The sequence below is a fragment of the Chryseobacterium sp. genome, assembly GCF_029240215.1.
In the GTDB taxonomy this organism is placed as follows: domain Bacteria; phylum Bacteroidota; class Bacteroidia; order Flavobacteriales; family Weeksellaceae; genus Chryseobacterium.
Map to the genome: position 1 here is coordinate 1 of NZ_JARBTK010000010.1, position 57,671 is coordinate 57,671.

Genomic DNA, 57,671 nt, shown 5'->3' on the forward strand with positions numbered 1-57,671 from the left:
TTGACTGCTTGGTTCTTCTTAGCCCATATCGCAGCGACATCCTTTTTTGTTATTCGGCAAAAGCACAGGCACAAAAAATATACAGTCAAGAGCTGGAAAGAACTCCTAATTATTAAAAATAAAGTAGAAGTTTACATATAAAAAAATAAAAAATCTCACACAGTAAGCATGAGATTTCCAAAATAATATCTATACATACCACATATAGCAAAAATCGTGCTAAAAGTTATTTTTATCAAAAAATATTTACTAAATTCGTGGAATACCATATGTTTAAATCACAGTCGATATGCTAAAACAACATTTACAACTTAAATTAGGACAAAAGCTTGCTCCTCAGCAAATCCAACTGATGAAGCTTATACAACTTCACACCTTAGAGTTTGAAGAGGAATTGGAAAGAGAATTAGAAGAAAATCCTGCTTTGGAAGTAGCAAAAGAAGAACCAAAAGAAGAAGAGTATTCTTCATTGGAAGATTCTTATGAAACGGAAGGTACAGAAAGCATTGAAACTGATTTTGATGTGAATGACTATATCTATGATGACGAGCCTAATTATAAAACAGCATCAAGTAATTATTCTGCAGATGATGAAGATTTTGATAACGAAAGTCTTTTAACTGAAGGTCAGTCTTTATATGATTATCTGATGGAACAGATTAACCTGATTAACATCAGCCAGGAAGATTTAAAGATTGCCGAATATATTATTGGTAATTTGGATACTGATGGCTATTTAAGACGTGAAGTCAAATCTATTGTGGATGATTTGGCGTTTTCACAAGGTATTTATACTTCAATAGATAAAGTTGAAGATATTTTGGAAAATTATATACAGAAACTTGATCCTTCCGGTGTTGGAGCAAGAGGTTTGCAGGAATGTTTATTGTTACAGATTGAAAAGAAAGTAAGTTCGAATAAAGCTGTTTCTTTAGCTGCGAATATTTTGAGATTCCAATTTGATGCTTTAACCAATAAACATTACAATAAGATTATTCAGAAATATGATATCGAAGAGGAAGATTTAAAAGATGCCTTGGAGGAAATCGCTAAGCTTTCTCCGAAGGTAGGAGGTAATTTTGATACTCAAACCATAACGATCAATCAGGAAATTATTCCGGATTTTGTCATTCAGGTGAAAGATGGAGTGGTGATTCCGATGCTGAACAGTAAAAATGCGCCGACTTTAAGGGTTTCTGAGGAATATAAAGATATTTTAACTACTTATTCTCACGATAAAAATTCTTCTGAGCACAAACAGGCCGCATTATTTATTAAACAAAAATTAGATGCCGCAAAATGGTATATTGATGCTATTAACCAACGTCAGAATACCTTATTACAAACCATTAATGCAATTGTAAAATTCCAGCATAATTATTTTATTACAGGTGATGAAAAATCTTTGAGACCGATGATTCTTAAAGACATTGCTGATATTACGGGTTTTGATATTTCTACCATTTCAAGAGTTGTAAAAAGCAAATATGCAGATACACCGAACGGAATTCTTTATCTTAAAGATTTATTTTCTGACAGTTTAACGAATGATGATGGAGAAGAAGTGTCTACCAAAGAAATTAAAATGCATCTGCAGGAAGTCATCAGTAAAGAAAATAAAAGAAAACCGCTTACGGATGATGCTTTAGTCGTAATCCTAAAGGAGCAGGGCTATAACATCGCAAGACGAACAATTGCCAAGTATAGAGAACAACTAAACATTCCTGTTGCAAGATTAAGGAAAGAATTATAAAACAAAAAGCATTTCAGAATTTTGAAATGCTTTTTTTATATATTAAACTTTACAGCTTTATTTTTCCTGAGAATCTATTTCTTTGAGTTGATGAAGATTTTTATCGAGTCTTTTGATAAGAATTCCGTAGACAAGTCTGTAATATGCCCAAATGAGAATAACACAAAGAACAGTACTTATTATAAAGCTAATTGTAAAAGCTACTACGGAAGAATTTGCGAGCTCAGTATTTTGATTTTGAATAGCATAAATTCCAAAAATTGTAAGAGCAGATGTAACGATAATTACGATTAAAATATTAGTCAAAATAAATGCATTGACTGTTTTTTTAAACCGTATAATTCGGGAGATAAATTCTTTTAGATCTTCTTCAACCTTTATTTTACGATAGTTTTGATAAAATTTTATAACAAAATAACCTGTGATGAATAAAGTGAATATCTTTATAACTAGATAAATAGTATCAAGGATGTTTTCTAATTGTTCATTTTTTTCAACCCCTAATTTTTGCAGCGAAGTCAGAAAAGTATTAGATGCTTTGTTCTGAAAAATATAAAATAATCCGAAAGCTGTAAAAACTATAAATTCGATAACGCTTATCCAAAAAATATATTTCACATAATTACGTGATTTTTTATTTAACATCTGAAGAATCTCATTGTTATCATATTTTGGCTGAACTGGCTGTTCCTGCCAGGTTTTCTTAAAGCTATCTAAATCAAATTCAGGCATGTTTTTCCATTTTTTCTTTAAGGACTTTCTTTAGTCTGTTCATCTTCACCCGTGCATTTACTTCGGTAATCCCGAGGTTTTCCGCAATATCTTTATACGGAAGATCATCCAGATACATCATTACAATCGCTCTTTCAACATTCGGAAGAGTTTTGATTACGGTATACAACAACGAAATTTGCTGTTGCTTATCGTCATCATCTTCAATGAAATCTCTGTGATTGATATCCAGTTCGTTGGTTGGTAAGCTTTTACTTTTCTTTCTGAAAAGTGTGATTGCAGTATTCAGAGCTACACGATACATCCAGGTCGATATTTTTGAATTTCCTTTAAATGAATCATAGCTTCTCCACAATTGCAAAACAATCTCCTGGAAAAGATCTTCTTCATCTTCGAGAGAATTGGTATATAGCCGCGAAACTTTTATAATCAGGCCTTGATTATCTTTTATAAGCTGGGCAAATTCTTTCTCTTTAGAAATCAAAATAATATATAATTGGCACGAAGATAATAATTCTTGGTCAATTGTCAATTTTACTTCGCAACTCAATTGTGCATTTTCTTTTTAAAATTTAATTCAATAGTTTTAAAAATTGGTAGCGAAGTTGAATTGACTATTCACCATTAACAAAATGTCAATTTTCCTCACATTTTATATATCTTTGCAGCCACGAGAAAGTCGGCTTGTTGATTCTTATTTCGGTAAGGGTAGGAAAGTCCGGACACCATAGAGCAGCAAAGCGGATAACATCCGTCATCCGTGAGGATAGGACAAGTGCAACAGAAAGCAGGTACAGTTCGGCTGTAGTGAAACCAGGTAAACTCTTTGCGGTGCAATGATAAGTATATCGGTTCTTTTCAGAAATGAAAATAGGGGCGGCTCGTCCTGAAAGCCGAGGGGTAATCAGCTCAAGTTTTGCAGCAATGTAAGACGTAGATAAATAACAGGCATCCCTAATTGCTCGGGATACAAAATCCGGCTTATAGATTTTCTCGTGATTTTTATTAGAATGCCACGAATGCACGAATCTTTTTAGAGATTTTTATTTTATATTCGTGCATTCGTGGCAATTTAATTTATATATTTTTAACTCTAATTGAGTATTCTACTCGCTTTCCAACTGTTTTTTAGCATTATCCAAACCAGCTTTATCTTCTTTTGACAGTTCAGGGAATTTCAAATCCATTTTCTCTAAAGTATCAATAATAATCTGTATTGCAGATAATCTCGCAAACCATTTATTATCAGCTGGTATGACGTACCAAGGCGCTTCATCTTTTGATGTTTCGTTGATGGCAGTTTCGTAGCAGTTCATGTATTCATCAAACAAAGCTCTTTCAGGTAAATCTGCTGCAGAGAATTTCCAGTTTTTTTCCTGTTCGTTGATCCGGTCGAGAAGTCTTTTCTTTTGTTCGTCCTTTGAAACATGAAGAAATATTTTAACAATGGTGGTTCCGTTTTGAGCAAGATGTTTTTCAAAATTTCTGATACTTTCGTAACGGTTTTCCCAGAATTTATCATCAAAATCTTTTACAGATTTCCATGTTTTTTCGCTTAAATTATATTCGGGATGAACTTTACAAACCAAAACACTTTCATAATGCGAACGGTTAAAAATTCCGATCATGCCTTTTTGAGGTAAAGCTAAATAATGTCTCCACAAAAAATCATGAGAATATTCTTTGGAGCTCGGAGTTTTAAAACTGGTCACATTACAGCCTTGTGGATTCACACCTCCGAAAACATGCTCAATGAGGCTGTCTTTTCCCGCAGCATCCATCGCCTGAAGTATGACCAAAAGAGATTTGCTCCCATCTGCGTACAATTTTTCCTGAAGTTCACGAAGTTTTTCTTTTTCCGCAGTAAGTATTTCAGTTCCTTCTTCTTTGGTAAGCTTTCCTACATATTCTGTTGAAGTTTTTTTTATTGAGAATTTTCCTTTCACAAGGAAATCATCTGAGAAATTATTTGCCATATAGAATGATTAGTGAGTTAATTTGATTTGAAATATTCAGATTTTTTATTTAAATAATTCAAACATTACATAAATATAACAAAAAAACCGCCTCTGTTGAGACGGTCGATATTATTTTAAGATAATATTAATTTTTTACAGCTACCTTTTTTGCAGCTTTAGCAGCTTTTTTGTCAGCTTTTGCTTTAGCTTTTAACTCTTCAGGAGTTAAAGGTTTTGGTTCAGGAGCATTTGCGTTTACATCACCTTTGATGTAGATTACGCTTCTGCTGTTTACAGGGTCGTTAGAAAATACTTCGATCATTTTGTTGAAAGCACCGGGATTAGCTGTAGCGTATCCAACTTTGATTTTAGCAGATTTTCCAGGAGCGATAGGATCTGTGCTGAATTCAGGAGTTGTACATCCGCAAGATGCTTTTACATTTGAAATAATCAAAGGCTTGTCACCTGTATTGGTTACATTGAAAAATCTGTGTCCATCTGAATTTGGTTTAATTGCACCATAATCAAAAGTAGTTTTGTCGAATGTAATTGTTTGTGCAGATGCTAAAGCAATCGTTCCGAATAATGCAATTCCTGCAAATAATGTTTTCATATTCTTGAATGTTAATATGTTTGTTAGATAAATTTTGAGAAACAAAGTTAAAAATTATTTTAATTAATGCTTACATTTTTTTACTTTAAACTATTTTTGCAGATTATAAGTTAAAGAAACCAGAATTTATGCAGATTTCAGAAAAATATAACCCACAGGATACAGAACAGAAATGGTACAATTACTGGCTGGAAAACAAATATTTCCACTCAGAACCTAATGAGAAGCCGCCTTATACGGTTGTAATTCCGCCGCCAAACGTTACAGGAATTTTACATATGGGTCATATGTTGAATAATACCATTCAGGATGTTTTGGTTCGTCGTGCAAGAATGCAGGGCTTCAATGCTTGCTGGGTTCCGGGAACAGATCATGCTTCGATTGCTACTGAAGCGAAAGTTGTTGCTAAATTAAAGTCTGAGGGAATCAATAAATCTGATATCACTCGTGAAGAATTCTTGAAACATGCTTGGGAATGGACTGACAAATATGGCGGAACTATTCTTGAACAACTAAAAAAGCTGGGTTGCTCTTGTGACTGGGACAGAACACGCTTTACTCTTGAAGATAAAATGTCTCAACAGGTAATCAAAAGCTTTGTTGATTTATACAATAAAGGTCTTATTTACAGAGGATACAGAATGGTAAACTGGGATCCAGAAGCAAAAACTAATATTTCTGATGAAGAAGTAATTTTTAAAGAACAAAACGGAAAATTATATTTCCTTAAATATAAAATAGAAGGGACAGAAGAATTTCTTTCGGTAGCTACAACACGTCCTGAAACTATTTTCGGTGATACTGCTGTTTGTATCAATCCAAATGACGAAAGATATGCTCATTTAAAGGGTAAAAATGTTATCGTTCCGATTGTCAACAGAGTCATTCCTATTATTGAAGATGAATATGTTGATATTGAGTTTGGAACGGGAGCTTTGAAAATTACTCCGGCTCACGACATCAATGACTACGAAATCGGACAAAAGCACAATCTTCAAATGATTGATTCGTTGGATGATGACGGAAATCTGAATGATCACGGTTTACATTACGCCGGTAAAAGCAGATTTGATGTAAGAAAGCAAATCGCAAAAGAATTAGAAGAAAATGATCTTTTGTTAAAAGCAGAAAATTACGTAAATAAAGTGGGAACTTCTGAAAGAACGGGCGCGGTTATTGAGCCTAAAGTTTCTGTTCAGTGGTTTTTGAAAATGTCTGAAATCGCAAAGCCTGCATTGGATGTTGTGATGAATGATGAAGTAAAATTCTATCCTGAAAAGTTTAAAAATACCTACAAACATTGGATGGACAACATCCGTGATTGGAATATTTCTCGCCAGCTTTGGTGGGGACAGCAAATTCCTGCGTTCTATTATGGTGATGGAGAAAATGATTTTGTAGTTGCAGAAGATAAAAACCAAGCTCTTGTAGTTTTAGAAGAGCAAAAAGGAATTATAGCTCAGCTTGAAGATTTAAGACAAGACGAAGACGCTCTTGATACTTGGTTCTCATCTTGGCTGTGGCCAATGTCGGTTTTCAATGGTTTGATTGAAGAAGATGATGAATTTTTTGATCCAAATAATAAAGATTTTGAGTATTATTACCCGACTTCAGATTTGGTAACAGGTCCGGATATTATTTTCTTCTGGGTTGCCAGAATGATTATGGCCGGATTGGAATTTAAAGGAGAAGTTCCGTTTAAAAATGTTTATTTTACAGGAATTGTAAGAGATAAGCAGCGAAGAAAAATGTCTAAGCAATTGGGCAATTCACCAGATCCTTTGGATTTGATTTCTCAATATGGTGCAGACGGAGTACGTGTTGGAAGTTTGTTGAGTTCAGCTGCCGGAAACGATTTGTTATTTGATGAAGATTTGATGGTTCAGGGAAGAAATTTCATGACAAAAATCTGGAATGCTTTCCGTCTAATTCAAAACTGGAACAAAGAAGACAAACCGCTCATTGCATCAGATAACGAAGCAATCGAATGGTTTGGGCATCAATTAAATAAAACAATTATCGAAATTGATCAGCAGTTTGAGAAATTCAGAATTTCTGATGCGTTACATTTGATTTATAAATTAATTTGGGACGATTTCTGCGGATGGTATCTTGAAGCCATCAAACCAAATTATGGAGAAGGTATTTCTAAAGAAGTTTATGATCAGACGATTATTTATTTTGAAGAATTAATGAAACTTTTGCATCCGTTTATGCCGTTCTTGTCAGAAGAATTGTGGCAGTTGATCTCAGAAAGAAAAGCTGAAGATGCTTTGGTAATTGCTCAGCAGAAAAAAGGAGAAGAATTTAACGAAGATAAAATCAAAAACTTTGAAATTGCTAAAGAACTGATTTCAGGTGTGAGAAATTATCGTCAAACTAAGGGGATTTCTCCAAGAGAAACTGCAGAAGTTTACACCAATGCAACTCAATTTGAAAATGAAGCAGTTGTAAGAAAATTAGCCAACATTTCTAAAATTCATTTTGGAGAGAAAACTGATAAACCAAGTTTCACTTTCTTGGTTGGTTCAACTGAGGTTTCAATTCCATTAAGTGAAAATTTAGATTTGGAGGAAGAAAAAAAGAAAACAGAAGAAGAAGTAAAATACCTGAAAGGATTTTTAATTTCTGTTGATAAAAAACTTTCTAACGAAAAATTCGTTGCCAATGCAAAACCTGAAGTGGTAGAAGTTGAGCGCAAGAAACAAAAAGATGCCCAGGATAAGATTACTATTTTAGAAGAAAAACTGAAAAGTTTGTAAAATTTAGAATATCCATAAAAGTATCGGTTAATTTTTTAAGATCAAAAAACTAAAAAAAGATAGTATTATATTTGTCAGGCTGAGCGGAGGCGAAGTCTTTTTTAAGCGAATGAAACAGTATTTCGTATATGTTAAGACAATTCCTATTATACAGGTGTTACCAATAATCTTGAAGTAAGACTTTCTCAACATCAAGCTGGTAAGTTTCCTGAGAGCTATACTCATAAAAGAAGACCGGTAGAACTTGTCTTCTTTTATGAATTTAACGATATACTTCAGGCAATTGCGTTTGAAAAACAAGTGAAAGGCTGGAGTAGGAAGAAAAAAGAAGCTATTATAAATGATAATTGGGGAAAATTAAAACAATTATCAATCTGTCAAAATAATACTCATTCAGATAATAAAGAAAAAAGCAAAGGCTTCGACTCCGCTCAGCCTGACATTGAAAACAATTTGTAAAACAATAATGACACATTTAGAAAACATACAAAAACTATTCTCAAAAAACTTCGTAGAAAGTCCGCTTCTCGAGAGTTTTGATGTGGGGAAAATATACCTTCCAACCGGGAAACTGGTTGCTTGCGATCCTTTGATTACGAATGATATGCAGGCTTTTACGGATGTTTTTCCCAAAGGAGATTTTTCTGTCTTGCTTCACAAAGAAAGAGAAAGCAATTGCGTTGCTTATGCTGAAATTGTTTTTAACGAAGCACAAATTACATCTTGGAAATTAGCGACGACTGAAAGTCAGAATATCAAAGATTTGGCTGAAGGTGAAGTTTTCGGTTATCCTGTAGAAAGCGGAATGGGCTGTTTTATGGATGTTGAAACACAGAAAAGTCTTAACGATTTAGAGCAAAAATTATTTCATAGAAAAGGAGATGATTTTATGGGGATTTACGAAGAGTTTTTCCATGAGCATTTTTTTGACGAAAACGGAGCAATCGATCAATATGCGTTTCTAAAACCTTCAGAAGAATTGCCGGGAACTATTTTCGGCTTTGAAACCGGTTATGGTGAAGGTTTCTACGCTAGTTATATTGCTTATGATAAAGCTGGTCAACCTGTAAAAATCATTACTGAATTTATAGAGATTTTAGTGAATTAAAAATATTTGGTTTTTATAAGATTAAGTTGTTTAAATTTACTGATAGCTAAAAATACAAAATATGAATTTTACCCCGGCACAACCCAAAATAGTCGTTGTTGGCAGCTGCTCATTAGACTTAGTTTTATATACTGAAAAGATACCTTCTTCTAATGAAACGGTCATGGCAAGTCACTGTGATAATTATTTTGGTGGTAAAGGTGCGAATCAGGCAGTTGGAACTGCGAGATTAGGCGCAAATGTTTATTTTATCGGTTGTGTGGGAGTTGATCCTCTGGGACAGCAAATCATGAGAAATCTCGTCGATGAAAACGTTAATGTAGGCTTTGTTACTGAAACTGATCAGGATTCTACGGGAACCGCATATGTTACAAGTTCAGATGGTGATGCTGCAATTGTAGTAGTTCCTGCTGCCAACAAATATCTTACAACTCAAAATGTTGAAGAGGCAGATCGATATATTCACGCAGCAGATATGATTCTTCTTCAGTTGGAAATCCCAATGAATGTCGTAGAATATACTGTTAGAAAAGCAAAAAGCTATGGGAAAATGGTGGGTTTGTACGCATCTCCGGGACGACTTTTGAGCAATGAAATTATTGAAAGTGCTGATTTTATTATCGCCAAAAGCAGTGAATTGGAAATTATTTTCGGAGAAGACCAAAAAGAAAAAGTTCTCAAGAAATATTTTAATAAAGTTTTTATTCGGGATGAAACCAATTCTACCGTTTTTTTTGACGGCACAGAAATGAAATACTTCAGAAATGAAAACGAAAGCATGGTTTACAAAATGGGAATGGGCGATGCATTTACTTCAGGCTTTGCCATTGCATTATGTCATCAGAATTCCATTGAAGACTGTGTCAAGTTCGGAAATGAAGTTTCATCAAAGGTTTCATTAGGAAAAGGCGCACAGACTGCACTTCCTAAACTTTCAGAATTTATCTGATTACCTTATTTAACGCATATCGAAAATTTAAAAATCATTCAAAACTGATGATAAAAATATCCACTTTTACAGTGGATATTTTATTGTAACCGCATGGAAAAACTAATCCTCCAGACTGAAGACGAAATTCAAATAACGGCATACATTTTCAAACCTGAAAAAAGCAATCATAAAGTTTTACTGATTAACTCTGCTACCGGAGTAAAGCAGCAGATTTATTTCTCTTTTGCTCAGTTTTTTGCTTCAAAGGGTTTTACCGTTATCACCTATGACTATAGAGGAATTGGTCTTTCAAAACCTCATAAAATGAGAAATTTTCAGAGTTCCATGAGAATTTGGGGAAGTCAGGATTATAAAGCTTTAACTCAATTTATCATAAAGAATTTCCCAGATCATCAGAAATTTTGCCTCGGGCATTCTGTAGGAGCTTTAATTCTCGGGATGAATAAAGATTCTGAAATATTTGATGAATTTATTTTTGTCGGAACTCAAAATGCTTTCATCGGACATTTAAAATGGCGTACAAAAATTGAAGCTTTATTAGGTTTTGGGATCGCTCAGCCTTTATTTACAGAACTATTCGGTTATTTTCCAGCACATTGGTTCGGTCTTGGAGAAAGTCTCCCAAAAAATTGCGCTTATGACTGGAGAATCTTAATTTTGAACCCAAAATCTACCAATAAATTATTGCTTAAAACGGATGATTTTTCGAAAGATTTAAAACAAAAAGTTTTCGTAATTCAGGCTGAAGATGATGTTTGGTTAACAGAAAAAGGAGTAAAATCATTATTAAATGACACTTATCCGAATCTGAAACCGACATACAGACTAATCAAAACTTCAGAATCTGAAAAAGGTAAGATAGGACATATCAATTTTTTCAGAAGTTATAATAAAAATCTTTGGGAAATTATTTTAAAAGAAATTCAATAATATTTGAATCAAGAATTCCACTCCTTTGGAGGGTTGGCAAAATTTGAAAAATTTTGACGGGGAGGTTTAAAAAGTAATCCTAAGAAAAAAATAAAATCAACAATGAGCAACATCATACAAAACACAGTACAATTCGTAAAAGAAAAACTTGAAGGTGCAGAAGCAGGACACGATTGGTTTCATATCGAAAGAGTCTGGAAACTTTCCAAAAAAATAGCAAAAACTGAAAACTGTAATCTTGAAGTTGTAGAGCTTTCTGCATTGCTTCATGATATTGCCGATCCTAAATTTCATGATGGAGACGAAACTTTAGCTTTAAAAATCTCAAGAGAATTTCTTGAAAGCCAAAATGCAGATGAAGAAATTATTCAACAGGTTTTGTTTGTTATCCAGAATATTTCATTCAAAAATAGGGGAGAAGCGCCTAAAGATTTACCGATTGAATTAAAAATTGTACAGGATGCAGATCGTATTGACGCAATTGGAGCAATCGGAATCGGAAGGACGTTCAATTTCGGAGGCTTTAAAAATAATCTGATGTATCATCCTGATCTCAAACCTCAGTTAAATATGTCAAAAGAAGAATATAAAAAATCAAACGGAACAACTATCAATCATTTTTACGAGAAACTTTTACTGTTAAAAGATTTAATGAATACCTCAGAAGGTAAAAAAATAGCCGAGGAAAGACATGATTTTATGCTAAATTTCCTCGACCAGTTTTATAAAGAGTGGAATGTTGATTAACATTCCTTCAAAACATCTCTAATGATTATCTTTGCACTATGGGATTTATCATTTCTATCATTTTTTTTTCACTGATTCTTTCGCTTTTCTTATTTAAAGTGAAGTCCGGACAGTTTGCTAAATGGGCAAAGATTTTTCGGATCTTTACTTTGGTGTTTTCCATTTCACTTTTTACGTATTGGTTTATCAAAAAAAGTTCGATTGGTATTGTGAGCAATGCTGTTTCATTACAGGTAATTAATAAACTTCCGCAGCCGCTTGATTTTTATGTGATTAATGTCAATAATCTCGATAAAAGCGGAACATTTGAAACGAAGCACATTGGTAAAGTACGTCCCGAATATTACAGAATCGAGCATCTTAAATTAACCAAATCTGATCAGTATTGGATCGCCGGTTATCTTGGAAAGAAAAACTTGGTTTATTTTTCCCAACACGCTGTTCCCAATAAAAATATGGATCAGATCGTAGAAGTTCAAAACTACATCATTCAGAGTGAAAAGCTCTCCGAACAGGCAAAAAAGCATGTAGAAGCCTACAATTTTGAAAATATGCAGACAGGAATTTGGGTGACACTCTGTTTTCTTCTGATATTTTTGAATGTTTCTCTGATGGTGAGAAAGAAATGATTATTTTTCTAAACATTTTTAGGTTCGGATAAGAAATAAAAATGACGTAGCATTAAAATAAACTCGGCATATTTTCCTGTCCCATTTTTGGAATAATAATATCAGTTTTCCATTCTTTATTCATATTCTCTATAAAATATGCTGAAAGCAATGGTGAAGCTTTTTCAAGGTTTTGATGTACAAAGAAATATAAGTTTTGTAAACCCTCTTTTTTCCATTTTGTAAGATGTTTCAACCAATCATCTAATCTTTCGTAATCACTTTCGGCATTAGCTCCAACATATCTGATGAATGCATTGGGTGTAGTAAGACGCATGTGAAGCATATCTCTTCTTCCGGCGGTGTCAACGATAATATTCGTAATATTATTGTTTTCAAAAAGGCTGCATGTTTTATCGAAAATCTCTTCATCAGTAAACCATTCTGTATTTCGAAGTTCAATCGCTAAAGGAACTTCTTTAGGCCATTTATTGACAAATTGCTCTAATCTTTCGTAATCTTTTGGTTTAAAATTATCGTGAAGCTGTAGAAAAACCATTCCTAATTTTTCGTCAAAATTTAAAACTGCCGTTGCAAACTGAGTGACAACATCGTCAATATTCAAAAGTCTTCTGAAATGGGAAACCGTATTTGTAATCTTAGGGAAAAACTTAAAATCTGCCGGGGTTTTTTCTTTCCATGTCAAAACCTGTTCAGCAGTGGGCATTCCGTAAAATGTTGCATTCAGTTCAATAGAATTGAATTGTGTGGCATAATAAGTCAGTTCGTCTTTTGTTCCTTTAGGATAAAAGCCTTTTAAGTCTGTTTTATTCCATTTTGCACATCCGATAGAGATGTTTTCAAGTCCTTTTTTATTCTGCTTTAAAATTTCTTTGGTTCTCGAATGATCTTTAGGTAATGTAAAATCTATTTTTGAAGGATCTTCTACTTGTCCGAATTTCATAACTGTTGATTAAGTTTTGGGATATTAAAAATAGTAAATCTAATTAGATTTAAAAAGTTTTTCTGCCGTTTTTAGATATTTAGTCTCAACTTTGTTTTTACCTATTCGAGTAAAGAATTTTTCAGGATAAAACGCATTAACAAGCCATTTATTTTTTATTTTCTCATTGATGGTAGTCTTTCCAATCGCTAGATTTTTCCTAATATTGAGGCGTTCATTATTTATGCTTTCATATCCCTTAATGTTCTTGTCTGAAATGTCAAAACCATACCATTCTCCATTTTTCTTTAAAATTATTGGTTTGTAATAAGTTCTTCTATGAACGAATTCACCGTTTTCATTTTTCACAAGATAAATGATTGCATAATCATAAACAGAGTATCTGATTTGATTCATGTGGGTAAATGAATTGAAGACGAGAGTGTCTGCTTTAATCTCGTCATCAAAAACCTGTTCCACTTTATAAACATTTCTATATTTTAGATTAAAACTGTCATCGGGTTTTACTCTTTCGACCGAAATTTTCTTGCCTACAAATGCATAAATTTTAGATTGGGAATAAAAAATATGTATAGCCAGAATTAGGAAAACGGTGGTTAGTTTTTTCATTGATTTTAATTAGAAATAATCAAATACAATTTACAATTAATCTCTCTCCTCCAACTCAAAAATATCTTCCACCTTTTTCTCAAAATATCTTGCAATTTTCAAGGCTAAAACCGTTGACGGAACATATTTTCCGGCTTCCATGGCATTGATGGTCTGTCGGGAAACTCCGATTTTTTTTGCGAGATCTTCCTGTGTGATATCTTTTATGGCTCTTTCGAGTTTAATTTTGTTTTTCATTTTTTAAGTAATAAATAGTTAAATCTGAAAGCATAAAGAACCAAAGGTAAAAACATAATCAGAATCATTGCTGTAAAGAAAAGACTTCCAAAGATGGTTAAAAATAAAAGTATAACGATAAAATAGGTCACAATCAAACTCCAAAAAACAGATTTTAACCTTAAACTTGATATGTATTCATCCTCAATTTTCTCTTTTGAAAAACTTACCATTATTCCACCAATAATAATTAACATTCCAAAAAGATTTGGAAGGAAATCTATTTCCGTATTTTTAAAAAATCCTGATTCTTCGTTACTCAAAGGAAATCCTGAGTTATAAAAAACAGGCAAAGTGACGTCGGGAAAATCAAAAACATCAGTTAATGATAATATTCCTAAAATTAATGATGGAATAAAAATAAACCAACCGATATTTTTAAAATGATTTGGGAAAAGTTGTAATGTATTCATGTTTGTAATTTTTTAATTATTCAAATGTAATAAATATTTTACAATATGTAAAGTTTGTTTTACTTTTTTATTGATAATTATTTGAAAATTTTACTTTTTCATATTTCCTTATGCTTAAAAAACATCTGTTAAATCACTTCCTTCTGTTAAGCAAAATAAAACCCTCTATGCAAAACTTAGAGGGTTATTATATTTCAGATTAAATAAATCATTAAACAACTTTTTTTCTTTTGGCGACAAAAACCATCAAGGCTAATGCTGTGGTAAGAAGTATCAGAACATACTGATCAATTGGTGCTGTATTCGGATCACCCGGATTTCCGGGAAATGTGTCTTCTTCCGAAAATGTGCTGGAAGATTCCTCATAAACGAACTGGTTTTCTGAACTTTCTTTCGCAAAACTAAATGTAGAAAGTACTATTGAGCAAGTTATTAATATTTTTTTCATTTGTTATTTTATTAATTTTTTAATGTATTCTTTACCTTCAGAAATAGCTTTTAAGATATACAATCCTTTATCGTCTAATTTTATACGAACCAATTTTGAATTTTCTTTTATCTCTTGGATTTTTCTTCCAGTTGCATCAAATACTTCTACGGTCTCAATATTTTTATTGTTTCTTACATAGAAATCTTCCCCATCTCTGTAAACCTCTAAAGTATTTTTTTGCACTTCTGAAGTAGAAAGTACATTCAGTTTATAGACAATTTCAAATCTGTTTCCAAATTCTCCCGCATTTGCAGCAAATGAATACGCCTGATTCTGAAGATTTGTATAAGTTCCCAACTCTTTATCATGAAGATAAATAGCTTGTCCGTTATTGAAAATGCCCTCTTTCTGAACTAATGAAATCGTAAAGTTTCCGTTTTCAAAATGTTTTGCGCCTACCGGAACAATATCATTGATATCGAAATCTGCTTTCCCCTGAATAATCAGTTTCTGAGTATCTGCAAACGTGTAAAAAGCATCTGAGCCTGTTGCCATTGCTTTAGAATCATAATTGTCAAATGAATCTGATGCGGCATTTATATAAGCCACCGCCATAGTATTGCTGGTGTTGTATGGGGAATTTAATCTTAACCAAAATTTGCCTTCCGTTGAAGAATTATTTTTATTGAAGAAAGTTCCCGCTGTTGCCACTCTCATCTCGTTGGTGAAACTTAGAGAAGTATCCACAGATGAAGATAATGTTTTCACAAAAAATGCCTGACCTACAGGAGCAGTATTTCCGGTAGGTACTGTCGAAATATTCGGAGCAGGAACCCAAACTTGCGTCAGCGGATTATAGGTAGCATACCCAATGTTTGTAGTCGTTGTTCCTCCCTGAGTCGTTACAGAATTACTTGTATTGTCCCAGAAATAGAATGTATTCAAAATTCTTGCTGAGTTGGCAGTGTAGAAAGTATCTAAATTTAGATTTGAAGGATAAGGATTTCCAACTAAGTTAAATCCGTTTGTAGCAGTGGAAAGCATATACGTCTGAGAACCGTTATTAGGAACTCCCGTGAATGTAACAGATGCATTGGCAACCGGAGTTTTAATAGAATATCCTTTACCGAACAATGAAATAGGTGAGGCTGCATTCACAAAATAATTAGTTGCCGTATTGTATTCTGTAATGAATGCCGGAGTAATTCCTGTACCATATATTGCATTAAGATTCTGAGAGACTACCGGAGAAGACCAGAAAGCGTACTTATCAAAGTCACTTGTTGAGTACTTTTTTACTTTGAAAGTGCCGGTATAATTTAATGTAGAACCATCTCTTTGGATTAGGTTACCACCATTTTTTATCGTTACATCAGCGGCGTTGATTGTGTTTCCTGATGTAATCTCTAAAGCTGCGCCGTTATTAACAATAATATTTTTTGCTGTGAAAGCAGGATTGGATGCTGTAGAATATGGTGCATTGATGATTGCATTTACTGAGGCTGTAGGAATGCCATTACTCCATATTGTTCCGTTCCAGATGGTAGTAATTAAATTGTTGCAATTATTTGAAAAATTAATATCCGGATAAGTACCTTGCACTTGTACCAAATCCGCATCATCAACACAAATGGAAAGATTGCTGTTGTAATTATAAAAATCATAAACTTGCTCCAAAGAATTGTTTCTTAGATTAGCAGAAATAAGATTAGTCATATCATATAATGAAATTATTTCTAAGTCTGATAGGGTGGAAAAATCTAATTGTGTAATTAGTGGGCAATTTAAAACCCCCACACTTTTCACGTTTATATTGTTGGTGGAAGTACTTAAATTAGCTAATAAAGGTAAATCTGCAATATGTAATGATTCCAAAGCTCCATTTTGAGATATATTTACTTCAGGAAGAAAGTCATTAGATTCTAATACCAAAGACTTCAAAGCAGTACAATTTCCTATATTTAACGAGTTTATTTTAGTGTCTTTGATATATAACTCCTCAAGACCTGAACATTGAAGGAGATTTAGTGTATTGAGATCGGGAAAAGAATTGTGCAAAAAATTGTTCCCTATAATAAGATATTGTAGGCTAGAACAGTTTTGTAAATTTAAACTTTTTAGATCATAGTTTCCCCAGATTTCTAAAGTCGTAAGAGCTGTACAATTTTGCGCATTAATTTGTTGCAGATTCTCAGGTAAGTCTATTGGATTTGCCACATTATGCACATCGAGTGTTTGTAAGTTAGTCAAATTACTTACATTGATACTCGTCATAAAAGAAGCAGAATTAACTATATTTATTTCTTCAAGTGATGGGCATACTATGAAATCAATATTACTGATTGGTTGGTTATAAGCTAAAAGTTTTTTTAAGTTTGGAAGGTCTGTAAGATTAATAGAGTTCACTTTTCCTAATATTACGCTACCAAAAGATGATGATGTATAGCCATAACGATTATAGAAGGCGCAATCCAATTCTTCAAGATTGACCAATCCGGCACCAGAAAAATCAATGTTGGGAGCATTAAGACCTTTTATTTTATTTAAAGAAGGACATCCGTTTACATTGATTGCAGATAGATAAACTGCACGACTGTCATAATAATCGCCATCTAAAATAATTTCATAAAGAGAAGTACAGTTATTTGCAATCAAATTAATTTCTTGATCATCTGTTTGTGAATCTTGTGTGTTGGTAATATTAATCGTCTGCAATGTTGCAATATTGGGAACCGATAATTTTACAAGACCTCTGCAATCATCAATATTAATTGATGTTAAATTGATATTTTCAAAGTACAGTTCAGAAACTAATTTGTCATTCAGAGCCAATGCACCGTTAAACTGCGGATTATTTTTAATTCTGAAAATAGCTTGCCCTAAAAAAGAAGGATGATAAAATGCACTAATATCATTCATTGTTAGAATCGACGGACAATTATCAATGGTAAAATCTACAGGAAAAAAATCAGATTCATAGAAATTTCCGTTGAAAGATCCCTCGTCGTAAAACCAACGATTCATACACATCAGTTTTTTAATTTTATTATTATTTACAAAACTGATATTTGCATTTTTAGTATCTGAAATATAGAGTTCTTCAACATTTGTAAAAAGCAAAGCATCAGAAATATTTTCTGGAAGATGATTAAAATAGTAAGGGAAATTAATTTCTCCAGTTGCTACATCGTACTTCTGAGTTGCATCCATTTTTACATCCAGAATCACCACCTGTTGCGCTTCAGAAACCTGAATTTCATCATCTCCATTAGCATCAATAGCAATAGAATTTCCGTTGATGTCTTTGGCAATTCCGTTACTTGCATTTGAACTTAAGATTAATGCTTTAAATTTAGAATCAGTAAAATTGAGATTTTTTGTGTAAGCAAAAGAGAAAAAGCTTACACAAAAAATAAGTAAATTTTTTTTCATTTTGTGTTTTTTTTAATGTTTTTATTAAACTTAAATAAATTAATTTGTAAATATATTGATTGATTTTTATTTAAATAATTGTATATTTTATATGATTGTGGATATATGGATATGATTATTATTAATATATAATTTTATGAATAGAATAAATGTTGACATACTTAGTTTATGTTTCTTATCAAAAAAAATTATGAAGTAAAAAAATAAATGAAAAAGATGATATACGATATAAAACGCTTAAAGTAATGACAATTGTCCACAAAAAAAGCACGTCAATTGACGTGCTTCAAATCTGTATGATTTTTTAGTTATGCTTCACAAGCTGAACAGCTCACAAAATTCACCATCATTTCTTTAGAAACAGACGAACTTCTTTGGTAATACAAAGTTTTCACCCCTTTCTTCCAGGCTTCAATGTAAAGATAGTTTACATCTTTTACAGGCATCGTAGACGGAATCTGTAAATTCAGAGATTGTGCCTGATCAATGTATTGCTGTCTTTGTGCAGCCTGCGAAATAATCTCCATCGGAGAAATTTCTTTGAATGTTTTGAATACTGCTTTTTCCTCGTCAGTCAGTTCATTCAGGTGCTGAACTGAACCGTGATTTAGCATAATAGTTCTCCACGTATCTTCATTGTCAAGACCTTTTTCTTCCAGCAATTTTGCCAAATATTTATTCTTACGCATGAAGTTTCCTTTTGCCAAACCAGCTTTGTAATAATTTGAAGCAAAAGGCTCGATTCCGGGAGAAGTCTGTCCCAAAATTGCCGAACTTGAAGTAGTGGGAGCAATCGCCATTGTTGTGGTATTTCTCAAACCATAACCTTTTAACAATTCTGGTTCTCCATAGATATTCGCCAACTCTTTTGAAGCTTGATCCGCTTGTTCTTTGATGTGTCTGAAAGCTCTTGCATTGAATTGCGTAGCCTCAAAACTCTCAAACGGAATCATATTTTTCTGTAAGTAAGAATGGTAACCCAAAACGCCCAAACCAAGTGCTCTGTGACGCATTGCGAAGTTTCTTGCACCTTGAAGGTAATAATTTCCTTCCGTTTTTTCGATAAATTCAGATAAAACAGCGTCAAGGAAATAAATTGCAAGCTTTACAGCATCCGTATCCTTCCACTCATCATATAATTCTAGATTCATAGACGAAAGACAGCAGATGAAAGATTCTTCTCTGGTAGATGGAAGCATGATTTCCGAACAAAGATTACTTGCATTCACCGTCAATCCAAGGTCTTTATAAACCTGAGGTTTGTTTCTGTTCACATTATCGGTAAAGAAAATGTATGGAAGACCTTTTTGCTGACGGCTTTCCAAAACTCTTGCCCAGATTTTACGTTTATCCATATCACCGTCAATCATGTCCTGCATCCAGTAATCTGGTACACAAATTCCGGTAAACAGATTCTGAATCGGACTTCCGATGTCTTTAATTGATAAAAATTCTTCAATATCTCCGTGGTCAATATCTAAGTAAGCTGCAAATGCGCCTCTTCTTACACCGCCCTGAGAAACAACATCCATCGCTGTATCAAACAGCTTCATGAACGAAACCGCTCCCGAAGATTTTCCGTTGTCGGTTACTGCTGTTCCTCTGTTTCGAAGTTCTCCGAAATATCCAGAAGTTCCGCCCCCGATTTTCGTCTGCATGATCACTTCACCCATTTTGTGGGTAATTCCTTCGATGCTATCCGGAATATGAACGTTGAAACAAGAGATTGGAAGACCTCTCTGCGTTCCCATATTCGCCCAGACAGGAGAAGAAAAACTGATCCATCCTTTCATGATCATTTCCTTGAAAGCCGGCTGAAGTTCAGGTTTGTATAATTTTTTTGCTGCTGCGGTAGTAATTCTGTCGATTGCACCGTCTACGGTTTCGCCCTTCAGAAGGTAACCTCTGTTCAGCATTTGCTCAGATTCTTCGTTGAGCCACCAGATATTGTTGTTTTGTTCTTCCATTTCTTATATTATAAAATGCAACCTGTGCATTGTTTTATTAATTTTTTTTAGGAGCAGAAAATTTTGTTTTTCTTTTCATTTGTGTACCTGCTTTCGCTACTCGCTTTTTTCTTTTGCAAAGAAAAAGAGCTCAAACATACCGCTCAATCAGGGCTAAGACGATGGTTTGTTATCTTTACTTCTGAATCACGTCATTGCGACTGCTTTGTCATTGCGAGGAACGAAGCAATCCCAACTTAAATGCTTCGACAAGCTCAGCATGACACCTCTAATGCTATCTGTTTCGACGCTCGCTTCGCTTGCGCCCTTATTTATTTCAAACAGGCTGTAAAAATTCTACTTTATGAGAATCATTAAGTCCGCTTTCATCTCTTAATTTCTGAAATTCTTTGAAAGACGTAATATTTAAAACTTCATTCTGTACTTCTTCGTTTTCATAATTTGAAAAATGCACAAACGTAACACCGTCTTCCTTTACAAAAACTTTATACTCAAATTTTGTCTGATCCAAATTTTTAAAATCATTCAAAAACTTTTGAATGTTGCTTTTGTTTTCTGAAACAAATTCAGGTTTTACGGTATAAGTTACGATTACATTGATCATATTTTGTCTTTCTTATTGTCAGAACGGAACATTCTCTTAATAATATTAATCTTTTAACTCTATCTTAATGTTTAATAACGATTAGGTCAATTTAAGTTTTACGAATATTAAGGTTGAGGTTCTTCACTTCACTGCGTTCTGAATGACAGATTTCTAATACTAACTGTTTTGCCGCTCGCTTCGCTCGCGCCCCGACTTGAACGGAGCTCTTTTTGTTATTGCGACTCACTATTAGTTCGATAAATTGCTTCACATTGTTCGCAATGACAAAAAAGCGGGAGTGGAAGGCGGAAAACGGCGCTCAAAAAACTACCCCATCAAAAATTTTCTAAATTTTTACCACCCCTTCAGAGAAGGGGAATTTTAAAATAAATCATTCGCTGTAATACTCTTATCATGCTTTGTATAATCCACCGGTCTTTTTGCAAAGAAATCATCCATAGAATTGGCGAAAACTTCCTCTTCGAACCAAACCATCGGGCGATATTGTTCTGGAGTGATGTTGTAACGGGTTTGCATGTTGATTTTCTTTAAACTGTCGTCAACACGGTATTTCATGAAGTTTAACAAATCTTCTTTGGTAAAAAAGCTGAATTCTCCCATTTCAAAGATCCAGTCGATGATTTCACCTTCCAGTTCGATAGATTGGTCAACTAAAGTATAAATATCTTCAATATCAGAATCAGTTAAAAGATCAGGTTGCTCTTCACGGATTTTATTAATTAAGTAAATTCCTGCATTGGCGTGAATCTGCTCATCAATAGAAGTCCATGCAATAATATTGGAAACATTTTTCATGTACCCTTTGAATCTCGTAAAAGAAAGGATGATCGCAAATTGTGAGAAAAGCGATACGTTCTCAATCAGAATACTGAATAATAAAAGAGAAGATACATACTCTTTCGGAGTGGTAGAATTGGCGTGTTTCAGGACATTTGATAAGAAATCTATTCTCTTTTTAAGAGCAGGAACTTCTACAACGTGTGTAAAAGCTTCATTATAACCCAAAACTTCCAGCAAACGGGAATATGCTTCCGAGTGACGGAATTCGCATTCTGCAAACGTAGCTCCAAGACCGTTTAGTTCGGGCTTCGGCATGTGGCTGTATAAATTTCCCCAGAAAGTCTTTACCGAAACTTCAATCTGGGCAATCGCTAAAAGCGCATTTTTTACGGCATTTTTTTCATGAGGTTCAAGTTGTGACTGAAAGTCCTGAACATCTGCTGTGAAATCAACTTCTGAGTGTACCCAGAATGATTTGTTGATGGCTTCTGTAAACTGAAGAACTTCAGGATACTCAAACGGCTTATAGCTTACTCTTTTATCAAAAATTCCCATATTAAATTGTCATGTCTTTAAAAAATTATAAAAAATAGATCACTGTGTATAAAATTCAGGAGACTAGTAAGTTTCTGATTTGTTGAAAGTTGTAGTTTTAACTTATCAACATAAAAAGCACCTCATCTCTCGTACCGTGCGAAGCACAAAGTTAGACAACGCAGACCTATTTTAAAAGGGGTAAAGACTAAATGGTTGAGTTTTAACCTTAAAAGTTTTCCACATTTACATAAAACTCCCTCTGATATTGGTTTATAGCTAGTTAAGTATTAAAAATAAATGTTTTGTGCTGTTTAATGTTAAACAATGTGCTGTAATTTTTTGAATATTAATAGCTTATATATTAAACATTAAATTATTTAAAGAAATTTTTATTCTTGTAACAAAACCAAAATATATTCTACTTATTGGAAATAAAAACAGCAATCACTCAATGTTAGTAATTCAGAATTTACATAAATCATACGATACAGGAAAGAGTAAACTGCACGTTCTCAAAGGTATTAATCTTAATATCAGCGAGGGTGAATTTGTCTCTATCATGGGAAGTTCGGGATCAGGAAAATCGACTTTATTGAATATTATCGGGATTCTTGACGAAAAAGACAGTGGTGTTTACGAGCTTGACGGAATTCCTATTGAACATCTGAACGAAGTAAAAGCAGCTGAATACCGTTCAAAATTTCTTGGTTTTGTCTTCCAGTCTTTTAATTTGATTGGCTATAAAACTGCTTTAGATAATGTTGCGCTTCCTTTATATTATCAAAATGTGCCAAGAAAAGAACGTAATCTTAAAGCAATGGAATATCTGGAAAAAGTTGGTTTGGCGCAATGGGCAACCCATCTTCCAAATGAGCTTTCGGGTGGACAAAAACAAAGAGTTGCGATTGCAAGAGCATTAATTACCAATCCAAAAGTAGTTTTGGCAGATGAGCCGACCGGAGCATTAGATTCTAAAACCACTCACGATATTATGAAATTGCTTCAGGATATTAATAACGAAGGAAAAACAATTATCGTAGTAACGCACGAACCGGATGTTGCTGCACAAACCAAAAGAAATGTAATCCTGCGTGACGGAATTATAGAAAGCGATGAGTTTATAAAGCAGATTGTGCTTTAATTTTTAAAATAAAAATCAACTGAAAATTTAAAGTCATTAATTTTTAATCTTTAAATTTTTTAATCATTTAATAAAGAAAAAATGTTTGACCTAGATCGTTGGGAAGAAATATTCAGTTCTATTCGCAGTAACGTATTGCGAACGGTACTTTCGGGCTTTACGGTAGCTTTGGGTCTGTTTATATTTATCGTTCTTTTCGGAATAGGAACCGGGCTGAAAAATGCTTTTACACAAGGTTTTGCGAGAGATGCTCAAAATCTGATCTCCATTTTTACAGGAAATACGACGGTTGCTTATAAAGGTTTGCAATCGAATAGAACCGTGACCATGAATAACGAAGACTATGATTTCTTAATCGATAGCGATAAAGAAAAAGTAGGGTATTCTACACCGAGATATACTGCCAATCTGATGGTGAAATACGGTAAAGAAAGTGGCAATTACCAGATCAACGGAGCAGATCCTGAAGAAAAATTTATTGAAAACAGGAAAATGCTCGAAGGGCGTTACCTTACACCCGGAGATTTGCAGAGAAAGCAAAATGTTGCGGTTGTAGGAAGGATGGTGCAGCGTGATTTAATAAAAAACGGAAGTCCTGTCGGGAAAGATTTAGACATCAACGGAACGATGTTCAAAATAGTCGGGGTTTTCTCAGATGACGGCGGCGACTGGGATGAGAGACATATTACAGTCCCGATTACGACTTTGCAGCAAATGAAAAAAGGTTCGGATACAGTGAGCGGAGTTTATATCGCTTATGACGAGAATATGACACCCGAACAGGCCATAAAATATGGTGATCAGCTTAAAGAAAGGTTGAAAGCCCGGAAAAATGTTTCTCCGGATGACGAAAATGCAGTCCGTGTGTGGAATAATGCTCAGAATATGAACGAAACTTTCATGTTTATGGCAGTTCTTACAGGAATTGTAACCTTCATCGGATTAGGAACTTTGCTTGCAGGAATCATCGGGATCAGCAACATCATGGTATATATCGTGAAAGAAAGAACCAAAGAAATCGGAGTACGAAAAGCCATTGGAGCAAAACCACGAAGCATTGTTGCTTTGATTGTTCAGGAGAGTGTGGTAATTACCGTAGTTTCAGGATTTGTTGGAGTAGGATTGGGAGTTTTGGCATTGCATTTAATTGGCGACAGTCTCGAAGAATATTTTATCAAAGAACCGAGTGTAGGATGGGGAACTATCTTTATGGCATTCATAGCATTGGTTTTTTCGGGTTTGATTGCCGGATTCGTTCCTGCATACAGAGCCTCAAAAATTAAACCTATAGAAGCTTTAAGAACAGAATAGTTTAATTGAAATATTAATGAGATAATTGAAAATGAAATTCAACTCATAACTGATAAAAATGAATATTTTATTTAAAAAAGATACTTGGCAGGAGATTTATTATTCGTTAAAAAATAATAAACTCCGCACATTTCTTACCATGATTGGCGTGGGTTGGGGTATGTTTTTGTATGTGGTTTTACTGGGTTCCGCAAAAGGGATGGAGAATGGTTTTGATAAATTGTTTTCGGGATTTGCAACCAATTCTATTTTCCTTTGGGCACAGAATACATCAATTCCGTATGAAGGTTTTCCCAAAGGAAGAGATGTGAATCTGAAATTATCTGATGTTGAGGTTTTAAAAAGAAAAATATCAGATATCGATTATATTTCGCCACAGAACTCAAGAGGAAGTTTCACAGGAACACCCGGCGAATCGATGTCAAGGAATGGTAAAAATGCTACCTATTCTCTAACCGGAGATTACCCAATCGGAAATAAAATTTCAGAAAAGAAATTGATATTCGGAAGATATATTAATGATGCGGATGTTTCCGGAAACAAAAGTGTAGCAGTGATTGGGGAAGAAGTGTACAACAACTTTTTCGATTCAAAAAAGAAAGAAAATCCGTTGGGAAAATCCATTAACGTAAAAGGGCTTTTCTTTAATGTGATCGGAGTTTTCAGAGTGAGAAAAGGGGGTGGTTTTGAAAATGACCGTACCGTTTTTATTCCGCTTTCTACTTATACGAAAATGTATAATGCAGGGGAACAGATTGATATGTTTGCGATTGTAAGCAAGCCCAATGTTGATGTGAATACTGTTGAAGAAAGAGTAAAGACAGAATTAAAAGCCAAAAATCAGGTTTCGCCTGAAGATACGAACGCTTTCGGAAGTTTTAATTTAGGAAAAGAATTTAAAAAACTCACAGGGTTTTTAACTGGGATGCAGCTTTTAACAATAATCGTAGGAACTCTGACGATTTTGGCAGGTGTCATTGCCATTTCAAATATCTTATTGATTACCGTAAAAGAAAGAACCAAAGAAATTGGTATTCGGAGAGCTTTAGGTGCAAAACCATCTGAAGTGAGAAATCAGATTTTGTTGGAAAGTGTTGTCATCACACTTAGTTCGGGAATATTAGGTTTCATTTTAGGGATTTTTGTCTTAATGATATTCAATTCAATGACTCAGAATCAGGATGAATTTCCGTTTTATAACCCGACCGTTAATTATACCAATGTATTTGCAGCAATGTCTGTGATGGTGATTTTAGGTTTAATTATAGGAATGATTCCGGCACAAAGAGCAGTTAAAATCAGACCGATTGAAGCCTTGAGAAGCGAATAAAATTTTCGGAGATCTTAAAATTATTAAATTAAAAAAATAAACTATATAACAATATGAAAAAGAAGTTTACCTGGAAAAAAGCAATTTATATAATCTTGGGGCTTTTATTAGCATGGGCATTATTTGCAGGAATCAGTTATCTTGTGAAGTCAAATTCTAAAGAAAGTGAGGCTTTTCTTACCAGAAAACCTACCGTTCAGAATATGGACGATAAGGTGATGGCAACAGGAAAAATCATCCCAAAAGAAGAAATTGAAATAAAACCGAATATCGCAGGAATTATCGATAAAATCTTGGTTGATGAAGGAGACAGAGTAGAAGCCGGACAGTTAATTGCAACAGTAAAAATTATCCCAAATATCGCTGAGGTAAATAATGCACAACAGGAAGTGATGAATTCTCAACTCCAAATCAGCAACGCAAAAATGAATGTTGACAATATGCAGAAGCAGTTTGCGATGCAGCAAAAATTGTTCAGTCAGGGTGTAATTTCAAAGCAGGAATATTTGAATTCTCAGCAGCAATTATATTCTCAACAACAAGGTCTGAAAAATGCCAATCAACAGCTTCAGACTGCACAAAAAAGATTACAAATCGTAAAAACAGGCGCAACTCCGGAATTACAAGGTTTGGCAACAACTCAAATTCGTTCAAAAGCTGCAGGAACTGTTCTTGAAGTTCCTGTAAAAGTTGGAAGTCAGGTAATTGAAGCCAACTCTTTCAACGCAGGGACGACCATTTGTTCGATTGCAGATTTGAATTCACTAATTTTTCAAGGTGAAATTGACGAAGCACAAGCCGGAAAACTAAAGCAGGGAATGGATATGAACATCGTTATCGGTGCTTTACAGAATAAATCGTTTCCCGGAAAACTTACTATGATTGCTCCAAAAGGAAAAGACAACAACGGAACGATAAAATTTCCCGTTGAAGGTGATGTTCTCAACCCAAATAACGAATACATCAGAGCAGGATTTTCAGCAAACGGTGAAATCGTCATGAGTTCTCAGAAAAATGCTTTGTTATTGGATGAATCTTTAGTTCAGTATGAAAAAAGCAATGGTAAAGACAAAGCTTTTGTTGAAGTAAAGCAGCCGGATGGAAAATTCAAGAAAGTGTTTGTAAAATTAGGTGCAAGTGATGGGATCAACGTTCAGATTCTTTCAGGAATTGACAAAAATGCTGAAGTAAAAGTCTGGAATCCGTCTGATAAAGATAAGGAAGAATTAAAAGAAAAAGCGAAGAAATAATTTCGTCTTTATATCAAGACTAAAGTCCCGGAACATCCGGGACTTTTTTGTTTTTTTTACACTTGATTTTAAAGAAATTTTCTTTTTAGCAGATTTCAATATTTTTAAGCTTTGAATTAGCTCAGAAATTTAATTTCTTTATCTTTAAATTTATTTTTCACAACCAGTTTATTCATGGTTTTTAGCATTTTTCTGCGAAGTTTGGCTAATTTTCTTACGTTTTTATCTTCGCTGTAATCAAAAATATTATCCTTGAAACTAAATGTGTCTCCATCTTTGAACGTGATATTGTTTTTCTTCAATTCCCTCTGTATCATAAGATTGGTCATACTTTTAAGGATTAAATATTCAGATTTACCAAGAGATTTTAAAGAAGTAAGCAATTGTTTTTTGTATTTTTTCTTTCCCATAATTTCAGACGCTTTTCGCTTTTAAGATTATGCAAATATATCTTTTTAATTAAAATAATTTTCTATTAAATTTTTTTATCGTAATATTGCGATATAATTATTCAGAATGGGAGCTACAAAAACAGATTTTTTTACGCAACAGCAAAATCAAATTGCTACGATTGCAAAAGCTTTGGGCCATCCTGCAAGAATTGCCATTATCGAATATTTGCTTAAAGTAAATGAATGTATCTGCGGAGACATCGTGAACGAACTGCCTTTGGCGCAGCCTACCGTTTCACAACATTTGAAGGAGTTGAAAAATGCAGGTATAATTAAAGGGAATATCGAAGGAAATACCATTTGCTATTGCATTGACGAAAAAGCTTTTGAATTGTTGAATACTTATTTTAAAAATATTATTTCCACCGTAAAAAAGCAGAATTGCTGCTAAGTTTTTTTTATCAAAGTATATCGTAATATTGCATTATAACAATTTAAAATTAATTACAATGAAATTATCAACCATCAAAGAAATTCTGCCAACATTGGAAAATGTAGAGTTTCAATTAGAAAACGGAACTTTTGTACCTGAACATTTCCACGTAACGGAAGTGGGACAGATTACCAAAAACTTCATCGATTGTGGTGGAGTAATTCGTTCAGAAAAAACAGTCAACTTCCAGCTTTGGAACGCCAACGATTTTGAACATCGCTTGAAACCTGGAAAATTATTGAACATCATCAAACTTTCAGAAGAAAAATTGGGTATTGAAGATTCAGAAATTGAAGTCGAATATCAAGACAAGACAATTGGAAAATATGATCTGGAATTCAATGGAAAAAACTTTATTTTGGTTAATAAAACGACAGCTTGTCTGGCTCAGGATGCCTGCGGAATTCCTTCTGAAAAACAAAAGAAAAATTTGTCGGAATTATCTGTAAATAACTCTAATTCTTGCACGCCGGGAAGCGGATGTTGCTAATCTTTTAGCCATGACACACGAATAATAAAATAAACATTCGTGCATTTGTGGCAATTTAAATTGTCTGTCGATAAATTTAATGAAAAATGGAGGCTAAAATCACTACAAAAGAAATCGCCAAACTCTTTCTAAAGCTGGGTTTCATCGGTTTTGGAGGTCCTGCTGCACATATTGCGATGATGCAACAGGAAGTGGTTTCCAAAAGAAATTGGATGAGCGAACAGCATTTTTTGGATTTGCTGGGTGCGACCAATCTTATTCCCGGACCCAACAGTACCGAGATGGCAATACACATCGGTTACGACAGAGGTGGTTGGAAAGGACTGATTGTAGCCGGATTGTGTTTCATTTTACCAGCAGTTTTCATTACCGGAATTTTTGCCTGGCTCTACAAAACTTACGGAACATTGCCCGAAATTCAACCTTGGATTTACGGCATCAAGCCAGCGATCATCGCCATTATTATTGGTGCGGTTTATCCTTTGGCTAAGAAATCGATCAAGTCAGTTTTATTAGTATTTATCGGGATTTTTGTGTTGGTTTTGTCTTTCTTCGGTATCAGCGAAATTTATCTGATGTTCGGGGCGGGTTTATTGGCATTGGCTTTTTTCTACTTTAAAAATAAAAATAAGAATACACTGCAAAGCTTTGTTCCGCTTGTGTTTTTACAAATCACCAATCAAAATTTTTTCTCCGAAACCAACATCCGATTGTTTTGGATTTTCCTGAAAATCGGATCTGTTTTATACGGAAGCGGTTATGTGCTGTTCGCATTTTTGGATACAGAATTGGTCACAACGGGACTTTTAACCCGACAACAATTGATGGATGCGATTGCGGTTGGACAATTCACTCCCGGACCAGTGTTTTCATCCGTCACCTTTATTGGTTATCAAATAAATGGCGTTTCGGGAGCTGTTTTATCTACGGTTGCCATTTTCCTGCCTTCGTTTATTTTGGTTGCATTAGTCAATCCTTTGATGAAAAAATTAAGAAATTCTAAAAGTTTATCTGTTTTTTTAGATGCCGTAAATGTTTCTTCAGTAGCTATTATTGCAGCTATTTGTATTACGATGGCAAAAGAAACAATCATTGATTGGCGAACTATTTTAATTGCCATTATAAGTGCAATTGTAGTTTTTCAATTTAAAAATATCAACAGTGCATTCATCGTTTTGGGTGGTGCATTGTTGGGTTATGTGTTATTTCAAATTTAATATCGTGGTTTTGTAGCCACAAATGCACGAGTAGAAAAGATTAGAGGTAAAAATATTTGTGTATTCGTGGCAATAAAAAACATTCCTTACAATTAAATAAATCATTCAAATATGAATCAAAACATCAAAAACCGTTGTGACATCATCAGCAAAAATTTTAAAGAAATCAATGCTGATCGTAAAATTTTATTGGAAAAATTAGCCAATCATATTCAGGAAAAATTAAATTCTGGCAAAGAAGTGAACTTGGTTTACGTGTGCACACACAATTCCCGCAGAAGTCATCTGGGACAAGTTTGGTCAAAAGTTGCAGCAGATTTTTACGGTTTCAGTATCAATACTTTTTCTGCCGGAACAGAAGCTACAGCTTTTAACCAAAATGCAATCAATGCTTTGATTTCCGCAGGTTTTGAAGTGAAAAAATTACACGAAACCGCTAATCCAAAATATGAAGTGATTTTTGGCGAAGGAAAATCTAATCTCTGTTTTTCTAAAACCATTGATGACGAAAGTTTACCCAAAGAAAACTTCGTTGCAGTAATGACTTGTGGTGATGCTGATGAAAACTGTCCGTTTATTCCGGGTTGCGATTTGCGAATCGGAACGACATATTTCGACCCAAAATCTTATGATAATTCCATTCTTCAGGATGAAAAATACACCGAAAGAAGCAACCAGATTGCAATGGAATGTCTGTATGTTTTTTCTTTAATTAAATAATAAACTGATGCAAACAAAATTAAAATTTCTCGACCGCTACCTTACTCTTTGGATTTTCCTTGCAATGGCAATTGGCGTAGGATTAGGTTATTTATTTCCGAATATTTCAAAAGTAACCAACTCACTTTCTGTAGGAAGCACCAATATTCCGTTGGCTATTGGTTTGATTTTAATGATGTATCCGCCGCTTGCGAAAGTGGATTATTCTTTGCTGCCAATGGCTTTTAAGGATAAAAAAGTAATGTCTTTATCATTATTACTCAATTGGATTGTTGGGCCGATTTTAATGTTCGTCCTCGCAATTATTTTCCTTAGAAACGAACCGGATTATATGGTAGGTTTAATTCTCATTGGCTTGGCAAGATGCATCGCAATGGTGATTGTCTGGAATGATTTAGCGAAAGGAAACCGAGAATATGCCGCACTTCTCGTGGCATTGAACAGTATTTTTCAAATCTTTTCTTACAGTTTTTTTGTTTGGCTTTTCATCAATGTGTTGCCACAAAAATTAGGTTTGGGAAATTTCAATGTTTCCGTACCGATGCGAGATGTGACGGAAAGTGTTTTGATTTATCTCGGAATACCTTTTTTAGCAGGATTTCTTACCCGATATTTTTTAGTAAAAACAAAAGGAATTGAATGGTACAACCGAAAATTTATTCCAAAAATTTCGCCGATTACCTTATACGCTTTATTATTTACAATTGTTTTGATGTTTAGTTTGAAAGGTGACAAAATTGTAGAACTTCCGATGGATGTGGTGAAAGTTGCTATTCCGTTGATTATTTATTTCGTACTGATGTTTTTCGTGAGTTTTTTCATTAATAAATCAATGAATGTTCCTTATGACAAAAACGCTTCTATCTCATTCACTGCTACAGGAAACAATTTTGAACTGGCGATTGCCGTTGCTATTTCTGTCTTCGGAATTCATTCTGCACAAGCATTTGTAGGGGTTATTGGTCCTTTGGTGGAAGTTCCGGTTTTAATTTTGTTGGTGAGAACGAGTTTGTGGCTAAAGAAAAAATATTATGATAAAAAATAATTAAGATTTAAACATTAATTTTATAAAAGCAAATCTTTGAAAATGAAAGAAAATTCTATCATAAAACATTTGGAAACTATTCACAGCAAAGACGTTTTAGAAATTTACAAATCAGGAATTGAAACAAAAAATGCGACTTTCAACACAATGGTTCCGACTTGGGAAGAATGGGATAAAGGTCATCTTTATCATTCCAGATTTGTGGTAGATACTGGTGAAAAGATTGCCGGTTGGATTGCACTAAGCCCTGTCTCATCAAGATGTAATTATTCCGGCGTTGCAGAAGTGAGCGTTTATATAGATCCTTATTACAATGGATTGGGCTTCGCTTCAAAACTGATGGAAAAACTTATTGCTGAAAGTGAAAAAAACGACATCTGGACTTTACAATCAAGCGTTTTTCCGGAAAATCTGGCAAGCGTAAAACTTCACGAAAAATTTGATTTCAGGAAAGTTGGTTTCCGGGAAAAAATCTCTAAGATGGATGGCATCTGGCGTGATACAATTCTCTTTGAAAGAAGAAACCCAAATATTTTATAAAAAAATGTCTGAAAATAATTTCAGACATTTCACATTTTTTATCAATGGAAGTCCCCCTGATAAAAGCTTTCATATCATCTAATGCCACCGGAAACAATTGTTGGAGTGATGATAAAGTTCCGGTTGAATTTAAAGGTATTTAAAATTCTAAATGCACAACAGATTTTATTAAATTTAGATAAAACACTTCAACCAAAATTTAAAAATCATCAGAATGAATAAGGTTATCTATACGAAATTCCGTATTTTTGGGGTTCAAAATCTAAAATCTAAAAATAAATGGACATTATTTTTGACCTTATCGAAAAAGAAAGAGAAAGACAATCCCACGGATTAGAACTTATTGCATCAGAAAACTTTGTTTCTGAAAATGTAATGAAAGCGATGGGAAGTGTACTTACAAACAAATATGCAGAAGGATATCCCGGAAAAAGATATTACGGAGGTTGTGAAGTGGTAGATGAGGTTGAAACTTTGGCGATCGAAAGAGCAAAGCAGCTTTTCGGCGTTGATTATGTAAATGTGCAGCCACATTCAGGTTCTCAGGCAAACGCGGCGATTTATTTAGCAGTTTTAAAGCCGGGAGACAAAATCATGGGAATGGATCTTTCGATGGGAGGTCACCTTACGCATGGTTCCGCAGTAAATTTCTCAGGAATTCAGTATGATGTAGTTTCTTACGGAGTGCAGCAGGAAACCGGTTTGATCGATTATGATCAGATGAGAGAAGTGGCATTGAGAGAAAAACCAAAAATGTTGATTGCAGGTTTCTCTGCTTATTCAAGAGATTTAGATTATGCAAAATTCAGAGAAGTGGCTGATGAGATCGGAGCGACACTTTGGGCAGATATTGCACATCCTGCAGGTTTGGTTGCAAAAGGTTTATTAAATAATCCATTTGAACATTGTCATGTTGTAACGACAACAACTCACAAGACTTTAAGAGGTCCGAGAGGTGGAATGATCATGATGGGAAAAGATTTTGAAAATACATATGGTCACAAAACTCCGAAAGGAGAAATCAAGCAGATGAGTCAGGTTTTGGACGGAGCTGTTTTCCCTGGAATTCAGGGAGGTCCTTTAGAGCATGTGATCGGAGCAAAAGCTGTAGCATTTGCTGAGGCAATTGATGATCAATTCTTAACATATGCAAAACAGGTGAGATCAAATGCTCAGGCTTTATCAAAAGCAATGATCAGCAACGGTTTTGACATCGTAAGTGGAGGTACAGACAATCATTTGATGTTGGTTGACCTTAGAAATAAAGGTGTAAATGGAAAAGAAACCGAAAAAGCTTTGGTAAAAGCTGATATTACCTGTAATAAAAATATGGTTCCTTTTGATGATAAATCTCCGTTCACAACTTCCGGAATCAGATTGGGAACTGCAGCGATTACCACAAGAGGTCTTAAAGAAAATGATATGGAAACGATTGCAGGATTAATTTCTGAAGTGGTTGACAATATCAAAAACGAAGAAACCATTGTTGAAGTTAAAAAGAAAGTAAACGGATTGATGGAAGGAAAAGCTTTATTCAATTACTAATATGCTTTCAGCAGATAGAAATTAGCTGTCTGCTTTAAAATAATAAATAAAAGAGGTGCAAAAATATTTTGTACCTCTTTTTAATAAGCGATAATTTAACAACTTATTACTCATACTCATCAAACTATGCAAACGGAAAAAAAACTTTTCACTTTTGACGAAATCAAGCAAAAACTGGTCAACTATTGTGTATATCAGGACCGCTGTCATGCAGAAGTTGAACAAAAAATGAGAGAATTTGTTTTAATTCCTGAAGCGAAGGAAGAAATTCTTTTGTATTTAATGAAAGAAAATTATCTGAACGAAGAAAGATTCACAAGAAGTTATATTCGCGGAAAATTTAACATTAAACAATGGGGAAAAAACAAAATTAAAATACATCTGAAGCAAAAAGGCATCACTGAAAAGTTAATAAATAAAAGTTTTGATGAAATTGATGATGAAGATTACCTAAAGATAATCAAAAAATTGTACGAAAATCATTTTTCAAAACAGAAAGGATTGCAGGTGTATCAAAAAAAATCAAAAACTATTAAATATCTTTTAAGCAGAGGCTTTGAATATGAGAATATTTTACAAGTGATTGATAATTAACATTTATGTAATTTTAAGTTCAGTTATTTTTTAGGAAAAATTTATAGTTTTGTCCTCGGAAATTAAAATTATATGAATTTAAAACTACAAAAATTATTGAAGATGTCTATGGCATTTTTGATGGTGCTTTTCTCGGTTTCGGGTTGGGCGCAACATTCAATCTCTGGTTTTGGTGCCGCCAACACTTATACTCAGAATTTTGATAATTTCAGAGGTACAGCAGCAACGTTGCCAACTGATTGGTCAATTTCTGGAACGTATAACAGTAATGCTGCATACCAGATTTTAACAGCAGGTGGGTCTACTCCTACAACAAATACGGCGAACGGGAATAACTGTTATGCTGGTCGTGCAGGTACATCGAGTTCAGATTATTCAATTATACAAAAGCAGGCAACATCAGGTTCTTCAAATTTTGTTTTTCGTGCGGTAAATAATACAAGCAGCACAATTAATGGTTTTGTAATTACATGGAATGTAGAGCAACTTGCATTAGGCGGAAGACCTACGCAGTTGGATCTCAGATACAGAATTAACGGCGGTACATATGTTCAGGCAGGGATTGCGGGAACGAGCCTTTATACTGCAGCAACAGGTACAGCTGCTACAAATTTTGCATATGTAAACACTACACCTACAGCTTATTCTGTAACAATTACGGGATTGTCATTGGCTGCAGCTCAAACAATAGATTTTCAGTTTCTTGTTACAAATGGAAGCGGAAGCGGAAGTAACGGTTATGTAGGAATTGATGATTTCACTTTATATGCTACTCAGCAGAATAGTAATTTGCCAACAATTACAACTGCTGGTAGTTTTAATGAGTTTTCTTATGTAGAAGGTAATGGTCCTTCCGCAAGTCAATCGGTTTCAGTTTCAGGGAGTAATTTAGATAATACAGCAGTTACTGTTACTGCACCTGCGAATTATGAAGTTTCGCTTACTGGAGGAAATGATTTTGCAGACACAAAGACTATTTCTTATTCAGCCGGTGCATTTACATCCCAAAATGTATACGCAAGATTAAAATCAGGATTGGCTTTAGGAGCTTATTCCGGAAATATTACAATTTCAGGTGGTGGTGTTGCCACTGCTGCAACTGTTGCGGTAGATGGAAATGTTGTGGCAACTCCAGTAGTAACGGCATCTTCCTTTACAGGAAACGTAGGAGTAGCTTTTTCAGAAAACATACAAGCTACTCAGACACCTGTTTCTTATGCTTTGGCAAATGGAACAACTTTGCCTGCAGGTCTGAATTTAAATACAATAACAGGCGCAATTACCGGCACACCAACAGTTGCAGGAACCTTTACTGCTGATGTGACGGCTACAAACACTGCCGGTACTTCAGCGGCGGCAACGATTACGCTGACGATTGCAAAAGGTAATCAGACTGTTGTTTTAAATAATGTTACGGCTGTTGTGAATGATCCGAATACAACGCTTCCTGCCACTACGGCGCAAGGTATCTTAATTAATTATTCAAGCAGCGATGCTTCAGTTGCTTCTGTTTCTGGAAATACGCTAAGTTTCCCAGGGATAGGTTCTGCAACAATTACGGCAGCGAATATAGGAGATTCAAATTACAATGCATACAGTGCAACTTTTACAGTAACGGTAACGGCTGTGCCGGTTACACCTTGGGAAGACTTCGAATTAGGGACAAAGACTGGCTATGCAGCAGGGAATGTAACATCTACGGCGGGTTCATGGAACTTGGATAATGCATTATTGGGTACTTCTGCAAGTGATAGAAAAAATGGTTCTCAATCCGTAAGAATTCAGAATACAGGTTTCTTACAAACCAATTTTGATATTACCTCAGGAGTGGGTAAAGTAACGGTAAGTCATGCAAAATATGGTACAGACGCCAATAATTCTTGGGTTTTAAAAGCATCAACGGATGGTGGAGCTACATGGACGGCTTTTACAAGTTCTACAATAAACACCACCTCTACTGCTTTGACAACAGAAGAAATTACTGTTAATTTAGGTGGAAATGTAAGACTGAGAATTGAGAAAACTACATCTGGAGGTAGATTGAATATTGATGATATTTATATTACTTCTTATTCTGCAAATACATGGAACGGTTCAGTATGGTCAGATGGCACTCCCGTTGCTACGCAGCCGGTTGTAATAAACGGTCCTTATACAGGAATAGGATTTACTGCACAGTCAATCACAGTAAATGCAAACAATACACTTACGGTAAACTCCGGAGAAACTTTCACTACGGGAAACACAACCAACAACGGTAATATTATCGTAAATGACGGAGGTAACTTCATTCAGACAGTTGGTAGTACTTACACAGCTGGAACTGGATCTTCATTTATAACAAATAGAAACAGTGCAAGTGCTGTAAATAAATATGTATTCTGGTCATCACCGGTTGTAGATCAAAACATCTTTACAGCTTACTCTTCAGGTTCTTCAGCATTGTCTCCAACGTATGTAATGACATATAACACAACATCAAATTTTTATGATCTTGTAACAAATACTGATAGCAACTTTGTCGCTAATTCAGGAAAAGGATATTCGGTAAAAGTTCCTCAGGCAAATGCAGGAGTGCTTTTTGGAGGAACAAATAAAACACCAAACAATGGAATCGTAAATGTTTCATTAGCGGGAACTCCAGGAGGTTTAAATAACTTTAATTTAATAGGAAATCCTTATCCGTCAAATTTAGATCTTACGGCTTTCTATAATGCAAATACTGCCGGAATAGAATCTACACTATGGTTCTGGGATAATACCACAGGAAATGTGACAACACAAACCGGAAGTACAGCAACCAATGTTGGATACGCAACCATCAATGCTGCATCAGGAACATGGGCTGAGGCTCCAGGCACACAGTCTTATAACTCAGCCACTCTTAATGGATTAGGAAGTATAGCAAAAATTGGCCAGGGCTTTATTGTAAGGGCTCTTGATGCAGGTCAGGTTTCGTTTACAAATGCAATGCGTGCTTCTACTGCTGGTGTTACATTAAACAAGAATGTAGATCCAAACGCAGGTAAATTCTGGATTAAACTGACAACTTCTTACGGAAATACAGTTACACAGGCTGTTACTTATAGTCAAAATGCTTCAAATGCTTATGATGTATATGATTCAAAAGCTATGGGTGTAGGTTCAGATGCATTCTACTCATTGGCAGGTGCTGAGAAAGTAATTATTCAGGGAAGAGCTCCGTTTAGCATCAATGATGTAGTTCCATTGGGTGCTAAACATTTTGAAAATGGAAATTTCACAGTTTCTTTATCTCATAAAGAAGGTTTATTTACAAACGGACAGGCAATTTATCTTCATGATAAATCAACAGGAACATATACAAATCTTCAAACACAAGTATATTCATTTACAGCTAATGCAGGAGAATTTACTAATAGATTCGAAATTGTTTATAAGCTAAATGTGTTGGCGACAGCAGAAGTAGAGAAGGATGCTTTTGAAGTATACAGAGACGGTGAATATTTCTTCGTAAGAAATAATAAAAATATTGAAAACATTGAAATATTCGATGCTGCAGGTAGAAAAGTACAGGATTTTGACAGCAACTCTAAATTGGTTCGTATTAAATTAGATTCAAGAGGGGTGTATATCATCAAGGCAAAATCAGCAGGAAAAGAATATTCTAAAAAAGTAGTAAAATAATAGATTTTAAATAATGAAAAAAATAATAATAATGTGCTCGCTGGTTATTTCGGGTCTTGCATTTGCAAATCAGTCAGACAATCCGTTTATTTACGATGAGCCATCAGCAGAAACAATGGCAGAAGGAGATGCTCCGGCAGGTCCCGGAGATCCAAATCCTGCGCCAATCGATCAGTATGTTCCTGTTCTTCTCATTATAGCTGCAACACTGGTGTGTTTTTATGCTGACAAAAAGAAAACGGCGTAAAAAGAAAGATCACAATATAGCTCCTGAGGTATTTTATCTCAGGAGTTTTTTTTGGTATTTATATATTTTATGAAAAATAATCTTTAAAATATTCACGGTCTAAGCTCGTTCTCAAATTTTCAGTTTGAGAAAATTTAAAAGATATGACGTTTTGGTTTATAAAGGGTGTGATAAAATAGTGGGCGGGGCTATTAACGTAACTTTAGTTATACTTTATTGGTATTTAATAAGTTATAATTATGCTGAAAATAAAAAATATTATAATTGCGTAAAGTTTTGACTTTTCTAAAAAACAGAGAATGTTTTTTCTAAGTCTGTATAGAAAAACTTCATTTAGTTTTTAATGATATTAAGCATTCGTTTTTATTTGAGAATATTTGTTCTAAGATGAAGTTGAAAGTATCGTTTAGAAAGGTAGAATCGAAAAAAATTTACTTATATAAATATTAATTTACATTCTATAATGTTAAAGTATTGATTTTTAAATAAGTATAAACAATATTTATTAGGAATAATATTGATGTTTTTTTAGATTAATATGATTATATTTGCCGAATAATTGAAACACCAAAAATGGAGAATGAAAAAGCTCAATAATGCTTTTGCTGCTTTGTACAAAGGGGATAATATTTTAAAACTCACGGAGTTGAGGTATATACCACGCTGGATTGTCATTATCATTGATGTTTCTATTATTTTGATGTCAATATTTCTGTCATATGTTTTTTTGAGAAAATTAGGTGTACAGGTAAATTTTCCTAACCATCGTCTGGAAAAAAGATTGCTTATTATTACGGTAAATCTATTGTTTATGTTTGTTTTTAAAACTTATGCAGGGATTATACGACATTCTACTTTCTTTGATTTTTTTAAAATTATTCTTGCCTCTGGAAGTTCTTTAGTTACACTGATTTCTATAAACTTTTTTATCGAGATAATATTAGGTAAACCACTGTATTTATACCCTACACTTTATCTTTATTTTTTCATCTCTGTATCACTGATGTTCTTTTTCAGAATGATCATTAAGCAGTTTTTTAATGTTTTGATTGATATTAAAGGATCATCATCAAAAACGAGAGTTGCAGTCGTTGGAGTGGGAGATGCTTCTGTCTCTTTGGCAAGAGCAATTTTGCATAATCCGAATTACCCGTATCGCTTGGCTGGTTTTCTTACCAAAAGATCAGATTCAAATAAAGCAGTTTTGTTAGGGCATAAAATTTATAATATAGATTATTTTTTTAAAAATAAAAATATTTTCAGTCAGTTTGATGCTGTTTTAATTATCAAAGAAATCATGACAAAGCGGGAACTTGAAGAATGGATGACGCTTGCTTTGGATAACGATCTTAAGGTCTTAAAAGCCCCTACAGTAAGTAAGATGCGTGACTCTGATCTGGTGGGGGGAATTCGTCAGCTTCAGATCGAAGATTTATTAAACCGCAGACCTATTAAGATTGAAAATGAAGGGGTGACAAGAAGGCATTTTGATAAAAATGTTTTGGTGACGGGAGGAGCGGGTTCTATTGGTAGTGAAATCGTCCGCCAGGTTGCTCAGTTTAAGCCTTCTCTTATTGTTGTGCTTGATCAGGCAGAATCTCCTTTGTATGAATTGGAACTCGAATTGCTTGAGAAATTTCCGGAGCAAAAATTTAAATTTGTTTTAGCTGATATTTCTAACTTTTACAGACTCGAAAAAATTTTTGAATCTTATCAGTTTTCTATGGTTTATCATGCTGCAGCATACAAGCATGTGCCACTTATCGAAGAAAATCCTCATGAAGCTATTTTTGTCAATGTATTGGGTACAAAGAATGTGGCATTGCTCTCAAAAAAATACAAGGTAAACCGTTTTGTGATGGTATCTACAGATAAAGCGGTAAATCCGACAAATGTAATGGGAGCTTCTAAGAGAACGGCTGAGCTTTTTGTACAATCCTTGCAGAATTCGGAGAGCAACACAACAAAATTCATTACAACTCGTTTTGGTAATGTGTTAGGTTCTAACGGTTCGGTAATTCCTCATTTTAAAAAACAGATTGAAAAAGGGGGTCCGGTTACAATCACGCATCCTGACATTATCAGATACTTTATGACAATTCCTGAAGCTTGCGAATTGGTTCTTCAGGCAGGAACAATGGGTGATGGAGGGGAAATCTACGTCTTTGACATGGGAGAGCCAGTGAAGATATTAGATTTAGCCAACAGAATGATCAAATTATCAGGATTTACTCCGGATGTAGATATTAAAATTAAATTCATTGGATTGCGTCCCGGTGAGAAGTTGTATGAGGAATTATTGAGCAATGATGCAACTACTGTTCCCACTCATCATGAAAAAATCATGATTTCCAAAGATCCGAATGTAGAATTTAACGAAATCGATTTTTTATGTAGACAAATTATAAAATCAGCAGTTAAGAAAGATAAGTTGCAGGTTGTCATGCTTTTAAAGACAATAGTGCCAGAATATATCAGCAATAATTCTGAATTTGAAGTTTTGGATAAAAAAGAAGTCGCTGATGACTTAGACTTTAATGTTATTCAATAACCAACTGTCTTAATGAGGAGTAACACAGTTTTTGATTTATAGTCAAAGACAATCTTTATTTTAAAAAAAAATAATCCTATTTTTGTGAAAAAATTATCAGAAATGACCTTAAAAAAATATTTTATTTACAGTTTTCTCAGTTTAGCAGTATTTTCTTGTGCACCAAGACAGGAAATCAATTACATGCAGGATATTGATAATATTGCATTGGAAAACTCTATTAAAAACAGCAGAAGCACATTACAGCCGGGTGATAAATTAATTATTAGTGTGACGGCGAAGGACATGGATGTGGTGCAGCCGTTTAATCAGAACTATTCGTCAAGTTCAACAATTACACAGTATTCTAATCCAAGTTCTAACAGTCTGCCTCAGCAGCTGCCGGTTTCCGGAGCTACTTATATTGTAGATACGGATAGTAATATCACGTTTCCGCAAATTGGCGTGGTAAGTGCAAAGAATGAGGATGTTGAGACCATGAGAGTGAAATTGACAAATCTTATCTCAGAGTACGTTAAAAATCCTGTGGTGGAAATCAAGTTGATCAATTTCAAAGTTTCTGTTTTGGGAGAAGTTGCGAGACCGGGTACGTATGTTATGCCGGATGGAGGTTCTACATTATTAGGAGCTTTGGGATTAGCAGGAGATCTTACCGTATTTGGCGTTAGAACCAACGTATTGGTGGTAAGAAATATTGATGGACAGATTACCAAAGAAAGAATAGATTTAACGAGCGCACAGTTTATCAATTCTCCTTATTATTATCTTAAACAGAATGATATGATTTATGTACAGCCTAATGCCAACAGAGAAAAAGCTTCAAGAATAGATCCTAATACAGGATTGTACATATCCGTTGCATCAGTTATTGCTTCTTTGGTCATTGGAGTTTTAGCCCTTACAAAAAATTAATCTCACGAATACTTCTTTATTTTGGATTATAATCAGACACAGATTCATAACGAGGCTCAGGAAGAGTCTTTGAACATCAGAGAAATTCTAAAGCCTTATATCAATCGTTGGTATTGGTTTGTAATAGGTGCAATTATTACACTTATTGCAGCATGGTTCTTTTTAAGATACAGTATTCCTGTATATAGTACAGAATCAACATTATTAATCAAAGAAGTTAAAAAATCTTCCGCAGGTCAGCCGGATATGTCTGTAATATCCGAACTGAGCGGTATCGGAGGAATGGGCACCAACTCTGTGGATAATGAAATAGAGATCTTAAAATCTAAAAAACTAATGCTTTCTGTCGTAAGAGAAAAAGCATTGGAAACCAATATTTATGCTAAAGGAAAAATAAAAGAAACAGAATTATACAAAGAAACTTCTCCGTTTCTTGTAAGAATAATCAGTGAGAACAAAAAAGCCAGATATCCGAATAAAGAAGTTATGGCTAAGATAAGTGGCAACAAAATTGTCATTGAATCTGAAGATTTTCGCAATAGCATACAGACTGAGTTTAATAAATCTGTGACGATGCCGTTTGGTGTGATTATGTTTCAGAAAAACGCTGCGTATAGAACCAAAAGTTCAGGTAAAGGAGACTTTAGATTGCAGTTTATGTCCGGGATGAACAGAGCCAGATATTATCTGACTAAACTCAATGTAAGCCTGGTACAGAAAGAAGCGACTGTACTCAAAATATCAATGAATGATCCCGTTCCTGAAAAAGCAGTAGATATTATTAACGGGTTAGCGGTAAATTATAACCGGGAAGCTATTTTGGATAAAAATTCAGAAGCTCAAAAAACGGCCAGTTTCATAGATGAAAGGATTAATCTCATCAGCAAGGAGCTTGGAACGGTGGAGTCGCAAAAGGAAGATTTTAAGCTTCGAAATAACATAGCGGATATTCAGACTGAAGCAGAATTATCTTTGGAAACTGCAATGAGCAGCCGCCAAAAGCAATTGGAAACCGAGTCACAACTTGAGCTGGTGAATGGTTTGCTGAGTTCTGTCAGCAAGCAGGGAGCGTATCAGGTTTTGCCGCTTAATGTGGGGCTTTCGGACCCTGGGATTGTTTCTAATATTGCCACGTATAATCAATTGGTGATCGATAGAAACAGATTGCTTGAGAATTCTTCCACGGTAAACCCTGTTGTTCAGAATATTAGCAATCAGATTAACAGCATGCGGAGTTCTGTCATTCAAAGTTTACAGAAAAGCAGATCAGCGTTACAAATTTCAAAAAATACAATTCTTGGTGAACAAAACAGATTGTCCGGAAGAATCTCAAAAATTCCTGTGCAGGAGAAAATGTTCAGAAGCATTGAAAGACAACAGAATATAAAGGAGCAGCTTTATTTGCTATTACTGCAAAAAAGGGAAGAAGCTGCAATTTCATTAGCTATAGCAGCTCCTAAAGCAAGAATTGTGGATGATGCATTGACAAACCCGGCTCCTGTTTCTCCGAAGAAAATGATTATTTATCTGGGAGCTTTAATTGTTGGTTTGTTAATTCCTTTTGCCATCATTTACCTTTTGGAGTTATTCAACAATAAAATTAAAACAAAGCAGGACCTTGAAAAACTTCTTGAGGGTGCTGCAGTTCTTGGAGAACTTCCCTCATTGGAAAAAGGCGATCCTGAAATCGTACAGCTGAATGATTTATCTCCTTTAGCGGAATCATTCAGAATTTTAATTACCAACATAAATTTTATGTTGCCTAAAAATAAGAAAGGCAACGTCATCTTTGTAACTTCTACAGTCAAGGGTGAAGGGAAAACTTTTACTTCTGTAAACCTGGCATTGACTCTGGCTACCCCGCGAAAAAAAGTAGTGATTATTGGCTCTGATATACGTAATCCTCAGTTACAAAGGTATAACGAAGGTAGAAGAGGTTTGGTGGGTCTGTCGGAATTCATGTATGATGACGAGATGGGTTTATCAGAAATCATTCATCCAACTTCGTTTAATCCACATTGCGATGTGATTTATTCGGGTGCGATTACACCAAATCCTACCGAATTATTATCGAATGGAAGGTATCAGGAATTGATTGAAAGTTTAAAGCCTTTATATGATTATATAATTTTAGATACGGCGCCATTAATGCTGGTGACAGATTCATTTCTTATTTCAGATGTTGCTGATGTTACGGTGTATGTTACAAGATCGGGTTATACAGAAAAGGAATTGATGAGTTTCATCAACAAGCAGATAAAAGATAAGAAAATTAATAATGTAGGTTTGGTGCTGAATGATGTAAGCAAAATGAACAGTGGATATGGTTATGGTTACAAATATGGCTATGGCTATGGAGCAGATCATCAAAAATCGTGGTGGGAAAAAATATTCAAATAGGAGTATTTTAAGAAAATAACTTTATATCATTCAAGGCATATACTGAGCCTAATGTAATTCAAATTATAATATGGATAAAAAACAGAAAATCGTGGTTATCGGATTAGGATACGTAGGTTTGCCATTAGCAAGGTTATTTGCCACAAAATACCCGGTAGTGGGGTTTGATATAAATAATAAAAGAATAGAAGAATTAAAACTAGGGGTAGATTCTACATTAGAAGTGGAAGACGATATCCTGCAACAAGTTATTGTAAATGAAAATCCGATAAAGAACAATGCTAATATTGGATTGTACTGTTCTGAAAATCTGGAAGATATAAAAGAAGCAAATATTTATATTGTAACCGTTCCTACACCGGTTGACAGAAATAACCGTCCGGATCTGACACCTTTGCATAAATCGAGTGAAACGGTAGGTAAGGTATTAAAGCAAAACGACATCGTAATCTATGAATCTACAGTTTATCCGGGAGTTACAGAGGAAGAATGTGTTCCGGTGCTGGAAAAAGTTTCCGGGTTAAAGTTTAATGTAGATTTTTTTGTAGGCTATTCTCCTGAACGTATAAATCCGGGAGATAAAGAACACACAGTTGATAAAATATTGAAAGTAACTTCAGGTTCTACACCCGAAATAGGTCAGGTTGTAGATGAGCTGTACCGTTCAATAATAACCGCAGGTACTCATTTAGCTCCCACAATTAAAGTAGCTGAGGCTTCAAAAGTCATTGAGAATTCACAACGCGACATTAATATTGCTTTTATTAATGAATTGGCAAAAATATTTTCATTGATGAATATTGACACACACGATGTTTTGGAAGCGGCAGGAACAAAATGGAATTTTCTTAAGTTTAAACCAGGTTTAGTAGGTGGTCATTGTATAGGAGTTGATCCGTTTTATCTTGCCCAAAAAGCTCAGGAAGTAGGTTACTATTCAGAACTTATTTTAGCAGCTCGCAGATTAAATGATTCTATGGGATCTTTTGTTGCCTCTCAGGTCGTTAAATTAATGATTAAAAACGAAATTAAGGTTAAGGGGGCAAAAGTTCTTAATCTAGGTATAACTTTTAAAGAAAACTGTCCAGATGTTCGTAATACAAAGGCTGTAGATGTTATAGAAGCACTTGAAGAATATGGAGTTGAAGTGCTTACTTATGATCCTTGGGCAAATTACGAGGAAGTTAAGCATGAATATAACATAAATTTTCTATCAGTTTTGGGAGATGAAGTTAAAAAGTCTCATTTTGATGCTATAATTTTAACGGTAGCACATCAAGAGTTTCTAGATATTGATTGGTCTCTGTATTTAAATGAGAATGGTGTTTTATATGATGTTAAAGGAGCTCTTTTAAAAGAAAATGTAAATAAAAGACTTTAAAAAATATTAATCTTGTATCAATTTAGTTAGTTTTTACAGGTAGATCTATAATTATATGAAGCCGAAAATAATTAATCTTCCCAAGATTTTAGACAAACGTGGTAATTTATCTTTTTTTGAATACCCAAATCAATTATCATTTGAAATTGTTCGTACATATTGGATCTATGATGTTCCTGGTGGTGAAATAAGAGGAGGACATGCATTTAAAGAACAGCAAGAGTTTATTATTGCATTATCAGGAAGTTTTGATGTTATTTTGCATGATGGGGAGAAAGAAGATAAATTCTCTTTAAATCGTTCTTATAATGGTTTATATATACCAAATATGTATTGGAGAAGTTTAGAAAACTTTTCAACTAACTCACTTGCGCTGATAGTTTCTGATAAATCTTATAATGAAACAGATTATATCAGAAATTTTGAAGAATTTAAAATTTTAAAAAATGGTATTTAATGTTGATGATTGCAAAATTGTAGAATTACCGATCGTACATAACGAAAGTGGCAACATTACTGTACTTGAAAATCAAATGAATATTCCATTTGATATCCGAAGAGTATATTATTTATATGATGTGCCAATGGATGCTGAACGTGGTGGTCATTCTCATTATGAGCTACAGCAATATGTTGTTGCAGCCAGTGGCTCTTTTACATTTGTATTAGACGATGGAACGAAAAAAAAAGAATTTTTTCTAAACCATCCTAATAAAGCATTGCATATTAAACCAGGAATATGGCGCGAAATGAAAGGTTTCTCCAGTGGAAGTATATGTTTGGTATTAGCATCTATGGAATATACAGAGATGGATTATATAAGAGATTATAATGAATTTTTAAATCATAGAAAGAATGGCTAAAATACATCCTTTATCTGATGTTCAAAGCGAAAATATTGGTGAAGATACAATGATATGGCAATATTGTGTTGTTTTAAAAAATGCCGTAATTGGTGATAACTGCAATATTAACTGCCAGGTTTTTATTGAAAATGATGTGAAAATTGGAAATAATGTAACAATAAAACCGGGTGTTCAAATTTGGGATGGGATTACTTTGGAAGATAATGTTTTTATAGGTCCAAATGTAACATTCACAAATGATTTAATGCCCCGATCAAAACAAAAGGATTGGGTGTGTCTCAAAACGATTGTAAAACGTGGAGCTTCTATAGGCGCAAATGCTACTATATTACCTGGGCTGATTATCGGTGAAAATGCAATGATTGGTGCTGGATCTGTAGTAATTAACAATGTGCCTGCAAATACTTTATGGGTTGGTAACCCTGCAAAACAAATAAAACAAATAAAATGAAAAACCTTCCGTTTTTATCTTTTGAAGAAACTAACAAAACCATTAAAGCAGAAATCCTTGAGTCTTTTGAATCATTTTTTGATAGTGGGTGGTATGTTCTTGGTGAAAAGGTAAAGAATTTTGAACAGGAATATGCAAGATTTAATCAAGTTGATCATGTAATAGGAGTAAGCAATGGCTTAGATGCATTGCATATTGCACTCAAAACTTTAGGTATTGGAAAAGGAGATGAAGTTATCATTCCTTCTAATACTTATATTGCAACTGCTTTAGCCGTTTCTTATGTAGGAGCTACGCCGGTTTTTGTAGAGCCTGATATTGATACTTATAATTTAGATTCTACAAAAATAGAAAATTCTATTACCTCTAAAACCAAAGCAATCATGCCTGTACACCTGTACGGTCAGGCTTGTGAGATGGAATCAATTATGAAAATTGCTGACAGGAACGGATTATTTGTAATTGAAGACAATGCACAATCTCAAGGAGCTTCCTACAATGGGAAGTTAACCGGAAGCTGGGGAGACATCAATGGAACGAGTTTTTATCCAGGGAAGAATTTGGGAGCTTTGGGAGATGCAGGAGCAATTACTACCAACAACAAAGAATTAGCCCAAAAAGCAGCAGTACTTAGAAATTACGGATCTGAAAAAAAATATTATAATGAAGTAATCGGATTCAATATGCGTCTAGATGAGTGTCAAGCTGGTTTTTTATCAATTAAACTTCGTTACTTGAATGAGTGGACAAAACAAAGACAAGAAATTGCTGGATGGTATAACGAAGCTATGAAAGATTTCTCAGATTTAATTCTTCCAAAAGTTGCTCAAAATGCAACCCATTCTTATCATTTATATGTAATTCGAACCAATAGAAGAGATGAATTACAAAAGCATTTGGCAGAAAATGGAGTGGGGTCTCTGATTCACTATCCAATTCCTCCACATTTGCAGAAAGCTTATCAGAATTTAGGGCTTAAAAAGGGTGATTTTCCGATTGCGGAAGAAATGGCTGACAGTTGTCTGAGTTTGCCTATATGGCCTGGGATGACATTTGAAATGATTGAGATAATCACGGATATTATTAAATCCTTTAAAGTATGAAACTTCAGCCTTTAAATATATTCTCAAAAACCTCTGATAGAACAAGTGTTATTAAAAAGAATATTATTGGTTCTTTTCTTATTAAAGGATTAGGGTTATTTGTTTCTTTGGCATTAGTTCCACTTACAATCAATCTGCTTAATCAGGAAAAATATGGTGTCTGGATGACAATTTTTTCAATAGTATCTTGGTTTAATCTAATGGATATTGGTATTGGAAATGGCTTTAGAAATAAATTTGCGGAAGCGGTTGCATTAAATGACAAAATTTTAGCAAAAGAGTATGTGCAAACTCTTTATTCATCTATGCTTATTGTCACAGCGATTTTTTTTTTAATTTTCTCTGTTACTAGTATATTTTTGAATTGGAAGGTAATTCTAAACTTACCCTCAGATTTTGATGAAAATATGAATCTGGTTGTCTGGGTAGTTTTTATGCTTTTTTGTCTTCAGCTTTACACAAAAAATATCTCAATTATATTTTTGTCATTGCAGAAAACAACCTTTAGTAACTTGCTTATTTTTTTAGGCAATTTATTAGCACTTATTTTTATTTATATTTTGAAAATAGCAAATCTTAATTCACTTCTTTCTATAGCTGTCGCATTTATGTTAGCTCCTATAGTGATTTTTGTTATTATATCAATCTATTCTTTTTCGGGAAACCTAAAAATCTACAAACCTAAATTATTCACCATTCCTCAAAAGGAGTTAGTTAAGAACTTAATGGGGCTTGGCTTAAAGTTTTTTGTAATCCAAGCAGGAGCCATTTTTATGTATGGGATGGGAAACATAATTGTAACACAGTTGTTTAGCCCTTCTGATGTTACTCCATATAGTGTTGCTTTTCGACTATTTTCTTCAGCACAGGTAGTTTTTTCAATAATTATCACTCCTTTTTGGTCCGCATTTACAGAAGCAAATACAAAAAAAGATATGACATGGATAAGAAAGTCAATCCGTAATTTAATTCTTATATGGCTTATTTTTTCCTTCGGAATTATCGTTTTATGGGTTTTATCACCATATATTTTTAAAGTTTGGACTCCTGATGTTGTTGTATCAACATCACTAGCATTACAGTTTTGTATATTTATAATTATAAATACAGGTTTATCAATATTTATTTATTATCTGTCAGGGACGGGAAAGATATCAATTCTATTTATGTGTACCATTGCTCAGTGTATTATTTATATACCATTATCAATTTTTTTAGCAAGAACACTTAATATAGGTTTAGATGGCGTAATATTATCCACGAACATTTTATTATTTGTAACCTTATTTTTTATTGCATTACAAACAAAAAAGATAGTTAGTGAAAAAGCTTATGGTATTTGGAATAAGTAATTAATGTAAGCAGTTATAATAGTATTAATTGATTAATAAATAATTAGTTAAAAATGAATAAGTATCTTAATGTGTTAGTTAAAGCCAGGATTTCTATTAAAAATAGAATAAATAGATTATATATTAAAGTTTACAAAATTCCTTTTAAACAATTCGGTAACAATAACTATATTGACTTTCCTGTTAAAATACATGGACAAGAAAATATCTCAATTGGTAATAATTGTTCAATTAACTCATTTGTACATATTTGGGGTAGTGGAGGTGTAAACATTGGAAATGATGTATTGATCGCTTCACATGTAAGTATTACAAGTTTAACGCATGAGTATACTGAAGATTCAATTCGTTATGCACCAATTGTGTCCAAACCAGTGATACTTGAAGATGATGTTTGGATTGGGACAGGTGCAATAATTCTACCTGGAATTAAAATTGGAAAAAGTGCAGTTGTTGGAGCAGGATCAGTAGTAACCAAAGATGTCCCGGACTATGCAATAGTTGTAGGTAATCCTGCTAAAATTCTAAAAATGAGAAAATAGTTTAGGTATTTTCTCAATAATTTAAAATAAAAATCAATTATGATAAAACATTCGGTTTTAATAGTAACATACAATCAAGAAGATTATATAGAAGAAACTATTTTGTCTATATTGAACCAAACTGAACTACCCTATGAAATCATAATTTTGGATGATTGTTCACCAGATTCCAACTGGGACATTATCAAAAAATACCAATTACAATATCCTGACCTAATAAAGGCTTACCGTAATGAGGTAAATCTTGGATTATTTCCCAACATGAAGAAAATCAGAACACTTTATACAGGAAATGTTGTATCATACTGTTCTGGTGATGATTTGTTGGAACCGGATACTATAAAGGCGGTTAATGAAAAGATAAAACAAGAAGGTTTAGATGGGGAAAATGATAGATTTATAATTGTCACAAATTCAGTTCATCTCTATCCTGATGGAAGCCGGACAGTGTGGAATAATTATGTAGAACGTCATATAAATCCAATTAAAACAAGACTTCGTTATGGATTGAGTTATAGAAGTGTTGGACTCAGTAAAGGATTATTAAATGCCACTATTTCCGAACAAGACTATTTGGACCAAAATGCTGAAGTAGGATATAGTGCGGATTTTTTTAAAGGTTTTGAAGAAGTTCTTAATTCTCAAAGTATTCATTATATAAATGTAAACGGAGGCGTTTATCGGCTAAATGTAGGTGTTACTTCGGCAAAAGCTGATACGAAGAAATGGAAGGGACATCAATCTACATACATTGCAGTCCGTGATCTTTATCAACAATATTTTGATAAAAAAGATATGCTATTTATCAAATTTATAATAGCTGCTGATGAATTTAAAATTCAACCTAATTTGAAAAACTGGATAAATGCTTTCTATTATTATTTAATGAACTTAGGTAATTTCAGTTATAATAATCCGGCAATTAGAAACTTACATTATTTGCTTCCAACTGCAGCTATTGGATGGCTAAAATTTAAAGTTTATCCTGCTTATTTAATTTTAAGAAATAAATTTTCATAAATATTTATTATGAATATAGTATTCGTATATACAAGTCCATTTCCAGCTAAAAGGGGATTTAGTGCTGCTGACCGAAGAGTCCGTGATATTGTAAGAGGCTTAAAAAATGCTGGAGCAAATGTTACATTGGTTATCCCACATTACCACTTAAAGGCTTCTGTTGATACTCATAAAGAAGATTTCACAATAAAATATTTAGGAAAAAGCAGTCTCAATAAATCAAAACTTATTAATAGATTTTTTTATTGGAAAGATTTACTTAATTACGTAAAAAAAAATAAGACAGAGGCAATAATCTTGTATAATACTCAAGCAGATAGTGTGTTTTTTAACTGGATCCTAAAAAATAAAAACATAAAAATTATCACCGAAGTCTGTGACTTACATAGCCATAGTGAGAAATTTACAATTAAGTCTTCCATATCGAAATGGACAGAGAAACACTTACCCAGTAGTTCCGATTTAGTAATCACAATATCTGATTATTTAAAAAGTATTCTTCTTAAAAATAATCCTAATCAGAAAGTTTTAAAGATACCTATATTAGTTGATAGTGATTATTTTCATGACAAAACAGATGTAAATAAAAACATTCCTCTGTTAGAAAAAATTAAAGGGTCTTTTTTAATAAGCTATGTGGGAGGTTTATGGACACATCAAGGGGTGAAATTCCTAATGCAAGCATTTAAAAAAATTATTGACGAGGGGCTAAATGCTAAGTTACTTATAGCAGGAAATTATGACGACATCACCCCCAACAAAGATGATGTATATGTGATCTCGAAAGAGCTGGGAATTGAAGAACATATAATTTTACCTGGCTGGGTTGATACCAAAACTGTCAAAAATATTTTATATGCTTCAGATTTATTAGTTATTTCACAAACAAACGATTTATTTGCGCAAGCTGGACTTCCGACTAAATTAGCCGAATATGCCGCTTGTGCAAAGCCTATTCTTATTACCAAGGTTGGTGATGTACAAGAATATTTTCAGGATAAGAAAAATTGTATATTGTGTGAGCCTTCCGATGTGGAGAGTATGTATCAGGGAATTTTGTTTGCCATAAGAAATCCTGAAATGACAAAAGAAATTTCAAAACAAGCATATGAAACATGTCATGAATTATTTGATTATAATTCAAATGGAGAAATTATTTATAACACAATCAAAAATCTATAGTGGGTAGTATAGTTACATTTATTGTTTTTATAATTATTGCCAATGCTCTTTTGAAGCAAAGACATAAGACATTAGTATTTATATGCGTACTTTCTATTTTTGCTGATAATTTTCGCGTTAATTTAGGACCAAGTCTTCTTTTGGCAAATTGTATAGGGTTTTTGATGCTTCCCATTGTGATAAAAAACAGCTATTTGTTCAGAAAAATTAATCATCTTTACAGACCATTGTGGTTAGAATTCTTTTACCTTATTTTATTAGGCTATATATTTGGTTTTCTCTTTCCATGGGAAACCTTTAATTCGGATTATAGAATGTGGACGCAACAAGCAAGCGGAAGAACAGTTGTAACGCTGTTTAGGTTGCTTAATGAACTTATATTTTCCTATTATATAGTTTGGTGTTTTATAACCAAAAAAATTGATTTGAAATTTATAGTTTATTCTATAGGTTATGCTTCTGTAATTAGTTCTGCAGTTGGTTTTGCAGACTACCTAATTGGTTATAGCTTCAAAGCAAGTTTTTTTTATATGGTACCTGAACTTTCAAACAGGTTCTTGGGACTGAATGGAGAACCAAAAATGTTTGGACGAAACTCAGCATTGGCATATGCTATTCTATTGTTATACTACCTTACTCGGGGAAAAGATAAGAAATTAGTTGTTTTTATGGTTGTAAATGTAATTGGAGTTTTGATAAGTCTATCTGCTTCTTCATTTATTCTATTTTTACTTCTAAACGCTGCAGTGTTTTTCAATAAGATAAAACCTGTATATGTAGCTTTTCTATTTCTTTTAGCACCTCTTTCCTATGTATTGGTTAGCAGTAATCCATTTTTTCAAGAAAATACACAGTATAAGATTGAAAAAGCGATTATGGGGGGCGATGCGAAAGTTGTCCCAAATGAGCCGCAATTTTTTAGTCGTTTCGATATATTTGATCGTTTAGGTTTGGTTTTTCTTTATGAAAATCCTATTTATGCAATTACAGGAACAGGTCCCAACCTCATAAGCATACCTGCAAGTACATATGTGGGTTCCTTGCCTGAATATAGTACTTTTGCAGAACGAGGAGGAATAGATAGTGTTCCCAATATTATGATAAACAATGTGATAGCAAGAAGTGGGTTATTAGGTGTAATTTTATTTTTATTTTTTTACATAAGATTATTTAGGTTTTCGAAATTTGATAAAACCGGATTTTCTAAAGCTCTTGTCATCATATCTTTTATTTTTAATATGGTTTATTTCAGTATAGTTTGTGCATTTTTAACAGCATTGATCATAGGTCTTCAATTTTCAGATAGAAGAACCTCCATTCGGAAAATATAATTAATTTTGTACACCAAAAACATCACCCATTTGAAAATATTTTTACCTATAGGAGCATACTATCCTTCACAAATTGGAGGACCTTGCAATACACTGTATTGGCATTCAAATGCGCTCAAAAACAAAGGTGTAAAAGTTGAAATAGTAACGACTTCATTAGGTATCCAGAAAGGTGCGGTAGCCGTAGATAAGGCAATAGTTGATGAATTAGGATCAGTTTATTATGGAAGCACAGTATCGATTTCTTTTACGTTAATAACGCAAATTATAAGAGGAATTAAATCTGCAGATATTATACACCTTAATAGCTTATTTAATATTCTTTCGATCATTAGCTTTTTTTACATTAAATTTTTTTTTCCAAAGAAAAAGATTATTTGGTCCGTAAGAGGAGAGTTAAGCCCAAACGCATTAAAATTTAGCCGTCTCAAAAAAAAACCGCTTCTTTTTTTATATAAAAAATGGTGTAAAAACATTCTCTTTCATAGTACATCTGAGAAAGAAACTGCAGAAATAAAATCTGTTTTTGGAAACGTGAAAACTGTAGAAATTCCTAACTTTATCGAGCCAAGTAAGCGAAGAGAAGATATTATAAAAAAACAATTTTTATATCTTGGTAGAATACATAGGATCAAAGCAATACATAAATTGATTGAGGGTTTATCTATAAGTGATAAGTTTAGAGATTCAGATTATAAGCTTATTATTGTAGGCAAGCACGAAGAAAGACATTTAGATTATTATCAGGAACTTCTAGAATTAATCAAATCTAAAAACTTGTACGATAAAGTAGAGTGGCAAGGGCATTTAATAGGTGAAGAAAAAGAAAAAATATATGCAGAATCATATGCCTTAGTATTGCCGTCGGAAACCGAAAATTTTGGAAATGTAGTTATCGAATCACTTAATCAGGGAACTCCGGTGATTGCATCAGAGGGAACTCCCTGGTCAATGTTAAAAAAATATGAATGTGGATTTCATATTAGCAATTCACCTCAGATAATTGCTGAAAATATTGATAAAATGATTGATATGCCAGAAGTTAAATATCGTGAAATGCGTAAGAACGCTACATTGTTATTAGATCAAGAATTTAATATCAAAACTCAAATAAATAAATGGATTAAAATTTATAATAATGAAAATTCAAAATAAAATACTATTAATCACCGGAGGTACCGGCTCATTCGGAACTGCTGTTCTCAACAGATTTTTACAAACTGATCATTTCAAAGAAATCCGTATTTTTTCTCGTGATGAGAAAAAACAGGATGACATGAGAAACCTGTACAAAAATGACAAAATAAAATATTATATCGGCGATGTAAGAGATTTCTCAAGTGTAGAACCGGCAACCAGAGGTGTTGATTATATCTTTCACGCAGCAGCATTGAAGCAGGTTCCTTCTTGCGAGTTTTTCCCGATGCAGGCGGTAAAGACCAATGTTGAAGGAACGCAGAATGTAATTCGTGCAGCAACTTCAAACAAAGTACAGAAAGTAATTTGTCTGTCAACCGATAAAGCAGCCTATCCAATCAACGCAATGGGAATTTCAAAAGCGATGATGGAAAAAGTGGCGGTTGCAGAATCTAGAAATACAACTGATACAGTAGTCTGTCTTACCCGTTATGGTAATGTTATGGCATCGAGAGGTTCTGTAATTCCTTTATTTTTAAATCAGATTCAGAAAGGAGAACCGATTACGATTACAGATCCTAATATGTCTCGATTTTTTATGTCCTTGGAAGATGCCGTTGATTTGGTATTGTTTGCCTTTGAACATGCAAATCCTGGAGATTTATTTGTAAACAAAGCTCCTGCAGGTAGCATCGGCGATTTGGCAAAAGCCTTAATCGAACTGACAGGAAAAGAAGTTCCCGTAAAAGTTATAGGAACCCGCCATGGGGAAAAGTTATATGAAACACTCTGTACCCGTGAAGAAATGGCAAAAGCCGAAGATATGGGAGATTTCTATCGTGTTCCTGCGGATAACCGCGATTTGAACTATGCTCAATATTTTTCTGAAGGTGAAGAAGAAGTAGCAGAGATTGAAGATTATCATTCACACAATACAGAACAACAGGGGGTAGAAGGTTTAAAAAAATTGATTTCAACTTTACCTTTGATCCGAAAAGAAGTTTTTGGAGAAGATGTGATGCAGTATCCTTATTAGAAGTAAAAAGTAAAAAGAACCAAGTTAAAAGTTAAAAGAAAATTGATGCTGTTAGAAGGGAAAAAACATCAGGATGAAAGAGGAACCATTACCTATAATAATGATTTTGATGCATCACAGATCAAAAGAATTTATACAATAGAAAACCATTCTACAGATTTCATTCGGGGTTGGCAAGGTCACAAAGTGGAACAAAGATGGTTTGCCTGTATGAAAGGAAGTTTTGAAGTTTCTGTAATTGCAGTAGATGATTTTGAAAATCCGTGTAAAGATTTAACAATTCAGAAATATCTTTTGACCAATGATGTTTTAACTTACCTCCATATTCCTTCGGGGTGTATCACTGCGATACAGGCAAAAGAAGAAGGCAGTAAACTGCTGGTTTTAGCTGATTATGATTTGGGAGAAATCAGTGATGAGTACAGATATAATTTAGATTATTTTAAATAAAATTTTTTAACAGTTGCAATGGCTATTTGCTAAAGACCAACTGCCAAACGCCAATATAGTATGAAAAAAATCGGAATTACCGGTCAGAATGGTTTTGTCGGAAGACATCTATACAATACTTTAGGTTTATTTCCTGAAGAATTTGAGAGAATTGATTTTAAAAAAGAATATTTTGAAGATCAGACTCAGCTTGATCAGTTTATTGCAGAATGTGATGTTGTTGTACATTTAGCAGCAATGAACCGTCATGAGAGTGAACAAGTTATTTATGAAACAAACATACATTTGGCTCAAAAACTGGTTGATTCATTAAAAAGAACAAGTTCCAAAGCGCATGTCATGATTTCTTCTTCTACACAGGAAGAGAGAGATAATCTGTATGGAAGATCAAAAAAAGAGGGCAGAGAAGCGTTAGCAGATTGGGCAGAAGAAAATGGAGGAAAAATTACCGGATTGATTATTCCAAACGTCTTTGGTGCTTTCGGAAAACCTTTTTACAATTCTTTTATTGCTACATTCTGTCATCAGTTGACTCATGGAGAAATCCCAACTATTGCCAATGACGGAGAGGTAAAGTTAATATACGTTCAGGAATTGGTTGATACGATCATTTCCGAAATCAGAGAAGGAAACAATAAACCCGAATTCTTTATTGAAGCTACTGCAACTAAAAAAGTTTCAGAAGTTTTAGCTTTATTAAATGATTATAAAACTAAATATTTTGATGGTGGAGAAATTCCTGTAATCAATGATTCATTTGAGCATAATCTATTCAATACGTATCGTTCTTATATCAATCACAAAACACATTATCCGGTAAAGTTTACTCAGCATACAGATCCTCGCGGAGCTTTTGTAGAAGTTATCAGATTGGGAATTGGCGGGCAGTGTTCATTTTCCACTACAGTTCCCGGAATTACCAGAGGAAACCATTATCACACCAGAAAGATTGAGCGTTTTGCTGTAATCAAAGGAAAAGCATTGATTCAATTAAGAAAAATAGATACCGATGAGGTTTTAGATTTTTACTTAGACGGAAACGAACCCGCTTATGTTGATATGCCAATTTGGTACGCACACAATATTAAAAATATAGGAGAAGAAGAATTATATACAATCTTTTGGATCAATGAAGCTTTCAATCCTGAAGATTCAGACACGTATTTTTTAGAGGTATAAATATCTTTTAATATAACTAGTAATTAAAAAAGGCTGATTTTTTAGCCAAAAACCATACAATGAAAAAACTAAAAGTAATGACGGTCGTTGGAACCCGTCCTGAAATTATCAGATTATCAAGAGTATTAGATGCATTAGATGCTTCTGAAGCAGTAGAGCACATCATCGTTCACACCGGACAAAACTATGATTACGAACTCAACCAGATCTTTTTTGAAGATTTAGGACTTCGTAAACCCGATTATTTTCTGGAAGCTGCAGGAAAAACTGCTACAGAAACAGTGGGGAATATTTTGATTAAAATTGATCCTTTATTGGAAGAATTAAAACCTGATGCATTTTTGGTGTTGGGAGATACAAACTCTTGTCTGTGTGCCATTCCTGCAAAGAAAAGACATATTCCTATTTTCCATATGGAAGCAGGAAACAGATGTTTTGATCAGAGAGTTCCGGAAGAAACCAACCGTAAAATTGTAGATCATACTTCAGATATTAATTTAACCTATTCGGATATTGCGAGAGAATATCTTTTAAGAGAAGGACTTCCTGCAGATAGAATCATCAAAACAGGTTCTCCGATGTTTGAAGTTTTAAATCATTATTTGCCCCAAATTGATGC

The 57,671-nt window shown here is 33.9% G+C and carries 53 protein-coding genes, 1 other RNA gene and 1 pseudogene (1 of these 55 running past the window's edge); 41 read left to right on the forward strand and 14 right to left on the reverse strand.

Going from position 1 to position 57,671, the window contains the following annotated elements:
- Positions 1-289: 289 nt before the first annotated feature.
- Positions 290-1,753 carry an RNA polymerase factor sigma-54 gene (rpoN, locus tag K0R77_RS15755; RefSeq protein ID WP_300354480.1) on the forward strand — a complete coding sequence of 488 codons (1,464 nt, stop codon included), beginning with the start codon at positions 290-292 and terminating at the stop codon, positions 1,751-1,753.
- Between the two features lie 57 nt (positions 1,754-1,810).
- On the opposite strand, the gene K0R77_RS15760 is transcribed toward rpoN, so the two are convergent.
- Positions 1,811-2,485 (reverse strand): beta-carotene 15,15'-monooxygenase, encoded by a 675-nt coding sequence (locus K0R77_RS15760; RefSeq protein ID WP_300354482.1) that lies wholly within the window; start codon positions 2,483-2,485, stop codon positions 1,811-1,813.
- Positions 2,478-2,969: a sigma-70 family RNA polymerase sigma factor gene (locus K0R77_RS15765; protein WP_300354718.1), complete on the reverse strand. Its 492-nt coding sequence runs from the start codon at positions 2,967-2,969 to the stop codon at positions 2,478-2,480. The genes K0R77_RS15760 and K0R77_RS15765 overlap by 8 nt, the downstream gene beginning before the upstream one ends.
- A gap of 187 nt (positions 2,970-3,156) precedes the next feature.
- Between K0R77_RS15765 and rnpB the strand changes: the two genes are divergently transcribed.
- Positions 3,157-3,485, forward strand: an RNA gene (gene rnpB / locus K0R77_RS15770) — RNase P RNA component class A.
- Between the two features lie 106 nt (positions 3,486-3,591).
- Here the strand turns inward: rnpB and K0R77_RS15775 are convergent.
- A complete protein-coding gene (locus tag K0R77_RS15775) occupies positions 3,592-4,461 on the reverse strand; it encodes a polyphosphate kinase 2 family protein (RefSeq protein WP_300354484.1) in 870 nt (289 codons plus the stop codon).
- A 127-nt stretch (positions 4,462-4,588) separates the two neighbouring features.
- Positions 4,589-5,056, reverse strand: coding sequence for a DUF1573 domain-containing protein (locus tag K0R77_RS15780; protein ID WP_300354487.1), 468 nt, complete (start codon positions 5,054-5,056; stop codon positions 4,589-4,591).
- A 128-nt stretch (positions 5,057-5,184) separates the two neighbouring features.
- On the opposite strand from K0R77_RS15780, the gene K0R77_RS15785 reads away from it, so the two are divergent.
- From K0R77_RS15785 to K0R77_RS15815, 7 genes and pseudogenes are all read left to right on the forward strand, one after another.
- Entirely contained in the window at positions 5,185-7,818 is a 2,634-nt protein-coding gene (locus K0R77_RS15785) for a valine--tRNA ligase (RefSeq protein WP_300354490.1), read from the forward strand.
- 198 nt (positions 7,819-8,016) lie between these two features.
- Positions 8,017-8,277: pseudogene (locus K0R77_RS15790) on the forward strand (GIY-YIG nuclease family protein); the annotation flags it as partial.
- A gap of 7 nt (positions 8,278-8,284) precedes the next feature.
- Positions 8,285-8,926, forward strand: coding sequence for a DUF4241 domain-containing protein (locus K0R77_RS15795; protein ID WP_300354493.1), 642 nt, complete (start codon positions 8,285-8,287; stop codon positions 8,924-8,926).
- A 61-nt stretch (positions 8,927-8,987) separates the two neighbouring features.
- Positions 8,988-9,875 (forward strand): ribokinase, encoded by an 888-nt coding sequence (locus K0R77_RS15800; protein ID WP_300354496.1) that lies wholly within the window; start codon positions 8,988-8,990, stop codon positions 9,873-9,875.
- A 93-nt stretch (positions 9,876-9,968) separates the two neighbouring features.
- Positions 9,969-10,808 carry an alpha/beta fold hydrolase gene (locus tag K0R77_RS15805; protein ID WP_300354499.1) on the forward strand — a complete coding sequence of 280 codons (840 nt, stop codon included), beginning with the start codon at positions 9,969-9,971 and terminating at the stop codon, positions 10,806-10,808.
- Positions 10,809-10,910: 102 nt separating this feature from the next.
- Positions 10,911-11,555 (forward strand): HD domain-containing protein, encoded by a 645-nt coding sequence (locus tag K0R77_RS15810; RefSeq protein WP_300354501.1) that lies wholly within the window; start codon positions 10,911-10,913, stop codon positions 11,553-11,555.
- Positions 11,556-11,593: 38 nt separating this feature from the next.
- Positions 11,594-12,184, forward strand: a complete 591-nt coding sequence (locus K0R77_RS15815) for a hypothetical protein (protein ID WP_300354503.1) — start codon at positions 11,594-11,596, stop codon at positions 12,182-12,184.
- A 52-nt stretch (positions 12,185-12,236) separates the two neighbouring features.
- Here the strand turns inward: K0R77_RS15815 and K0R77_RS15820 are convergent, their stop codons facing one another.
- From K0R77_RS15820 to K0R77_RS15860, 9 genes are all read right to left on the reverse strand, one after another.
- On the reverse strand, positions 12,237-13,127 hold the full coding sequence (locus tag K0R77_RS15820) for a DUF72 domain-containing protein (RefSeq protein ID WP_300354505.1): 891 nt from the start codon (positions 13,125-13,127) through the stop codon (positions 12,237-12,239).
- A 39-nt stretch (positions 13,128-13,166) separates the two neighbouring features.
- Complete coding sequence (locus K0R77_RS15825) at positions 13,167-13,736, reverse strand: hypothetical protein (RefSeq protein ID WP_300354508.1); 570 nt, start codon at positions 13,734-13,736, stop codon at positions 13,167-13,169.
- A 36-nt stretch (positions 13,737-13,772) separates the two neighbouring features.
- On the reverse strand, positions 13,773-13,973 hold the full coding sequence (locus K0R77_RS15830) for a helix-turn-helix transcriptional regulator (protein ID WP_300354511.1): 201 nt from the start codon (positions 13,971-13,973) through the stop codon (positions 13,773-13,775).
- A complete protein-coding gene (locus K0R77_RS15835) occupies positions 13,970-14,425 on the reverse strand; it encodes a hypothetical protein (RefSeq protein WP_300354514.1) in 456 nt (151 codons plus the stop codon). Before K0R77_RS15835 ends, K0R77_RS15830 begins: the two co-directional genes overlap by 4 nt.
- 211 nt (positions 14,426-14,636) lie before the next feature.
- Entirely contained in the window at positions 14,637-14,873 is a 237-nt protein-coding gene (locus K0R77_RS15840; protein WP_300354517.1) for a hypothetical protein, read from the reverse strand.
- A gap of 3 nt (positions 14,874-14,876) precedes the next feature.
- Entirely contained in the window at positions 14,877-18,287 is a 3,411-nt protein-coding gene (locus K0R77_RS15845; protein ID WP_300354520.1) for a T9SS type A sorting domain-containing protein, read from the reverse strand.
- Positions 18,288-18,595: 308 nt separating this feature from the next.
- The gene (locus tag K0R77_RS15850; protein ID WP_300354522.1) at positions 18,596-20,254 is read right to left on the reverse strand and encodes a ribonucleoside-diphosphate reductase subunit alpha; all 1,659 of its coding nucleotides are present in this window, start codon (positions 20,252-20,254) and stop codon (positions 18,596-18,598) included.
- 316 nt (positions 20,255-20,570) lie between these two features.
- The gene (locus tag K0R77_RS15855) at positions 20,571-20,858 is read right to left on the reverse strand and encodes a hypothetical protein (RefSeq protein ID WP_300354525.1); all 288 of its coding nucleotides are present in this window, start codon (positions 20,856-20,858) and stop codon (positions 20,571-20,573) included.
- A 363-nt stretch (positions 20,859-21,221) separates the two neighbouring features.
- On the reverse strand, positions 21,222-22,196 hold the full coding sequence (locus K0R77_RS15860) for a ribonucleotide-diphosphate reductase subunit beta (RefSeq protein ID WP_300354528.1): 975 nt from the start codon (positions 22,194-22,196) through the stop codon (positions 21,222-21,224).
- Positions 22,197-22,629: 433 nt separating this feature from the next.
- Here K0R77_RS15860 and K0R77_RS15865 point away from each other — a divergent pair, with 433 nt between their 5' ends.
- From K0R77_RS15865 to K0R77_RS15880, 4 genes are all read left to right on the forward strand, one after another.
- Entirely contained in the window at positions 22,630-23,319 is a 690-nt protein-coding gene (locus K0R77_RS15865) for an ABC transporter ATP-binding protein (RefSeq protein ID WP_300354530.1), read from the forward strand.
- An 81-nt stretch (positions 23,320-23,400) separates the two neighbouring features.
- Complete coding sequence (locus K0R77_RS15870) at positions 23,401-24,630, forward strand: ABC transporter permease (protein ID WP_300354533.1); 1,230 nt, start codon at positions 23,401-23,403, stop codon at positions 24,628-24,630.
- Positions 24,631-24,688: 58 nt separating this feature from the next.
- Positions 24,689-25,960: an ABC transporter permease gene (locus tag K0R77_RS15875; protein ID WP_300354536.1), complete on the forward strand. Its 1,272-nt coding sequence runs from the start codon at positions 24,689-24,691 to the stop codon at positions 25,958-25,960.
- Between the two features lie 53 nt (positions 25,961-26,013).
- Positions 26,014-27,210 carry an efflux RND transporter periplasmic adaptor subunit gene (locus tag K0R77_RS15880; RefSeq protein ID WP_300354539.1) on the forward strand — a complete coding sequence of 399 codons (1,197 nt, stop codon included), beginning with the start codon at positions 26,014-26,016 and terminating at the stop codon, positions 27,208-27,210.
- Between the two features lie 116 nt (positions 27,211-27,326).
- Here K0R77_RS15880 and K0R77_RS15885 read toward each other — a convergent pair whose 3' ends face one another.
- On the reverse strand, positions 27,327-27,620 hold the full coding sequence (locus K0R77_RS15885; RefSeq protein WP_300354542.1) for a hypothetical protein: 294 nt from the start codon (positions 27,618-27,620) through the stop codon (positions 27,327-27,329).
- 106 nt (positions 27,621-27,726) lie between these two features.
- On the opposite strand from K0R77_RS15885, the gene K0R77_RS15890 reads away from it, so the two are divergent.
- The 28 genes from K0R77_RS15890 to wecB all read left to right on the forward strand — a co-directional run.
- Positions 27,727-28,053, forward strand: coding sequence for a helix-turn-helix transcriptional regulator (locus K0R77_RS15890; protein ID WP_300354544.1), 327 nt, complete (start codon positions 27,727-27,729; stop codon positions 28,051-28,053).
- Positions 28,054-28,111: 58 nt separating this feature from the next.
- Positions 28,112-28,585, forward strand: a complete 474-nt coding sequence (locus tag K0R77_RS15895) for a DUF6428 family protein (protein ID WP_300354547.1) — start codon at positions 28,112-28,114, stop codon at positions 28,583-28,585.
- Positions 28,586-28,671: 86 nt separating this feature from the next.
- Complete coding sequence (chrA, locus tag K0R77_RS15900; protein ID WP_300354550.1) at positions 28,672-29,802, forward strand: chromate efflux transporter; 1,131 nt, start codon at positions 28,672-28,674, stop codon at positions 29,800-29,802.
- 111 nt (positions 29,803-29,913) lie between these two features.
- Positions 29,914-30,522 carry a protein-tyrosine-phosphatase gene (locus K0R77_RS15905; protein WP_300354553.1) on the forward strand — a complete coding sequence of 203 codons (609 nt, stop codon included), beginning with the start codon at positions 29,914-29,916 and terminating at the stop codon, positions 30,520-30,522.
- 7 nt (positions 30,523-30,529) lie between these two features.
- Complete coding sequence (arsB, locus tag K0R77_RS15910) at positions 30,530-31,567, forward strand: ACR3 family arsenite efflux transporter (protein WP_300354555.1); 1,038 nt, start codon at positions 30,530-30,532, stop codon at positions 31,565-31,567.
- Positions 31,568-31,609: 42 nt separating this feature from the next.
- Positions 31,610-32,107, forward strand: a complete 498-nt coding sequence (locus K0R77_RS15915; RefSeq protein WP_300354558.1) for a GNAT family N-acetyltransferase — start codon at positions 31,610-31,612, stop codon at positions 32,105-32,107.
- Between the two features lie 279 nt (positions 32,108-32,386).
- On the forward strand, positions 32,387-33,652 hold the full coding sequence (glyA, locus tag K0R77_RS15920; RefSeq protein WP_300354560.1) for a serine hydroxymethyltransferase: 1,266 nt from the start codon (positions 32,387-32,389) through the stop codon (positions 33,650-33,652).
- A gap of 126 nt (positions 33,653-33,778) precedes the next feature.
- Positions 33,779-34,246 carry a regulatory protein RecX gene (locus tag K0R77_RS15925; protein ID WP_300354563.1) on the forward strand — a complete coding sequence of 156 codons (468 nt, stop codon included), beginning with the start codon at positions 33,779-33,781 and terminating at the stop codon, positions 34,244-34,246.
- A gap of 72 nt (positions 34,247-34,318) precedes the next feature.
- Positions 34,319-37,912, forward strand: coding sequence for a putative Ig domain-containing protein (locus K0R77_RS15930; RefSeq protein WP_300354566.1), 3,594 nt, complete (start codon positions 34,319-34,321; stop codon positions 37,910-37,912).
- A gap of 13 nt (positions 37,913-37,925) precedes the next feature.
- The gene (locus K0R77_RS15935; protein WP_300354568.1) at positions 37,926-38,159 is read left to right on the forward strand and encodes a hypothetical protein; all 234 of its coding nucleotides are present in this window, start codon (positions 37,926-37,928) and stop codon (positions 38,157-38,159) included.
- A gap of 580 nt (positions 38,160-38,739) precedes the next feature.
- A complete protein-coding gene (locus K0R77_RS15940; protein WP_300354571.1) occupies positions 38,740-40,710 on the forward strand; it encodes a nucleoside-diphosphate sugar epimerase/dehydratase in 1,971 nt (656 codons plus the stop codon).
- Positions 40,711-40,812: 102 nt separating this feature from the next.
- Positions 40,813-41,622, forward strand: coding sequence for a polysaccharide biosynthesis/export family protein (locus K0R77_RS15945; RefSeq protein ID WP_300354574.1), 810 nt, complete (start codon positions 40,813-40,815; stop codon positions 41,620-41,622).
- Between the two features lie 21 nt (positions 41,623-41,643).
- A complete protein-coding gene (locus K0R77_RS15950) occupies positions 41,644-44,022 on the forward strand; it encodes a tyrosine-protein kinase (RefSeq protein ID WP_300354577.1) in 2,379 nt (792 codons plus the stop codon).
- 70 nt (positions 44,023-44,092) lie between these two features.
- Positions 44,093-45,403, forward strand: a complete 1,311-nt coding sequence (locus K0R77_RS15955) for a nucleotide sugar dehydrogenase (RefSeq protein ID WP_300354580.1) — start codon at positions 44,093-44,095, stop codon at positions 45,401-45,403.
- Between the two features lie 55 nt (positions 45,404-45,458).
- The gene (locus K0R77_RS15960; protein WP_300354583.1) at positions 45,459-45,860 is read left to right on the forward strand and encodes an FdtA/QdtA family cupin domain-containing protein; all 402 of its coding nucleotides are present in this window, start codon (positions 45,459-45,461) and stop codon (positions 45,858-45,860) included.
- Positions 45,850-46,266 (forward strand): FdtA/QdtA family cupin domain-containing protein, encoded by a 417-nt coding sequence (locus tag K0R77_RS15965; protein WP_300354586.1) that lies wholly within the window; start codon positions 45,850-45,852, stop codon positions 46,264-46,266. Before K0R77_RS15960 ends, K0R77_RS15965 begins: the two co-directional genes overlap by 11 nt.
- The gene (locus tag K0R77_RS15970; protein WP_300354589.1) at positions 46,259-46,720 is read left to right on the forward strand and encodes an acyltransferase; all 462 of its coding nucleotides are present in this window, start codon (positions 46,259-46,261) and stop codon (positions 46,718-46,720) included. Before K0R77_RS15965 ends, K0R77_RS15970 begins: the two co-directional genes overlap by 8 nt.
- The gene (locus K0R77_RS15975) at positions 46,717-47,823 is read left to right on the forward strand and encodes a DegT/DnrJ/EryC1/StrS aminotransferase family protein (RefSeq protein WP_300354592.1); all 1,107 of its coding nucleotides are present in this window, start codon (positions 46,717-46,719) and stop codon (positions 47,821-47,823) included. The genes K0R77_RS15970 and K0R77_RS15975 overlap by 4 nt, the downstream gene beginning before the upstream one ends.
- Complete coding sequence (locus K0R77_RS15980; RefSeq protein ID WP_300354595.1) at positions 47,820-49,175, forward strand: hypothetical protein; 1,356 nt, start codon at positions 47,820-47,822, stop codon at positions 49,173-49,175. The genes K0R77_RS15975 and K0R77_RS15980 overlap by 4 nt, the downstream gene beginning before the upstream one ends.
- 53 nt (positions 49,176-49,228) lie before the next feature.
- Positions 49,229-49,717, forward strand: a complete 489-nt coding sequence (locus K0R77_RS15985) for a DapH/DapD/GlmU-related protein (protein WP_300354598.1) — start codon at positions 49,229-49,231, stop codon at positions 49,715-49,717.
- Between the two features lie 39 nt (positions 49,718-49,756).
- Positions 49,757-50,737, forward strand: coding sequence for a glycosyltransferase family 2 protein (locus K0R77_RS15990; protein WP_300354601.1), 981 nt, complete (start codon positions 49,757-49,759; stop codon positions 50,735-50,737).
- A gap of 9 nt (positions 50,738-50,746) precedes the next feature.
- Positions 50,747-51,919, forward strand: coding sequence for a glycosyltransferase family 4 protein (locus tag K0R77_RS15995; protein ID WP_300354605.1), 1,173 nt, complete (start codon positions 50,747-50,749; stop codon positions 51,917-51,919).
- Positions 51,919-53,250, forward strand: coding sequence for a hypothetical protein (locus K0R77_RS16000; RefSeq protein ID WP_300354608.1), 1,332 nt, complete (start codon positions 51,919-51,921; stop codon positions 53,248-53,250). The genes K0R77_RS15995 and K0R77_RS16000 overlap by 1 nt, the downstream gene beginning before the upstream one ends.
- A gap of 30 nt (positions 53,251-53,280) precedes the next feature.
- Entirely contained in the window at positions 53,281-54,405 is a 1,125-nt protein-coding gene (locus tag K0R77_RS16005; protein WP_300354611.1) for a glycosyltransferase family 4 protein, read from the forward strand.
- The gene (locus K0R77_RS16010; RefSeq protein WP_300354614.1) at positions 54,389-55,423 is read left to right on the forward strand and encodes a polysaccharide biosynthesis protein; all 1,035 of its coding nucleotides are present in this window, start codon (positions 54,389-54,391) and stop codon (positions 55,421-55,423) included. Before K0R77_RS16005 ends, K0R77_RS16010 begins: the two co-directional genes overlap by 17 nt.
- Positions 55,424-55,468: 45 nt before the next feature.
- Positions 55,469-55,873, forward strand: a complete 405-nt coding sequence (locus tag K0R77_RS16015; RefSeq protein WP_300354617.1) for a WxcM-like domain-containing protein — start codon at positions 55,469-55,471, stop codon at positions 55,871-55,873.
- Between the two features lie 60 nt (positions 55,874-55,933).
- The gene (locus K0R77_RS16020; protein ID WP_300354620.1) at positions 55,934-57,052 is read left to right on the forward strand and encodes an NAD-dependent epimerase/dehydratase family protein; all 1,119 of its coding nucleotides are present in this window, start codon (positions 55,934-55,936) and stop codon (positions 57,050-57,052) included.
- 59 nt (positions 57,053-57,111) lie between these two features.
- On the forward strand, positions 57,112-57,671 hold the start of the coding sequence (gene wecB, locus K0R77_RS16025) for a non-hydrolyzing UDP-N-acetylglucosamine 2-epimerase (RefSeq protein ID WP_300354623.1). Its footprint extends 580 nt past the window's final position; only the first 560 of its 1,140 coding nucleotides appear in the window; its start codon is at positions 57,112-57,114; its stop codon lies off the right edge, out of view.

Coding starts and splice junctions, on each gene's coding strand:
- rpoN (WP_300354480.1), top strand. CDS start 290: ATGCTAAAACAACATTTACAACTTAAATTAGGACAAAAGCTTGCTCCT.
- K0R77_RS15760 (WP_300354482.1), bottom strand. CDS start 2,485: ATGCCTGAATTTGATTTAGATAGCTTTAAGAAAACCTGGCAGGAACAG.
- K0R77_RS15775 (WP_300354484.1), bottom strand. CDS start 4,461: ATGGCAAATAATTTCTCAGATGATTTCCTTGTGAAAGGAAAATTCTCA.
- K0R77_RS15780 (WP_300354487.1), bottom strand. CDS start 5,056: ATGAAAACATTATTTGCAGGAATTGCATTATTCGGAACGATTGCTTTA.
- K0R77_RS15785 (WP_300354490.1), top strand. CDS start 5,185: ATGCAGATTTCAGAAAAATATAACCCACAGGATACAGAACAGAAATGG.
- K0R77_RS15795 (WP_300354493.1), top strand. CDS start 8,285: ATGACACATTTAGAAAACATACAAAAACTATTCTCAAAAAACTTCGTA.
- K0R77_RS15800 (WP_300354496.1), top strand. CDS start 8,988: ATGAATTTTACCCCGGCACAACCCAAAATAGTCGTTGTTGGCAGCTGC.
- K0R77_RS15805 (WP_300354499.1), top strand. CDS start 9,969: ATGGAAAAACTAATCCTCCAGACTGAAGACGAAATTCAAATAACGGCA.
- K0R77_RS15810 (WP_300354501.1), top strand. CDS start 10,911: ATGAGCAACATCATACAAAACACAGTACAATTCGTAAAAGAAAAACTT.
- K0R77_RS15815 (WP_300354503.1), top strand. CDS start 11,594: ATGGGATTTATCATTTCTATCATTTTTTTTTCACTGATTCTTTCGCTT.
- K0R77_RS15820 (WP_300354505.1), bottom strand. CDS start 13,127: ATGAAATTCGGACAAGTAGAAGATCCTTCAAAAATAGATTTTACATTA.
- K0R77_RS15825 (WP_300354508.1), bottom strand. CDS start 13,736: ATGAAAAAACTAACCACCGTTTTCCTAATTCTGGCTATACATATTTTT.
- K0R77_RS15830 (WP_300354511.1), bottom strand. CDS start 13,973: ATGAAAAACAAAATTAAACTCGAAAGAGCCATAAAAGATATCACACAG.
- K0R77_RS15835 (WP_300354514.1), bottom strand. CDS start 14,425: ATGAATACATTACAACTTTTCCCAAATCATTTTAAAAATATCGGTTGG.
- K0R77_RS15840 (WP_300354517.1), bottom strand. CDS start 14,873: ATGAAAAAAATATTAATAACTTGCTCAATAGTACTTTCTACATTTAGT.
- K0R77_RS15845 (WP_300354520.1), bottom strand. CDS start 18,287: ATGAAAAAAAATTTACTTATTTTTTGTGTAAGCTTTTTCTCTTTTGCT.
- K0R77_RS15850 (WP_300354522.1), bottom strand. CDS start 20,254: ATGGAAGAACAAAACAACAATATCTGGTGGCTCAACGAAGAATCTGAG.
- K0R77_RS15855 (WP_300354525.1), bottom strand. CDS start 20,858: ATGATCAATGTAATCGTAACTTATACCGTAAAACCTGAATTTGTTTCA.
- K0R77_RS15860 (WP_300354528.1), bottom strand. CDS start 22,196: ATGGGAATTTTTGATAAAAGAGTAAGCTATAAGCCGTTTGAGTATCCT.
- K0R77_RS15865 (WP_300354530.1), top strand. CDS start 22,630: ATGTTAGTAATTCAGAATTTACATAAATCATACGATACAGGAAAGAGT.
- K0R77_RS15870 (WP_300354533.1), top strand. CDS start 23,401: ATGTTTGACCTAGATCGTTGGGAAGAAATATTCAGTTCTATTCGCAGT.
- K0R77_RS15875 (WP_300354536.1), top strand. CDS start 24,689: ATGAATATTTTATTTAAAAAAGATACTTGGCAGGAGATTTATTATTCG.
- K0R77_RS15880 (WP_300354539.1), top strand. CDS start 26,014: ATGAAAAAGAAGTTTACCTGGAAAAAAGCAATTTATATAATCTTGGGG.
- K0R77_RS15885 (WP_300354542.1), bottom strand. CDS start 27,620: ATGGGAAAGAAAAAATACAAAAAACAATTGCTTACTTCTTTAAAATCT.
- K0R77_RS15890 (WP_300354544.1), top strand. CDS start 27,727: ATGGGAGCTACAAAAACAGATTTTTTTACGCAACAGCAAAATCAAATT.
- K0R77_RS15895 (WP_300354547.1), top strand. CDS start 28,112: ATGAAATTATCAACCATCAAAGAAATTCTGCCAACATTGGAAAATGTA.
- chrA (WP_300354550.1), top strand. CDS start 28,672: ATGGAGGCTAAAATCACTACAAAAGAAATCGCCAAACTCTTTCTAAAG.
- K0R77_RS15905 (WP_300354553.1), top strand. CDS start 29,914: ATGAATCAAAACATCAAAAACCGTTGTGACATCATCAGCAAAAATTTT.
- arsB (WP_300354555.1), top strand. CDS start 30,530: ATGCAAACAAAATTAAAATTTCTCGACCGCTACCTTACTCTTTGGATT.
- K0R77_RS15915 (WP_300354558.1), top strand. CDS start 31,610: ATGAAAGAAAATTCTATCATAAAACATTTGGAAACTATTCACAGCAAA.
- glyA (WP_300354560.1), top strand. CDS start 32,387: ATGGACATTATTTTTGACCTTATCGAAAAAGAAAGAGAAAGACAATCC.
- K0R77_RS15925 (WP_300354563.1), top strand. CDS start 33,779: ATGCAAACGGAAAAAAAACTTTTCACTTTTGACGAAATCAAGCAAAAA.
- K0R77_RS15930 (WP_300354566.1), top strand. CDS start 34,319: ATGAATTTAAAACTACAAAAATTATTGAAGATGTCTATGGCATTTTTG.
- K0R77_RS15935 (WP_300354568.1), top strand. CDS start 37,926: ATGAAAAAAATAATAATAATGTGCTCGCTGGTTATTTCGGGTCTTGCA.
- K0R77_RS15940 (WP_300354571.1), top strand. CDS start 38,740: ATGAAAAAGCTCAATAATGCTTTTGCTGCTTTGTACAAAGGGGATAAT.
- K0R77_RS15945 (WP_300354574.1), top strand. CDS start 40,813: ATGACCTTAAAAAAATATTTTATTTACAGTTTTCTCAGTTTAGCAGTA.
- K0R77_RS15955 (WP_300354580.1), top strand. CDS start 44,093: ATGGATAAAAAACAGAAAATCGTGGTTATCGGATTAGGATACGTAGGT.
- K0R77_RS15960 (WP_300354583.1), top strand. CDS start 45,459: ATGAAGCCGAAAATAATTAATCTTCCCAAGATTTTAGACAAACGTGGT.
- K0R77_RS15965 (WP_300354586.1), top strand. CDS start 45,850: ATGGTATTTAATGTTGATGATTGCAAAATTGTAGAATTACCGATCGTA.
- K0R77_RS15970 (WP_300354589.1), top strand. CDS start 46,259: ATGGCTAAAATACATCCTTTATCTGATGTTCAAAGCGAAAATATTGGT.
- K0R77_RS15975 (WP_300354592.1), top strand. CDS start 46,717: ATGAAAAACCTTCCGTTTTTATCTTTTGAAGAAACTAACAAAACCATT.
- K0R77_RS15980 (WP_300354595.1), top strand. CDS start 47,820: ATGAAACTTCAGCCTTTAAATATATTCTCAAAAACCTCTGATAGAACA.
- K0R77_RS15985 (WP_300354598.1), top strand. CDS start 49,229: ATGAATAAGTATCTTAATGTGTTAGTTAAAGCCAGGATTTCTATTAAA.
- K0R77_RS15990 (WP_300354601.1), top strand. CDS start 49,757: ATGATAAAACATTCGGTTTTAATAGTAACATACAATCAAGAAGATTAT.
- K0R77_RS15995 (WP_300354605.1), top strand. CDS start 50,747: ATGAATATAGTATTCGTATATACAAGTCCATTTCCAGCTAAAAGGGGA.
- K0R77_RS16010 (WP_300354614.1), top strand. CDS start 54,389: ATGAAAATTCAAAATAAAATACTATTAATCACCGGAGGTACCGGCTCA.
- K0R77_RS16015 (WP_300354617.1), top strand. CDS start 55,469: ATGCTGTTAGAAGGGAAAAAACATCAGGATGAAAGAGGAACCATTACC.
- K0R77_RS16020 (WP_300354620.1), top strand. CDS start 55,934: ATGAAAAAAATCGGAATTACCGGTCAGAATGGTTTTGTCGGAAGACAT.